The organism is Pseudomonas paralactis, from assembly GCF_001439735.1.
Classification (GTDB): Bacteria; Pseudomonadota; Gammaproteobacteria; order Pseudomonadales; family Pseudomonadaceae; genus Aquipseudomonas; species Aquipseudomonas paralactis.
The window spans coordinates 403700-461370 of sequence record NZ_JYLN01000004.1 but is presented as its reverse complement, the minus strand read 5'-3'; the positions used below and the strand labels follow the sequence as shown (position 1 = coordinate 461370).

At 60.6% G+C, this 57671-nt stretch carries 51 protein-coding genes and 1 riboswitch (2 of these 52 running past the window's edge); of the genes, 14 read left to right on the top strand and 37 right to left on the bottom strand.

Translation table 11 applies throughout. The features are described from left to right. The 6 genes from hfq to TX23_RS13565 all read right to left on the bottom strand — a co-directional run. Nucleotides 1–151: the 5' portion of an RNA chaperone Hfq gene (gene hfq, locus TX23_RS13590; protein ID WP_003188059.1), read on the bottom strand. The gene continues 110 nt to the left of window position 1, outside the view; 151 of the gene's 261 nt are visible here — the first part of the coding sequence; it begins with the start codon at nt 149–151; its stop codon lies beyond the left edge, outside the window. A gap of 94 nt (nt 152–245) precedes the next feature. Further along, the gene (miaA, locus tag TX23_RS13585; RefSeq protein WP_057702588.1) at nt 246–1217 is read right to left on the bottom strand and encodes a tRNA (adenosine(37)-N6)-dimethylallyltransferase MiaA; all 972 of its coding nucleotides are present in this window, start codon (nt 1215–1217) and stop codon (nt 246–248) included. Then, a complete protein-coding gene (gene mutL / locus TX23_RS13580) occupies nt 1217–3133 on the bottom strand; it encodes a DNA mismatch repair endonuclease MutL (protein ID WP_057702587.1) in 1917 nt (638 codons plus the stop codon). The genes miaA and mutL overlap by 1 nt, the downstream gene beginning before the upstream one ends. Further along, the gene (locus TX23_RS13575; protein ID WP_057702586.1) at nt 3133–4554 is read right to left on the bottom strand and encodes an N-acetylmuramoyl-L-alanine amidase; all 1422 of its coding nucleotides are present in this window, start codon (nt 4552–4554) and stop codon (nt 3133–3135) included. Before TX23_RS13575 ends, mutL begins: the two co-directional genes overlap by 1 nt. Before the next feature lie 15 nt (nt 4555–4569). Then, on the bottom strand, nt 4570–5040 hold the full coding sequence (gene tsaE, locus TX23_RS13570) for a tRNA (adenosine(37)-N6)-threonylcarbamoyltransferase complex ATPase subunit type 1 TsaE (protein ID WP_057702585.1): 471 nt from the start codon (nt 5038–5040) through the stop codon (nt 4570–4572). Next, nucleotides 5028–5888 (bottom strand): NAD(P)H-hydrate dehydratase, encoded by an 861-nt coding sequence (locus tag TX23_RS13565; RefSeq protein ID WP_057702584.1) that lies wholly within the window; start codon nt 5886–5888, stop codon nt 5028–5030. The genes tsaE and TX23_RS13565 overlap by 13 nt, the downstream gene beginning before the upstream one ends. 63 nt (nt 5889–5951) lie before the next feature. Between TX23_RS13565 and queG the strand changes: the two genes are divergently transcribed. Further along, nucleotides 5952–7016: a tRNA epoxyqueuosine(34) reductase QueG gene (gene queG / locus TX23_RS13560; protein WP_057702583.1), complete on the top strand. Its 1065-nt coding sequence runs from the start codon at nt 5952–5954 to the stop codon at nt 7014–7016. On the opposite strand, the gene TX23_RS13555 is transcribed toward queG, so the two are convergent. Next, entirely contained in the window at nt 7013–7630 is a 618-nt protein-coding gene (locus tag TX23_RS13555) for a trimeric intracellular cation channel family protein (protein WP_172833454.1), read from the bottom strand. The two genes, queG and TX23_RS13555, sit on opposite strands and share 4 nt — an antisense overlap. 182 nt (nt 7631–7812) lie before the next feature. After that, nucleotides 7813–8355, bottom strand: coding sequence for an oligoribonuclease (gene orn / locus TX23_RS13550; protein WP_010213620.1), 543 nt, complete (start codon nt 8353–8355; stop codon nt 7813–7815). A 108-nt stretch (nt 8356–8463) separates the two neighbouring features. Here orn and rsgA point away from each other — a divergent pair, with 108 nt between their 5' ends. After that, nucleotides 8464–9495, top strand: coding sequence for a small ribosomal subunit biogenesis GTPase RsgA (rsgA, locus tag TX23_RS13545; protein WP_005784215.1), 1032 nt, complete (start codon nt 8464–8466; stop codon nt 9493–9495). A gap of 167 nt (nt 9496–9662) precedes the next feature. On the opposite strand, the gene motB is transcribed toward rsgA, so the two are convergent. Beyond that, entirely contained in the window at nt 9663–10682 is a 1020-nt protein-coding gene (gene motB / locus TX23_RS13540) for a flagellar motor protein MotB (protein ID WP_057702582.1), read from the bottom strand. A 3-nt stretch (nt 10683–10685) separates the two neighbouring features. Beyond that, on the bottom strand, nt 10686–11537 hold the full coding sequence (motA, locus tag TX23_RS13535; protein ID WP_057702581.1) for a flagellar motor stator protein MotA: 852 nt from the start codon (nt 11535–11537) through the stop codon (nt 10686–10688). Between the two features lie 166 nt (nt 11538–11703). On the opposite strand from motA, the gene TX23_RS13530 reads away from it, so the two are divergent. From TX23_RS13530 to asd, 3 genes are read left to right on the top strand one after another with little or no spacing between them, the layout of a single operon-like run. After that, nucleotides 11704–13239 carry an HDOD domain-containing protein gene (locus TX23_RS13530; RefSeq protein WP_057702580.1) on the top strand — a complete coding sequence of 512 codons (1536 nt, stop codon included), beginning with the start codon at nt 11704–11706 and terminating at the stop codon, nt 13237–13239. A gap of 57 nt (nt 13240–13296) precedes the next feature. Then, the gene (locus TX23_RS13525) at nt 13297–14112 is read left to right on the top strand and encodes a rhodanese-like domain-containing protein (RefSeq protein WP_057702579.1); all 816 of its coding nucleotides are present in this window, start codon (nt 13297–13299) and stop codon (nt 14110–14112) included. Between the two features lie 15 nt (nt 14113–14127). Next, entirely contained in the window at nt 14128–14988 is an 861-nt protein-coding gene (gene asd, locus TX23_RS13520; protein WP_057702578.1) for an archaetidylserine decarboxylase, read from the top strand. Nucleotides 14989–15118: 130 nt separating this feature from the next. Here the strand turns inward: asd and serB are convergent, their stop codons facing one another. Next, entirely contained in the window at nt 15119–16333 is a 1215-nt protein-coding gene (gene serB / locus TX23_RS13515) for a phosphoserine phosphatase SerB (RefSeq protein WP_057702577.1), read from the bottom strand. Nucleotides 16334–16466: 133 nt separating this feature from the next. On the opposite strand from serB, the gene TX23_RS13510 reads away from it, so the two are divergent. Next, the gene (locus tag TX23_RS13510; protein ID WP_057702576.1) at nt 16467–18002 is read left to right on the top strand and encodes a HAMP domain-containing protein; all 1536 of its coding nucleotides are present in this window, start codon (nt 16467–16469) and stop codon (nt 18000–18002) included. Between the two features lie 173 nt (nt 18003–18175). Here TX23_RS13510 and TX23_RS13500 read toward each other — a convergent pair whose 3' ends face one another. From TX23_RS13500 to TX23_RS13465, 8 genes are all read right to left on the bottom strand, one after another. After that, a complete protein-coding gene (locus TX23_RS13500) occupies nt 18176–18889 on the bottom strand; it encodes a PqiC family protein (protein WP_057702574.1) in 714 nt (237 codons plus the stop codon). 172 nt (nt 18890–19061) lie between these two features. Continuing rightward, nucleotides 19062–21326 carry a DNA topoisomerase IV subunit A gene (gene parC, locus TX23_RS13495; RefSeq protein ID WP_032878231.1) on the bottom strand — a complete coding sequence of 755 codons (2265 nt, stop codon included), beginning with the start codon at nt 21324–21326 and terminating at the stop codon, nt 19062–19064. 73 nt (nt 21327–21399) lie between these two features. Beyond that, on the bottom strand, nt 21400–22395 hold the full coding sequence (locus TX23_RS13490) for an esterase-like activity of phytase family protein (protein WP_057702573.1): 996 nt from the start codon (nt 22393–22395) through the stop codon (nt 21400–21402). Continuing rightward, nucleotides 22395–24299 carry a DNA topoisomerase IV subunit B gene (gene parE / locus TX23_RS13485; RefSeq protein ID WP_057702572.1) on the bottom strand — a complete coding sequence of 635 codons (1905 nt, stop codon included), beginning with the start codon at nt 24297–24299 and terminating at the stop codon, nt 22395–22397. Before parE ends, TX23_RS13490 begins: the two co-directional genes overlap by 1 nt. A 46-nt stretch (nt 24300–24345) precedes the next feature. Then, nucleotides 24346–24954 (bottom strand): YqiA/YcfP family alpha/beta fold hydrolase, encoded by a 609-nt coding sequence (locus TX23_RS13480; RefSeq protein ID WP_057702571.1) that lies wholly within the window; start codon nt 24952–24954, stop codon nt 24346–24348. 113 nt (nt 24955–25067) lie between these two features. Further along, nucleotides 25068–25880 carry a 3',5'-cyclic-AMP phosphodiesterase gene (gene cpdA, locus TX23_RS13475; protein WP_057702570.1) on the bottom strand — a complete coding sequence of 271 codons (813 nt, stop codon included), beginning with the start codon at nt 25878–25880 and terminating at the stop codon, nt 25068–25070. Nucleotides 25881–25976: 96 nt separating this feature from the next. Next, entirely contained in the window at nt 25977–26426 is a 450-nt protein-coding gene (locus tag TX23_RS13470; protein ID WP_017138485.1) for a DUF1249 domain-containing protein, read from the bottom strand. Next, on the bottom strand, nt 26417–27034 hold the full coding sequence (locus tag TX23_RS13465) for an NUDIX domain-containing protein (protein ID WP_057702569.1): 618 nt from the start codon (nt 27032–27034) through the stop codon (nt 26417–26419). Before TX23_RS13465 ends, TX23_RS13470 begins: the two co-directional genes overlap by 10 nt. Nucleotides 27035–27227: 193 nt before the next feature. On the opposite strand from TX23_RS13465, the gene TX23_RS13460 reads away from it, so the two are divergent. Further along, nucleotides 27228–27974, top strand: coding sequence for an RsiV family protein (locus tag TX23_RS13460; protein ID WP_057702568.1), 747 nt, complete (start codon nt 27228–27230; stop codon nt 27972–27974). Between the two features lie 182 nt (nt 27975–28156). On the opposite strand, the gene thiC is transcribed toward TX23_RS13460, so the two are convergent. Next, nucleotides 28157–30061, bottom strand: coding sequence for a phosphomethylpyrimidine synthase ThiC (gene thiC, locus TX23_RS13455; protein ID WP_057702567.1), 1905 nt, complete (start codon nt 30059–30061; stop codon nt 28157–28159). A gap of 149 nt (nt 30062–30210) precedes the next feature. After that, nucleotides 30211–30316, bottom strand: a riboswitch (TPP riboswitch). 196 nt (nt 30317–30512) lie between these two features. Between thiC and TX23_RS13450 the strand changes: the two genes are divergently transcribed. After that, nucleotides 30513–31952 (top strand): TolC family outer membrane protein, encoded by a 1440-nt coding sequence (locus TX23_RS13450; protein ID WP_057702566.1) that lies wholly within the window; start codon nt 30513–30515, stop codon nt 31950–31952. 118 nt (nt 31953–32070) lie between these two features. Here TX23_RS13450 and waaA read toward each other — a convergent pair whose 3' ends face one another. Then, on the bottom strand, nt 32071–33348 hold the full coding sequence (gene waaA, locus TX23_RS13445) for a lipid IV(A) 3-deoxy-D-manno-octulosonic acid transferase (RefSeq protein ID WP_057702565.1): 1278 nt from the start codon (nt 33346–33348) through the stop codon (nt 32071–32073). A 23-nt stretch (nt 33349–33371) separates the two neighbouring features. Further along, nucleotides 33372–34262 (bottom strand): LysR family transcriptional regulator, encoded by an 891-nt coding sequence (locus TX23_RS13440; protein WP_057702712.1) that lies wholly within the window; start codon nt 34260–34262, stop codon nt 33372–33374. A gap of 202 nt (nt 34263–34464) precedes the next feature. Between TX23_RS13440 and TX23_RS13435 the strand changes: the two genes are divergently transcribed. From TX23_RS13435 to TX23_RS13420, 4 genes are read left to right on the top strand one after another with little or no spacing between them, the layout of a single operon-like run. Next, the gene (locus tag TX23_RS13435) at nt 34465–34800 is read left to right on the top strand and encodes a DMT family transporter (protein ID WP_057702564.1); all 336 of its coding nucleotides are present in this window, start codon (nt 34465–34467) and stop codon (nt 34798–34800) included. A 55-nt stretch (nt 34801–34855) separates the two neighbouring features. Further along, nucleotides 34856–36031, top strand: a complete 1176-nt coding sequence (locus TX23_RS13430) for an NAD(P)/FAD-dependent oxidoreductase (RefSeq protein WP_057702563.1) — start codon at nt 34856–34858, stop codon at nt 36029–36031. Next, nucleotides 36028–36840, top strand: a complete 813-nt coding sequence (locus tag TX23_RS13425) for an aldo/keto reductase (protein ID WP_057702562.1) — start codon at nt 36028–36030, stop codon at nt 36838–36840. Before TX23_RS13430 ends, TX23_RS13425 begins: the two co-directional genes overlap by 4 nt. 41 nt (nt 36841–36881) lie before the next feature. Beyond that, on the top strand, nt 36882–37847 hold the full coding sequence (locus TX23_RS13420; RefSeq protein ID WP_057702561.1) for a hypothetical protein: 966 nt from the start codon (nt 36882–36884) through the stop codon (nt 37845–37847). Between the two features lie 17 nt (nt 37848–37864). Here TX23_RS13420 and TX23_RS13415 read toward each other — a convergent pair whose 3' ends face one another. The 6 genes from TX23_RS13415 to TX23_RS13390 all read right to left on the bottom strand — a co-directional run bounded on the left by TX23_RS13415 (nt 37865) and on the right by TX23_RS13390 (nt 44773). Continuing rightward, complete coding sequence (locus tag TX23_RS13415) at nt 37865–38800, bottom strand: NAD-dependent epimerase/dehydratase family protein (RefSeq protein ID WP_057702560.1); 936 nt, start codon at nt 38798–38800, stop codon at nt 37865–37867. Further along, on the bottom strand, nt 38793–40217 hold the full coding sequence (gene hldE, locus TX23_RS13410) for a bifunctional D-glycero-beta-D-manno-heptose-7-phosphate kinase/D-glycero-beta-D-manno-heptose 1-phosphate adenylyltransferase HldE (RefSeq protein WP_057702559.1): 1425 nt from the start codon (nt 40215–40217) through the stop codon (nt 38793–38795). The genes TX23_RS13415 and hldE overlap by 8 nt, the downstream gene beginning before the upstream one ends. Nucleotides 40218–40320: 103 nt before the next feature. Continuing rightward, entirely contained in the window at nt 40321–40929 is a 609-nt protein-coding gene (gene cysC, locus TX23_RS13405) for an adenylyl-sulfate kinase (protein WP_057702558.1), read from the bottom strand. Then, on the bottom strand, nt 40922–41626 hold the full coding sequence (locus tag TX23_RS13400) for a sulfotransferase family 2 domain-containing protein (protein WP_057702557.1): 705 nt from the start codon (nt 41624–41626) through the stop codon (nt 40922–40924). The genes cysC and TX23_RS13400 overlap by 8 nt, the downstream gene beginning before the upstream one ends. Nucleotides 41627–41777: 151 nt before the next feature. Next, on the bottom strand, nt 41778–43586 hold the full coding sequence (gene msbA / locus TX23_RS13395) for a lipid A export permease/ATP-binding protein MsbA (RefSeq protein WP_057702556.1): 1809 nt from the start codon (nt 43584–43586) through the stop codon (nt 41778–41780). An 8-nt stretch (nt 43587–43594) separates the two neighbouring features. Next, on the bottom strand, nt 43595–44773 hold the full coding sequence (locus TX23_RS13390; RefSeq protein WP_057702555.1) for an O-antigen ligase family protein: 1179 nt from the start codon (nt 44771–44773) through the stop codon (nt 43595–43597). 149 nt (nt 44774–44922) lie between these two features. Between TX23_RS13390 and TX23_RS13385 the strand changes: the two genes are divergently transcribed. Continuing rightward, a complete protein-coding gene (locus TX23_RS13385; RefSeq protein ID WP_186559550.1) occupies nt 44923–45489 on the top strand; it encodes a BUD32 family EKC/KEOPS complex subunit in 567 nt (188 codons plus the stop codon). Here the strand turns inward: TX23_RS13385 and TX23_RS13380 are convergent. The 8 genes from TX23_RS13380 to TX23_RS13345 all read right to left on the bottom strand — a co-directional run bounded on the left by TX23_RS13380 (nt 45478) and on the right by TX23_RS13345 (nt 54026). Next, nucleotides 45478–46575 (bottom strand): glycosyltransferase family 4 protein, encoded by a 1098-nt coding sequence (locus tag TX23_RS13380; RefSeq protein ID WP_057702553.1) that lies wholly within the window; start codon nt 46573–46575, stop codon nt 45478–45480. The two genes, TX23_RS13385 and TX23_RS13380, sit on opposite strands and share 12 nt — an antisense overlap. Nucleotides 46576–46614: 39 nt before the next feature. Beyond that, nucleotides 46615–47379, bottom strand: coding sequence for a glycosyltransferase family 2 protein (locus TX23_RS13375; protein WP_057702552.1), 765 nt, complete (start codon nt 47377–47379; stop codon nt 46615–46617). A 51-nt stretch (nt 47380–47430) separates the two neighbouring features. After that, nucleotides 47431–48387, bottom strand: coding sequence for a glycosyltransferase family protein (locus tag TX23_RS13370; protein ID WP_057702551.1), 957 nt, complete (start codon nt 48385–48387; stop codon nt 47431–47433). An 11-nt stretch (nt 48388–48398) separates the two neighbouring features. Next, nucleotides 48399–49796, bottom strand: a complete 1398-nt coding sequence (locus TX23_RS13365; protein WP_057702550.1) for a PIG-L deacetylase family protein — start codon at nt 49794–49796, stop codon at nt 48399–48401. Continuing rightward, nucleotides 49793–50689 (bottom strand): GNAT family N-acetyltransferase, encoded by an 897-nt coding sequence (locus TX23_RS13360; RefSeq protein WP_057702549.1) that lies wholly within the window; start codon nt 50687–50689, stop codon nt 49793–49795. Before TX23_RS13360 ends, TX23_RS13365 begins: the two co-directional genes overlap by 4 nt. Continuing rightward, on the bottom strand, nt 50689–51819 hold the full coding sequence (locus TX23_RS13355; protein WP_057702548.1) for a glycosyltransferase: 1131 nt from the start codon (nt 51817–51819) through the stop codon (nt 50689–50691). The genes TX23_RS13360 and TX23_RS13355 overlap by 1 nt, the downstream gene beginning before the upstream one ends. Then, entirely contained in the window at nt 51803–53560 is a 1758-nt protein-coding gene (locus TX23_RS13350; protein WP_057702547.1) for a carbamoyltransferase family protein, read from the bottom strand. The genes TX23_RS13355 and TX23_RS13350 overlap by 17 nt, the downstream gene beginning before the upstream one ends. Nucleotides 53561–53693: 133 nt before the next feature. Continuing rightward, the gene (locus tag TX23_RS13345) at nt 53694–54026 is read right to left on the bottom strand and encodes a YceK/YidQ family lipoprotein (RefSeq protein WP_082629618.1); all 333 of its coding nucleotides are present in this window, start codon (nt 54024–54026) and stop codon (nt 53694–53696) included. Nucleotides 54027–54222: 196 nt separating this feature from the next. Here TX23_RS13345 and TX23_RS13340 point away from each other — a divergent pair, with 196 nt between their 5' ends. Continuing rightward, nucleotides 54223–56304 (top strand): TonB-dependent receptor family protein, encoded by a 2082-nt coding sequence (locus tag TX23_RS13340; RefSeq protein ID WP_057702546.1) that lies wholly within the window; start codon nt 54223–54225, stop codon nt 56302–56304. A 131-nt stretch (nt 56305–56435) separates the two neighbouring features. Here TX23_RS13340 and TX23_RS13335 read toward each other — a convergent pair whose 3' ends face one another. Beyond that, nucleotides 56436–57671, bottom strand: the 3' portion of a protein-coding gene (locus TX23_RS13335; RefSeq protein WP_057702545.1) for a lipopolysaccharide kinase InaA family protein. Its footprint extends 222 nt past the window's final position; the window shows 1236 of its 1458 coding nt (coding positions 223–1458); the start codon falls outside the window, past its right edge; the stop codon is at nt 56436–56438.

Here is a 57671-nt window from a genome sequence, read left to right as displayed (position 1 = left end):
TGACGGTGTTTTTCAGCAGGATAACGAATTGGTCGAACGACTCGATCGTACCTTGCAGCTTGATGCCGTTGACCAGATAGATGGAAACCCCAACTTTCTCTTTACGTAAAGTATTCAAGTAAGGGTCTTGTAGCGAATGCCCTTTTGACATGTGCCGCACTCCTTTAAGGATCAATAATAAAAAATCGGAAAATAGATAGCTTATGGCCGTCACACCCCCAAGGATAGACGGCAATTGCAAGGACTCAGCTCAATATGGAGACCGTTCCCAAGTATTTCAAGGCGCGTGACAGATTGTCGCTGTCCAGGCTGTCCAACCAGTGCAAATCGCTCCAGCTGCGCAGCCAGGTGAACTGGCGCTTCGCCAATTGGCGCGTGGCAATGATGCCGCGCTCCTGCATTTCGGCTGACGTCAGCTTGCCATCCAGATGATCCCAGACTTGGCGGTAGCCTACAGCACGTATCGAAGGCAACCCTGCATGAAGGTCACCTCTTGAACGCAGTGCTACGACCTCGTCCACAAACCCCTGTTCCAACATAATTGTGAATCTTTGTGCAATTCGTTCATGCAGCACCTGGCGATTTGCCGGAGCGATGGCCAGATTCGCCACAGTATAGGGCAATTGTGACTGTCCAGATGCGCCTGCATCAGTACTTTGCGCAGTTTGTTTCAGGCGATGTTCAGTCATGGTCTGGCCGCTGACACGCCAGACTTCCAGAGCACGGGTAAGACGCTGGGGATCATTGGGGTGAATGCGCGCTGCGGACACCGGATCCACCGCCGCCAACTGGTCGTGCAGGGCTTGCCAGCCAAGGCGCGCAGCCTCTTCTTCGAGTTCAGCGCGCACCTGGGCATCGGCAGGCGGCATATCGGCCAGACCTTCCTGCAACGCCTTGTAGTAGAGCATGGTGCCGCCCACCAGCAGCGGGATATTGCCGCGCGCGGTGATCTCGGCCATGGCCGCCAGGGCGTCGGTGCGAAAATCCGCCGCCGAATAGCTCTGCGCCGGATCGATGATGTCGATCAATTTATGCGGATACTGGGCCAATAGCGCCTTCGACGGCTTGGCCGTGCCGATATCCATGTCCCGGTAAACCAGGGCAGAGTCGACGCTGATCAACTCGCAGGGCAGCACTTTGGTCAGCTCGATGGCCAGGTCGGTCTTGCCGGCGGCCGTGGGGCCCATCAGGAAAATGGCGGGGGGCAAGACACTCATCAGCGGCCGCGCAAGAACAGTTTGTCCAGATCGTCCAGGCCCATTTGGGTCCAGGTCGGTCGGCCATGGTTGCATTGCCCGCTGCGCTCGGTGTTTTCCATGTCGCGCAGCAGGCCGTTCATTTCCGGCAGGGCCAGGCGGCGGTTGGCGCGGATGGCGCCGTGGCAGGCCATGGTGCCGAGCAATTCGTTGATATGCGCCTGGATACGGTCGCTGGTGCCGTACTCCATCAGGTCGGCCAGCACATCGGCCACCAGGCGGTTGGCCTCGGCCTGCTTGAGCAGCGCGGGAATCTGGCGGATCGCCAGGGTTTCCGGGCCCAGGCGTTGCAGCTCGAAGCCCAGCTTCTGGAACACACTGTGATGTTCTTCTGCGCAGTCGGCTTCACGCTGGCTCACCGCCAGGGATTCGGGCACCAGCAGCGGCTGGCCGCTGAGGCCTTCGCTGGCCATGGCGATCTTCAGGCGCTCGTACATGATCCGTTCATGGGCAGCGTGCATGTCCACCAGCACCAGGCCATGGGCGTTTTCGGCGAGGATATAAATGCCTTTGAGCTGCGCCAGGGCATAGCCCAGCGGCGGGATATCACCGCCGCCTTCGGGCAACGCCACAGCAGCACCCGGCTCGGCACCCGGCAGCGGCGCGAAAAACTCACGGTACGCCGCCTGGGCCTCGGCCACCGGCACCGTCGATTGCGGGCGCGGTGTGTATTGGTACTGATAACCCGCACCGGCACCCGAGTTCGGCGCCGTGTAGGCTGGCTGCTGCGGCGACGATTGCAGCAGGTTGGCCGCCAGGCTCATTTCACCTTGCGGCCCGAACTCACCGGCCTCGGGACCGCTCGGGCGCACCACTGCGGTGACGATCGGCGCCGACAATTGATCATCCGGGCGCACATCGCCCAAGGCGCGGTGCAGCGTGCCATACAGGAAGTCATGCACCATGCGCCCGTCACGGAAACGTACTTCGTGCTTGGTCGGGTGCACGTTGACGTCGACCACCGAAGGGTCAACCTCAAAGAACAGCACAAAGGTCGGGTGCCGCCCATTGAACAGCACGTCGCGATAAGCCTGGCGCACCGCGTGAGCCACCAGCTTGTCGCGAACTGCACGGCCATTTACAAAGAAATACTGCAAGTCAGCCTGGCTACGGGAGAATGTCGGCAACCCGACCCAGCCCCATAACCTCAGACCATTGCGCTCGATCTCAATCGGCAGCGCCTGTTCCAGGAACCCGCTGCCACACACTGCTGCCACCCGCCGAGCACGCGCGGCGTCGTCGTTGGCTTCGTGCAGGCTGAGGATGGTTTTGCCGTTGTGGCGCAGGTGAAACGCCACATCGAAACGCGCCAGGGCCAGGCGCTTGATCACTTCTTGCAGGTGATCGAATTCGGTTTTCTCGGCCTTGAGGAATTTACGCCGCGCCGGGGTGTTGAAGAACAGGTCGCGCACTTCTACGGAGGTACCGACCGGATGCGCCGCCGGCTGAACCCGAGGCGCCATATCGCGCCCTTCGGTTTCGACCTGCCAGGCTTGCTCGGCGTTGCGCGTGCGGGAGGTCAGGGTCAGGCGCGCTACGGAGCTGATGGAGGCCAGGGCCTCACCGCGAAACCCCAGGCTCATGACCCGTTCAAGGTCTTCCAGGTCACGGATCTTGCTGGTGGCGTGACGGGCCAGGGCCAGCGGCAGATCATCGGAGGAGATGCCGCTGCCGTCATCACGTACCCGCAGCAACTTGACGCCACCCTGCTCCACGTCGACATCGATGCGCCTTGCACCAGAGTCGATGCTGTTTTCCAGCAGTTCCTTGATCACCGACGCCGGGCGCTCAACCACCTCGCCCGCGGCGATCTGGTTGGCCAGGCGCGGGCTGAGCAATTCAATGCGCGAGCCGCTGTTCAACAAGGTTTCGCTCATTACTGTGCCGCCAATTCAGTGCCGGGGATGGTCAACACCTGGCCGATCTTCAACTCATCGGTTTTCAGGTTATTGGCGCTGCGCAAGGCCGCAGGCGTGACCTGGAAACGTACCGCCAGCATGGCAACGGTGTCGCCGGGCTGTACGCGATGGTCACGCGGGCCCTGGGCAATTTTGCCGGAGTCACGCAGCCAGGCGATGTAGGTGCCCGGCGGCGGGTTCTGCTGGAAGAACTGGCGCACACCGGCGCTGATGGAGCGTGCCAGCGCTTGCTGATGGCTGGCGCTGGCCAGTTTCGACGCTTCGTTGGCGTTGGAGATAAACCCGGTTTCCACCAGGATCGACGGAATATCCGGCGACTTCAACACCATGAACCCGGCTTGTTCCACCCGCTGTTTATGCAGCGACGTCACGCGGCCGATATTGCTCAGGACTTTCTGGCCCACGTTGAGGCTGGAGGTCAGCGAGGCGGTCATCGACAGGTCGAGCAGCACACCGGCAAGCATCTTGTCCTTGTCATCGAGGGAGACGTTGCCGGCCCCGCCGATCAAGTCGGAACGGTTTTCACTGTCGGCCAGCCAGCGGGCGGTTTCGGACGTGGCGCCGCGATCCGACAGGGCAAATACCGAGGCGCCAAATGCAGCGGTTGAAGGCGCGGCGTCGGCGTGAATCGACACAAACAGGTCAGCGCCCTTCTTGCGCGCAATTTCGGTACGGCCACGCAGCGGAATGAAGTAGTCACCGGTGCGGGTCAGCTCGGCGCGGTAGCCTTTCATGCCATTGACCTGGCGTTGCAGCTCACGAGCGATGGCCAGTACCACGTCCTTCTCGTGCTGGCCGCGGGAGCCGGAAGCCCCTGGGTCTTCACCACCGTGGCCGGCGTCGATCACTACGATAATGTCGCGTTTGCCTGCCGGTGCAGGCGGCGGCGGTGGCAGCTTGACCTGGGGTTGCGAAGGGTTGACCGGCACCGCAGGCACCGTCGCTACGCTCGGCGTTGGCGCAGGCGGCGGTGCGGCGTCGGCGGGGTTGTCGAACAGGTCGACCACCAGGCGGTTACCGTACTGGGCGTTGGGGGCCAGGGAGAAGCTCTTGGGGGTCACGGCCTTTTTCAGGTCGATGACCACACGCAGGTCGGTCGGCGTACGCTGGGCCGAGCGCATGGCGGTAATCGGCGTGTTGGCAGTAGACACCTTCAACGGCGCGGCCAGGCTCGCACCGTTGATGTCGATCACCAGGCGATCAGGTGCCGTCAGGGTAAAGACGCTGTGCTGGACCGGGCCAGACAGGTCGAACACCAGTCGCGTGTTATCCGGCGCTCGCCACAGGCGAACACTTTTTACCTGTGAAGCAGCCAGAGCATTGACAGTTATTGCCGCAAGCAACACCCCCACGACAGCAACCAACGCGCGAAAGCGCATACCTAACCCCACCAATTATTTGAATTCCAATGCCAGAGCAGCACACCACGATTGACCGCGTGGGCTCTGGGGCAACAACTTCAGCTGACGTCCGTGCTCATGCGGCGTAATGGTAATGGTCAGGTCCGGCTTTGGCAAAAAGCCTGTGCCTTTATCTGGCCATTCGATCAGGCACAACGCATCTTCATCAAAGTAATCACGGATGCCCATGTACTCCAGCTCTTCCGGATCGACCAGGCGATAGAGGTCGAAGTGGAAGGCGCGTACGTCGCCAATCTCGTAGGGTTCGACCAGCGTGAACGTCGGGCTTTTTACCGCGCCGGTATGGCCCAGGCCGCGGATAATCCCCCGGGACAGTGTGGTTTTGCCTGCGCCGAGATCACCTTCGAGAAAGATCAACCCTGCCCCTTGCGTGACCTGCGAAAGACGCTGACCCAACGCGACCATAGCCTCTTCATCTGCCAGGAAAAGAATTACTTCAGACACGGCGACTGCTCCTCCAGCAATTGACGAATGGCAGGGATCAGGTCGCTGGCAGCCAGGCCACGACCAAAACCACCCTGGCGGTCGCCAGCGGTCGCGTGCAACCACACGGCCAGGCAGCTTGCCTCATACGCGGGCATACCCTGAGCCAATAGCGCGCCGACCAGACCGGCCAAGACATCACCGAGCCCCGCCGTCGCCATCGCCGGATGGCCTTGATCACAGCGGGCAAGCCGTCCATCCGGACTTGAAATCAAACTGCCAGCACCCTTGAGGATAGCCACTGCATTGAATTTGTGGCTCAACGCGCGCGCCACATTAAGGCGATCGGCCTGAACCTGGGCTGTCGATAGCCCCAACAAACGCGCAGCTTCGCCCGGATGAGGAGTAATCACACAGTTGGCCGGCAACTCGACGCCGCCGGTGGCCAGTTGATTGAGCGCGTCGGCATCCCACACCTGCGGCTGGCCGGCATTGGCCGCGACCGACAACAGGCTTTTGCCCCAGGCGGCATCGCCCAGGCCTGGGCCAATGACGATCACCGAGATTTTATCCAGCAGGCCCATCAACTGGTTGGCCGAGCTCACGCCGACCGCCATGACCTCCGGCAGCCGGGCCAGAGCGGCCGGCACATGTTCCGGCCGAGTCGCCAGCGAGACCATGCCGGCACCGCTGCGCAGGGCACTTTCAGTGCTCAGCAGCGCCGCACCGCCAAAGCCACGGTCACCACCGATGACCAGCAGGTGGCCGAACTGGCCCTTATGGGCGTCCGGGGAGCGCGCAGCCAGCTGCGGCAAATGGCCGGGCAACAACGGCTGAACGTCGGTAATTGGGTGTTTTGTCTGAGGCATGCGTCTTCAAGCTCCGATGTCTGGCAGAATTATACGCATCTAACCTGTGGTTTCCCGTGTCTCATGCCTGCTATTACCTCCGATCTGCCCGCCCTTGCCCAATCGATCAAAGACTGGGGTCGCGAGCTGGGCTTTCAACAAGTCGGCATCAGCGGCCTGGACCTGGCTGAGCATGAACAGCACCTGCAACGCTGGCTCGACGCGGGCTACCACGGCGAGATGGAGTACATGGGCGCCCACGGCAGCAAACGCTCCCACCCGGACGAGCTGGTGCCCGGTACCTTGCGCGTGGTGTCACTGCGCATGGACTACCTGCCCGGCGACACCCAGATGGCGCAACTGCTCGGCCAGCCGGAAAAAGCCTACATCTCGCGCTACGCCCTGGGCCGCGATTACCACAAGCTGATCCGCAAGCGCGTGCAGCAACTGGCCGACCGCATCCAGGCGCAGATCGGGCCGTTCGGCTTTCGCGCCTTTGTCGACAGCGCGCCCGTCCTGGAAAAAGCCATCGCCGAACAAGCCGGACTGGGCTGGATCGGTAAAAACACCCTGGTGCTCAACCGCAAGGCCGGCAGTTATTTCTTCTTGAGCGAACTGTTTGTCGATTTGCCGTTGCCGGTCGACCCACCCCACACTACCGAACACTGCGGCCGTTGCACGGCGTGCCTGGACATCTGCCCCACCAACGCCTTCGTCGGCCCCTATGTGCTGGACGCCCGGCGCTGTATTTCCTACCTGACCATCGAACTCAAGAGCGCCATTCCCGAAGACCTGCGCCCGTTGATCGGTAACCGGGTATTTGGCTGCGATGACTGTCAGATCGTTTGCCCATGGAATCGTTTCGCTCGACCTACCGCCGAAAGCGATTTCAAGCCACGGCACAATCTGGATAACGCAGAACTGGCCGAATTGTTTATGTGGGACGAGGATAAATTCCTCAACAGCACCGAGGGCTCGCCCCTGCGCCGCGCCGGTTACGAGCGCTGGTTACGCAACCTGGCGGTGGGCCTGGGCAATGCGCCGTCGAGCATTCCGGTACTGGAAGCCTTGAAGGCGCGGCGGGACTACCCCTCGGAGCTGGTGCGCGAGCATGTGGAATGGGCGCTGAACCAGCACGCCACGCGCTAGTGCACGTCGTCGTTGTAGACGAACTTGGGCATTTCCCAGTGAAAACGGATCGCCAACAGACGCAATAGAAAGCCACTGAACAGCGTCAGCAGAATCGCCTGTTCGCTCGGCAGTTCCAGATACAGGCACAGCAAGTAGAACCATGCAGCCAGGAACGACACGCTGGCGTATAGCTCGCGGCGGAAGATCAGCGGGATGTCGTTACAGAAGATATCCCGAAGGATGCCGCCGAATACGCCGGTAATGACCCCGCTGACCGACGCCACCAACATACCGTGGCCCATTTCCAGGGCGGTCATGCAGCCGATCAGGGTGAACGCCACCAACCCCAAGGCGTCCAGCGCCAAAAACAGCGAGCGCAGGCGGCGCATCAGCGGCGCGATAAAGATCGTCACCAGCGCCGCGACGGAGGTCAGCACCAGATATTCCGGATGCTTGACCCAGGTGAGCGGGTAGTGGCCGAGCAGCACATCGCGCACCGAACCACCGCCCAAGGCCGTCACGCAGGCGATCAACACCACGCCGAACCAGTCCATGCCGCGCCGACCGGCGGACAGGGCGCCAGTCATGGCTTCGGCGGTGATGGCGATGAGGTAGAGCATCAACAGCATGATGGCGATCCTTGCAGGGAGGCCGGCAGTCTAATCATTTGCTGATGGCACCAAAAGGGGGCGCTTGGCGATAAACCGCGTCGCCTGTATCGCAGGCAAGCCAGCTCCCACATTTTGAATTTGCGAATGCAGTCAAAGGTGAGAGCTGGCTTGCCTGCGATGGCGCATTCACTGGCGCCGTAGAATCAAGCCTTGATGAAATGCTTGCGGTAATGCTGCAACTCGGCAATCGACTCGCGAATATCATCCAGCGCCAGGTGCGTGCTGCCTTTATGGAAGCTGTCTTTGACTTCCGGCGCCCAACGCGCAGCCAACTCTTTCAGCGTCGACACATCCAGGTTGCGATAGTGGAAGTAACTTTCCAGCGCCTTCATGTGCGTATAAAGGAAGCGCCGGTCCTGACAGATACTGTTGCCGCAGATCGGCGACTTGCCCTTGGGCACCCATTTTTCCAGAAAGGCGATGGTTTCGGCCTCGGCTTCGGCCATGCTGATGCGGCTGTCGCGCACACGCTGGGTCAGGCCGGAGTTACCGTGGGTGCGGGTGTTCCACTCGTCCATGGTGGCGAGTACCGCGTCGCTGTGGTGGATGGCGATCACCGGACCTTCGGCCAAGGTGTTGAGATTGCTGTCGGTGACAATCGTCGCCATCTCGATGATGACGTCGGTGTCGGGGTTCAGACCGGTCATTTCCAGATCGATCCAAATCAGGTTCTGTGGGTTTTGCATGGCTTGATTCTCTTGGCACCTTGGCGTAGCTGCGCAGTTTAGCAGGCGGGGGCGTGCTAGACTCGCGACCGTTTTACCCAACTTTTGCATTATCGACACGGAACACCAATGGCCAAACGCCAGCTCAACCGTCGCCAAAACTGGCGCATCGAAAAGATTCAAGGTGAACGCGCAGCGCGCGCCGCCAAACGTGAATCCTCCGCCGTGGAAGCGCTCGAGGGCGGCGACCTGGGCCCCGAACAAACGGGCCTGGTGATCGCGCACTTTGGTGTGCAAGTCGAAGTCGAGGCGCTGGAAGGCGAACTCGCAGGCTCAGTGTCCCGTTGCCACCTGCGCGCCAACCTGCCTGCGCTGGTGACCGGCGACAAAGTGGTATGGCGCGCGGGCAACCAGGGCATCGGCGTGATCGTCGCCCAGTTACCGCGCAGTACCGAACTGCGTCGCCCCGACAGCCGTGGGCAGCTCAAGCCGGTGGCGGCCAACGTCGACATGATCGTGATCGTGTTCGCACCGTTGCCCGAGCCCCATGCCAACCTGATCGACCGCTACCTGGTCGCGGCAGAACACGCCGGTATCCGCCCGCTGTTGCTGTTGAACAAATTCGACCTGATCGACGAGCAGAACGCCCCGGCGCTCAATGCGTTGCTGGCGGTCTATCGCACCCTGGGCTACCCGGTGCTGGAAGTGTCGGCCCATCACGGCAACGGCATGGAACAGCTGCAACAGCAGCTGGACGGGCGCATCAGCGTGTTCGTCGGCCAGTCTGGCGTGGGCAAGTCGTCGCTGGTCAACAGCCTGTTGCCGGAAGTCGATACCCGCGTCGGACCGCTGTCGGAGCTGTCCGGCCAGGGCACCCACACCACCACCACTGCACGGTTGTTCCACTTCCCCGGTGGCGGCGAGTTGATCGACTCCCCGGGTATTCGTGAATTCGGCTTGGGTCACGTCAGCCGCAGCGATGTGGAAGCGGGCTTTATCGAGTTCAACGACCTGATCGGCACCTGCCGCTTCCGCGACTGCAAGCACGACCGCGAGCCGGGCTGTGCGTTGCTCAAGGCGTTGGAGGATGGACGCGTGCAACAACAGCGGATGAACAGCTATCGGTCGATTATTGCAAGTCTGCCTGAGAGCAGTTACTAACCCGCCAGCCTCTGTAGGAGCGAGCTTGCTCGCGAAGGCCTCAAGCGCAACGCGGGCATCCTGGATACACGCGTTATCGTTGATGATTTCGCGAGCAAGCTCGCTCCTACAATGACAGCGCAGATACAACAAGGCCGCGATCATCGCGGCCTTGTTGTATCTAGAGCTTAGGACCCCGGTGCAGGCGCCGTAGGATCCTTGACGCCCCCATCATCAAACAGGTTCAGCTTCTGGCGCAGCTCATGGGCCGGCAGCGGCTCCTGCTCCGGCGGCAGCGCGTTCGGATCGGCCGGCACTTCGCCAGGTGCTCCGTCGCCCTGGGTCGGTGCCGGTGGTGGCGGCTGATCACCTTCAATCGCGCGTTGGGCCTTTTTGGTCAGCACCACGATGTCGATACGGCGGTTGACCGGGTTGAACGGGTCTTTGGGATCAAACAGTTGCGAGGAGGCAAAGCCCACCACCCGCGCCACTTGCGGGTCCGGGTAGCTGCCGGCCACCAGCGCACGCCGGGCGGCGTTGGCGCGGTTGGCCGAGAGTTCCCAGTTGCCGAAGTCACCCTGGCCCGCGTAGGGCTTGGCGTCGGTATGGCCGCTGATGCTGATCTTGTTCGGTACCGCCTTGATGGTGTCGGCCATGGCCAGCAGTATGTCTTCAAAGTACGGCTTCAGGCGCGCACTGCCCGAATCGAACATCGGCCGGTTGGCGGCGTCGGTGATCTGGATGCGCAGCCCCTCAGGTGTGATTTCGAAGGAAATCTGGTCCTTGAACTTCAGCAGCTGCGGGTTTTCTTCAACCTTGTTCTGCAATTCCTGCAGCAACAGTTCCAGGCGCTCCTGTTCGACCTGCTCGGCCATGGACTCGACGGTATCGCGCTCGATCGGGATTTTTTCCTGGGGCGACTCAGTTTGCACTTCCGGGTTGATGGTGCGCTCTGGCGCCAGTTGCGGCGAGCCGCCCAGGTCAATGACAAACGGCGTGCCGCTTTCCGAAAAGCCAATCGGGTCTTTGAAGTAGCCGGCGATGGCGATTTTCTGTTCCGGCGTGGCGGTGGACATCAGCCACAGCACCAGAAAGAACGCCATCATCGCCGTGGCAAAGTCGGCAAACGCGATTTTCCAGGCACCACCATGGTGCCCCGCAGCGAAGCGCTTGACGCGCTTGATGATGATCGGCTGGTTGTTTTCCATGGCTTAGCGACCGCGAACCGCTTGTTCCAGCTCGGAGAAACTTGGACGATGCTTGGGGTACAGCACCTTGCGCCCGAACTCCACGGCCAGCGATGGCGGCATTCCCGATGCCGAAGCCACCAGGCACGCCTTGATCGCTTCGTAGAGGTTGACCTCTTCCTTGGCGTCGTGGGCCAGGGAGGTGGCGAGCGGGCCGAAGAAACCATAGGCGGCGAGAATACCGAAGAAGGTACCTACCAGCGCCGCACCCACGTGCATGCCGATGGCCGCCTGATCACCCTCGCCCAGGGACGCCATGGTCACCACGATACCCAGTACCGCCGCGACAATACCGAAACCGGGCATGCCGTCAGCGATGCCGGTCACCGCATGAGACGGATGCTCCAGCTCTTCCTTAAGGCTGAACAACTCCATGTCGAACAGGCCCTCCAGCTCGTGGGGAGCCATGTTGCCGGAGGACATGATGCGCAGGTAATCACACACAAAAGCCGTCATGCGCTCATCTTTGAGCACGGCCGGGTACTTGGCGAAAATCGGGCTGGCGGCGGCATCTTCGATGTCGCCCTCGATAGCCATCATGCCTTCACGGCGGCTCTTGTTGAGGATCTCGTAGATCAGCCCCAGCACCTCTAAATAAAAGGTGTGAGAGAAGCGTGAACTGAACATGCCCAGCGATTTTTTGACCACATGCATGGTCATGTAGCCGGGGTTGGCCTGCAAGAATGCGCCAAACGCGGCACCGCCGATGATCAGCACTTCGAAAGGTTGGATCAGTGCGGCAATTTTACCGTGGGAGAGGACGTACCCTCCGAGCACACTTGCGATGACGACAATGATGCCGATAATTTTAGCCATAGGAGATGGGTACTTGCGCCGTCGGGTTCATGGACATATTGGGTGCAGCAGAAAACTCTTGTTCTACTTATCGGCAAAACTGCGCCAGACTATAGCCCGTTAAGGCGAAAAGCCAATTCGGCCCGTTCCGGGCGTGTTGAACGCAAGTGATGATCGCGCCCCAATCATGGCAATCGAAACCACAGTCCCAACGAACCGCCCCACCACCCTCGCCGCCTGGATCAAGCGCCTGGACGACGTGCTGCTGCCCGTTCCCCAGGCCAACCATGAGCGTGTGTGCAAAGCCATCCGCGACAGCCGCAGTTCATTGCGAGATATTGCCGAGCTGATGCAAACCAGTCCGGCCCTGGTGCTGAGCGTAATGCGCGAAGCCAACAGCCAAACCCACGGCAGCCTGGCAGAACCGGCGGAAAACCTCGAAGTAGCGCTTAACCGCCTGGGCCTCAAACGAGCCGAGGAACTGCTGGCACGCCTGCCCTCGGTGCCTGCCCGTGATATTCCGGTGGCCTTGCGCCAACTGCTGCTGGTGAGTCAGCACGCGTCCCAGCAAGCCAACGGTTTGTTCGGCAGTCGCCTGGCGCGGCTATGGCAGGACATCCACTGGGGCAGCCTGCTGTTTCTGTCGCCACTGTGGCCGATGGCCGTCGCCTACCCCAAGCTTTTGGAGGAATGGGAGCTGCGGGTGATTCACAAGGGTCAGTCGGCGCGCCAGGTCGAGCAGGAGCTGTTCGGCGTGCGTTTGCTGGACTTGTGTCTGGGCCTGACCGAAGCCTGGCACCTGCCGATCTGGGTTTCCCAGGGCTACAAGCTGCTGCTGGCCGAGCAACGCCTGCTGGTCAAGGCGCTGCACATTGCCCGCAAAGACGACGCCTTGCGCCACCAGCAATTGCTCGACGCCGAACCCAACCTGCGCCGCTGGCTGAACCAGCCGGCCAATACCGTGTTGCTGGCCAACGGCCTGGCCATGTCCGCCCAGGAATCCTGGACCTGCCCGCACACCGAACGCTGGCAATACCTCACCGCGCTGTACCTGCAAGTGCCCTTGAGTGACGTGCAACAACAAGCACACCAGCAGGCCGTGACCAGCGCCCGCACTACCCTGATGCCGGACCTCTGGCACCCGGCGCTGTCGCTGATCTGGCCGTGGCATGTGCAAAAGGTCCATCGCGGCTTGTTGCCGGCACCGCCGCCCACTGCCGAAGCCCTGGCCGTATGGCGTACGCATTGCACCGAGTTGCTGGTGGAGCCGAGCCGCTTTGCCAACGCCATGCACCTGACCACCTGCGCCAAGCAAGCCTTGGTGGCCAGTGGCATGCAGCGGGTGTTGTTGTTCATGGCCGATCGCGCCTTGAGCACCTTGCGCGTGCATCAAGCCGACGGCTTGCCCAAAGACGCCGCGCACCTGAGCCTGGATGTGGTCAACAGCACACTGCTGCAACGCCTGCTGGAAAAGTCCGCCCAGGTGCGTCTCACCCCCGACAACCATGCGCAGTTTTCCGCCCTGCTGCCGCCGATCCTGCGTCGCCTGTTTACGGGCGAACACTTGCTGCTGCGTTCGCTGAGCTGCAACGGCCGCGTGGTGATGCTGGTAGTGGCGGACCAGGGCGGCGGCCCGTTCTCGGAAACCACCGTACAGGCGTTCGGCAAAACCGCCCAATGCATCGAAAAGGCCCTGCACAGCTTTACCAACCGCAGCGCCTGAAGCTTGCGCTACAATCACCGGCCTTTATCACCAACATTTGTGCCCAGGAGACCTCACATGCCTGACTTCTCTGGCTTGCCGCTGGTGATCGAATCCAGTGACCTGCTCGCTCAACTGGATGCCGAGCACCTGATTCTGGTGGACCTCACCAGTGCCGCCCGCTACGCCGAAGGGCATATCCCCGGCGCGCATTTTGTTGACCCCAAGCGCACACAACTGGGCCAGCCCCCGGCACCCGGCTTGCTGCCGAGCAAGGCCGACCTGGAAAAACTCTTCGGCGAACTGGGCCACACCCCGGACGCGACCTACGTGGTCTATGACGACGAAGGCGGCGGCTGGGCCGGGCGCTTTATCTGGATGCTCGACGTGATCGGTCACCAGAAGTATCACTACCTCGACGGCGGCCTGCTGGCGTGGCTGGAGGAAAAGTACCCGCTCTCCACCGAAGTGCCCGCACCGGCAGGCGGCCCCGTCAGCCTAACGTTGCACGATGGCCCCACGGCTACCCGTGAATACCTGCAAAGCCGTCTCGGCGCGGCCGACCTGGGCATCTGGGATGCCCGCGGCCCGCTGGAATACTCCGGCGAAAAAGTGCTCGCCGCCAAAGGGGGCCATATCCCCGGCGCGGTGAATTTCGAATGGACCGCCGGCATGGACAAGGCGCGCAACCTGCGCATCCGCCGCGACATGCCGCAAATCCTCGAAGACCTCGGGCTGACCCGCGATAAAGAAATCATTACCCACTGCCAGACTCACCACCGCTCTGGCTTCACCTACCTGGTGGCCAAGGCGCTCGGTTATCCACGAGTCAAAGGTTATGCCGGTTCCTGGGGCGAATGGGGCAACCACCCCGACACTCCCGTTGAGATTTAAGGTTTAAGGACAGTTATGAAAAAGCAGTTGTTTATCCTCAGCCAGTACTTGCTGCCACACCACTTGCTCTCGCGCCTGGCCGGCTGCATTGCAGAGTGCCGCGTGCGCTGGTTCAAGAACGCCTTTACCGCCTGGTTCGCCAAGCGCTACCAGGTGGACATGTCCCAGGCCCTGGTTGAAGACCTGAGCGCCTATGAGCACTTCAACGCGTTCTTCACCCGCGCCTTGAAAGACGGCGCCCGCCCGCTGGACCAAACCCCTGGCGCGGTACTGAGCCCAGCCGATGGCGCAGTCAGCCAGCTCGGCCCGATCGAACATGGCCGTGTGTTCCAGGCCAAGGGCCACAGCTTCAGCGTGCTGGAACTGCTCGGTGGCGATGCGGCAATGGCTGCGCCGTTCATGGGCGGCGATTTCGCGACTATTTACCTGTCGCCCAAGGACTACCACCGGGTGCACATGCCACTGGCCGGCACCTTGCGCGAGATGGTCTATGTGCCGGGGCGGATTTTCTCGGTCAACCAAACTACTGCCGAAAACGTACCGGAGCTGTTTGCGCGTAACGAGCGGGTTGTATGCCTGTTCGACACCGAGCGCGGCCCGATGGCCGTGGTGTTGGTGGGTGCGATGATCGTCGCGTCGATTGAGACGGTGTGGGCCGGGCTGGTAACGCCGCCCAAGCGCGAGCTGAAAACCTTCCGTTACGACGAAGCTGCCCGTGCGCCGATTCACCTGGAAAAGGGTGCGGAGCTGGGTCGTTTCAAGCTGGGTTCGACCGCCATCGTGCTGTTCGGGCCGGATCAGGTGAAGTGGGCTGAGGAACTGGCAGCGGGTACGCCGGTGCAGATGGGCCAGGGTATCGCGCTGCCGAAAGCCTGATCTACACAACCCCTGTAGGAGCGAGCTTGCTCGCGAAGCACTCAATAGCACCGCGGGCATCCAGAGTGCCCGGGTAATCGTTGGCGACTTTCGCGAGCAAGCTCGCTCCTACAGTGGTTTGTGTGATGTCCTAGAGCTGACCGTCGCGGTCGCGCAAGCCCAGCAGATACAACACGCCATCCAGCCCCAAGGTCGAGATCGCCTGTTTGGCCGACTGCTTGACCAACGGCTTGGCGCGAAACGCCACACCCAATCCTGCAATCGCCAGCATCGGCAAGTCATTGGCGCCATCGCCGACCGCAATGGTCTGCTCCAGGCGCAAGCCTTCCTTGTGTGCCAACTCCTTGAGCAGGTCGGCTTTACGCTGTGCATCGACAATCGGCTCGACCGCCACGCCAGTCACTTTGCCATCCACCACTTCCAGCTCGTTGGCGAATACGTAGTCAATGCCCAACTTGGCCTGCAACTGCTTGGCAAAGTAGGTAAAGCCGCCGGACAGAATGGCGGTCTTGTAGCCCAGCCGTTTGAGCTCGGCGAACAGGGTTTCGGCGCCTTCGGTCAGGCGCAGCGACGCGCCGATAGAGTCCAGCACGCTCACGTCCAGGCCTTTGAGCAACGCCAGGCGTTCCTTGAAGCTGGCACGAAAATCCAGCTCACCGGCCATCGCCCGCTCGGTAATCTCGCTGACTTGCTCGCCGACGCCCGCCGCCTTGGCCAGTTCGTCGATGACTTCAGCTTCGATCAGGGTCGAGTCCATGTCGAACACCGCCAAACGACGGTTGCGACGGAACAGCGAGTCTTCCTGGAAGGCGATATCGACGTTCAACTCCTGGGCCACGCTCAGGAATTCGGCACGCAGCGCTTGCGCGTCAGCCGGCTCACCGCGCACGGAGAACTCGATACAGCCCTTGCCCTTGTCAGCCGGGGTGTCCAAGGGCATACGACCCGACAGACGGTCGATATGGTCGATATTCAACCCGTAGTGGGCAGTGATCGAGCTGACACGCTGCAATTGTTCAGCCGTAACCTTGCGAGTGAGCAACGTCACGATATGGCGTTTTTTGCCCTGGCCTTCCACCCAGTGCTGGTAATCGGCTTCGGACACCGGAGTGAAGCGGACCTGTTGATCCAGCTTATAGGCCGTAAACAGGATGTCCTTGAGGACCGACGAGGCCTGTTCGGTACTGGGTATCTCGACCAGGATGCCGAACGACAGGGTGTCGTGGATCACCGCCTGACCGATGTCGAGGATGTTCACACCACCCTGGGCCAGCACGCCGGTAATGGCCGCGGTGAGACCCGGTCGGTCTTCACCCGTGATGTTGATCAGGACAATTTCGCGCAAAGCGCACCCCCAGGCTGGAAAAAAACCGCATTCTACCCACTTTCAGTGACCATCGGGCACAGCCAGTGCTTTGCCGGTCATGGGCCTGTCGCTATACTGCGCGTCAACTTCACGGACCAAGAGCCGAGCGCAAGTGAACCGGCCCACGCCAGTAAAAACCGATAACTTCTTCCTGCTGATCTTCCGGGCACTGCGCCACCGCCGTGTACCGATCGCATTACGCATCGCCAGCCATAACGTGATCCTGGTCGCCCTGGCCCTGGTGATCTACGCCTGCGTGATGGGGTTGCAGTTCAAGCAGGCCATGCATGAGCAAGCCGACGCCCTGGGTGCGAGCCTGACGACCCAGACTGCCACCTCGGCGACTGAGTTGCTGGTGTCCAACGACATCCTCAGCCTCAACGTGCTGCTTAACAACCTGACCAAGAACCCGCTGGTGGCCCACGCCGCTATTTATAGCGTGGACAACCGGATCATGGCCGAAGCCGGGCAGCGCCCGAAGAACGGCTTGCTGGGTGAGGCCGAGGGCCTGTACCAGAGCAACATCACCTTTCAGGATGTGAAAGCCGGCCAGCTGCGTATCAGCCTCGACATGCAGCAGTTCCAGCAGCCGATGACCATCAGCCTGCAAAGCATGGGTATCTTGAGCGCGATCCTGCTGGCCCTGGCTCTGGCCTTGAGCCTGCGCCTGGGGCGGCATATCTCCACACCGCTGATGCAACTGCGCATCTGGCTGCGCGATATCGACGAACACACCCCGGCTACCGATCGCCAGGATGAAATCGGCGACCTCGCGCGCCAGCTGCATGCCAGCTTCGCTCCGGAGCCTAAAGCGCCGCCAGTCGAGCCTGAACCCGAATACGACGATACCGACGACTATAGCGACGAGCCTGAGTTTGAAGTACGCAATCTGCGCGACCCGGGCTTTGACGAAAGTGCTCCGGTCGCCGGCCTCAAGCCTGCGCCGCGCCATGTGGTCAAGGCCGAAGAAGACGAACTCGACGAGGAAGACCCCTTCGCCGATCTACGCGATACCTGCGCCGGTACCCCGGCCACTGCGCCAAAACCCGTTGCGGTGGTCAGAAACACCGAGCCGCAGCACAGCGCCGTACTCGCCGTGCAACTGGGCTCCCAGGAGCAACTGCGCCGCCTGCCCCGTGCACGTCTGACCGAACTGCTCGAACGCTACCGCGACTGCCTCGACCAGGCCGCCTCGCTCTATCAGAGCGAACTGCATACCCTGAACGATGGCAGCACACTGATGCTGTTCCACAGCGAAGACAGCGGTGAAGACTACCTGACCAATGCAATCTGCTGCGGCGAATTGCTGCGCGCCTTGGGCCATGCCTTGCAGATCGAAGTAGCCGACAGCGGCATCACCCTGCAATTGCAGCTTGGCTTAACCGTGGGTGATGACCTGTTTGGCATGAGCCAGATTGACCTGCTGCTCACCGAGATCGCCCAGGATGCCCTGGCCCTGTCCCAACACAGCCGCAACCTGCTGCTGGTGGAACGCAAGATCAGTGAAGACCCGCTGATCCGCCAACGCGCACGTATCCGCCCGATTGCCAGCCCTGAAGGCGCCAGCTGCGTGGAACGGTTGATGGAGCCGTATCCGTCGATGCTGGAGCGCCAACTGGCGCGGATGCATGAAGCCCGCAAGCCCTGAGACCAAGGCTTTTTGTAGGAGCGAGCTTGCTCGCGAAAAACTCACAGACGCCGCGTTTATTCAGAAAGCACGCGTTATCGTTGACGCTTTTCGCAAGCAAGCTCGCTCCTACAGAACAGCCCAACAAAAAGGCCCGCTTATTCAGCGGGCCTTTTGTTTGTGCGCCATTCAGATCAGAACCTGAACACTTCCAAGTCCGTACGAATCGGCGTCGCCATCGGCATCTTCGGCTTTTGCGGGGCTGCGGGCTTGGCCTGGGCAGGGGCCTGTTTACGCGGCTGCACCTCGGCTATCGGCGGCTGGTTCGCCAATGGCTTAAGCGCCACCGACAACTGCTGCGCCAAGTGCTGCAACAGCACTCCCTGGGCCTGAACCTGGGAAGCGGTGGTGCCGGTATGTTCTTCCTGCAGGTGCACGATGCGGTTATCCCGTACCTGCCCGCGACGGTCGATCAGGCGCCACTGTGCATCCAGAATCGCCGGTTGCGACTTGCCGGAGTCGAGCCGTGTGATGGTCAGCAGCACCTGCACATCCGGAGTGAAACCGGATGGCCCGGGCGCCAGGACCACACGCTGGCTGTCCAACTGCCCGGCCACCTGACGCAACATCAGTTGATTGATATCGGACGACAAACTGCCCGCCCAACGACCATCAGTGGAACCTTGCAGGCTGCCGTCGCTCTGACGTTGCAGCAGGGTTTCGCGTTGCAGGTAATCGGCAACGACTACCGGACCGAGCAATACCGCCATGCCAGCCGTTTGGGCCGGCTGAGCCGGGCTACCGCTGTCCAGCTGGTACAGCGACACCGGTTGGTGTGTGCTGCAACCCGCCAGCCCTAAAAGGCCAGCGAGCATCAAAAATAGAGGAAGGCGTGGAGCAGTCATCATCCCATCCAAGTGGCTGCCACAAGGCGAACCACAATGTAATACTAAAAATAACCTGACACGCTCGGCCACGCCGGCGCTGGAAAGGCCATATCATCCGTGAATATGCGCCATGACTCCAGCGCGAAAGCGTCGATCTACGCGTTAAATCGTAGATCGAGGCCTCTAGTACAGCTTAAACCGGCGTTTCCACCAGCAAGGCGTCCACTCGCTGGAAGCCGCGAGGCAGTTTATTACCACGCCGCCCGCGTTCGCCCTTGTAGTGTTCCAGGTCGTCAGGGCGCAATGACAACGTACGCTTGCCGGCCTGAAGCACCAGGGTAGAGCCTTCCGGGACCACCGCGATGTCGGTCACGTACTCTTCGCGACTGGCCACCCGGTCACCGGGAATCCCGATAATCTTGTTGCCCTTGCCTTTGCCCAGCTGCGGCAAATCGCTGATTTTGAACACCAGCAAGCGACCTTCGGTGGTCACCGACGCCAGCCAGTTGCTTTCACGGTCATCCACCGGCCTTGGCAGGATCACCTTGGCGTTGTTCGGCAGGCTCAACAGCGCCTTGCCCGCCTTGTTCTTGGCCTGCAGGTCTTCGCCCTTGACCACGAAACCGTAACCGGCGTCGGAGGCGATGACGTACAGCGAATCATCGTCCGGCAGCAACACGCACTCGAAATTCGCCCCCGGCGGCGGCGTGAGGCGCCCGGTCAACGGCTCGCCCTGCCCCCGTGCAGATGGCAGGGTGTGGGCTGGCACCGAATAACTGCGCCCGGTCGAGTCGATAAACACCGCAAACTGGTTGGAACGCCCGGCGGCAGCGGTCTTGAAGCCATCACCGGCTTTGTACGAAAGGCCGGTGGCGTCAATATCATGCCCTTTGGCGGAGCGAACCCAACCCTTTTCCGACAGAACGACGGTAATTTTCTCGTTGGGCAACAGCTCGGTTTCGGTCAGAGCCTTGGCTTCTGCACGCTCGACGATCGGCGAACGGCGGTCGTCGCCATAGGTTTCGGCGTCTTTGATCAGCTCGCTGCGCACCAACTTCTTGAGCTTGGCTTCGCTGCCCAGCAGCGCTTGCAGCTTGGCTTGTTCCTTGAGCAACGCATCCTGCTCGTCGCGCAGCTTCATTTCTTCCAGGCGTGCCAATTGGCGCAAGCGAGTATCGAGGATGTAGTCAGCCTGGATTTCGCTCAGTTCGAAACGCGCGATCAACTCGGCTTTCGGGTGCTCGGCGGTGCGGATGATATGGATCACTTCATCCAGGTTGAGGTAGGCAATCAGCAAGCCGTCCAACAGGTGCAGGCGGCGTTCGACCTTGTCGAGGCGAAATTGCAGGCGGCGCCGCACGGTCTGTACGCGAAACTCCAGCCACTCCACCAGCAGGTTGCGCAGGTTCTTCAACTGCGGCTTGCCGTCCAGGCCGATGATATTGACGTTGACCCGGTAGCTCGACTCCAGATCAGTACTGGCGAACAGATGCTGCATCAACACTTCGTGATCGACCCGGCTGTTGGTCGGGATGATCACGATGCGGCATGGGTTTTCGTGGTCGGACTCGTCACGCAGGTCGGCAACCTGCGGCAATTTCGACGGCTTGGCCTGCATCAACGCGGCGATCTGCTCCAGCACCTTGGCACCGGACACCTGGTGCGGCAGCGCGGTGACAATAATGTCGCCGTCTTCGATGTGGTACACGGCGCGCATACGCACCGAGCCCTTGCCGGTTTCGTACATCTTCAGCAGGTCGGCGCGCGGCGTGATGATTTCCGCTTCGGTCGGGTAATCCGGGCCCTGGATATGCTCGCAGAGCTGCTCGACCGTGGCCTTGGGCTCATCCAGCAGGCGCACGCAGGCGGTGGCGACTTCGCGCAGGTTGTGCGGTGGCACATCGGTGGCCATGCCAACGGCAATACCGGTGGTGCCATTGAGCAGGATATTCGGCAAACGTGCCGGTAATACCAGGGGTTCGTCGAGGGTGCCGTCAAAGTTCGGCCCCCAGTTCGCGGTGCCCTGGCCCAACTCGCTGAGCAGCACTTCGGAGTAACGCGACAGCCGCGCTTCGGTGTAACGCATGGCGGCGAAGGACTTGGGATCATCCGGCGCACCCCAGTTGCCCTGGCCGTCCACCAGCGTATAGCGATAGCTGAAGGGCTGAGCCATCAACACCATGGCTTCATAGCAGGCCGAATCGCCGTGGGGGTGGAACTTACCGAGTACGTCACCGACGGTACGCGCCGACTTCTTGTGCTTGGAATCAGCGTCCAGGCCCAGCTCACTCATGGCGTAGATGATGCGCCGTTGCACGGGCTTCAGGCCGTCGCCGATATGCGGCAAGGCACGGTCCATGATCACGTACATGGAGTAGTTGAGGTAGGCATTTTCGGTGAAGTCAGCCAGCGACCGGCGTTCTACGCCATCTAAGCTGTCTGCGAGGATGTCACTCATGCGGGCCTCATCATTGTTGGGTAACGCGCAGCGGAACTGCCGCTGCGCCGGGTCAATTGAAAAAACGGCTGACTCATGGCTGGGCGCTCCAGCCACCGGCAGGGGCGGCGATACGATAGACCACGGGGCGTTTCTCACCATCGGCGCGAGGGCCGAAATTGTTATCTATACCGATCCATGCGCCGTCGGCGTCCAGCAGCAGGGCTTCGGCCAGGCCGTAAGGCTGTGGATAACGCCGCTGCGGCGTAAGGGTCTCATCGGCAAACGACCAGCACAGCTCAACCTTGGCCGTGACCGTGTCGCGCCGGCAAATCTGGAACGCATTGCGCTCCAGGGTAAACAGCTTGCCATTGAACAGCGCCAGGTCGGCAAAATCATTGGATACCGCCTTGGCGTCGGTAAACTGCGCCGGCTGCACTTCCTGCCCGGCCTCGCTCAGCAACACGCAACGGCCATCGCAATCCCACACGCTCTGCCCGCGCTTGATCGAGATCAGGCCGCGACGCTCACGCTCGGCGGCCAACCAGATCTGGTTGCCTTCAGGGTTCACCGCCAGCCCCTCGAACAAAGCATTGAAGTGCAGCAACATGCCACTGGCCCTGGCTTCACGCACCATTCCCGGCGCGATTTTCAACCATTCGGGCGCGCCCGTCGCAGGCACCTGCAACACGGCGGCATGGGCTTCACTGACGATGTAACGGTTGCCTGCGGCATCACAACTGATGCCTTCAAAATCCAGGTCGCCACCGCGAATAAACGAAGCAGCCTTGGTACGCGAACGCAGCCCCCAAGGCAGACCAGACTCGGGCACCGGTGGCAGATCGATCTTCAACGCTTGCGCGCTCCAGGTCGGCGCACGGGTATCCAGGCGGTAGATCTGATCATCATCGCGATCGGAAACCGTCCACAGGTCTGCGCCACACAACGCCAGGCCCGACAGGTTACCGCCGCGCATACCGTCCACCGGGTGCTCGGACACCAGTTGCAGCTGCGCTATGCCGGCTGCAACCACGTGGGGACTTGCCAGTGCGCTCAACATCAGCATCGCCAGGGCGAAGCCTGTGCGCATCAGCCCAGAACCTCGGCCAGGTTGCCTTTGGATTCCAGCCAGGCCTTGCGATCCGGGGCACGCTTCTTCGCCAGCAGCATGTCCATCATTTCCGAAGTGCCGGCGAAGTCTTCCAGGGTCAGTTGCACCAGACGCCGAGTGTTGGGGTCCATGGTGGTTTCGCGCAGTTGCGGCGGGTTCATTTCACCCAGGCCCTTGAATCGCGTGACCTGCGGCTTGCCGCGTTTTTTCTCGGCCACCAGGCGATCGAGGATGCCATCGCGCTCGGCTTCGTCCAGGGCGTAGAAAATCTCCTTGCCCAGGTCGATGCGGTACAGCGGCGGCATGGCGACGTAAACGTGACCGGCATCCACCAATGGGCGGAAATGCTGGACGAACAAGGCGCACAACAACGTGGCGATGTGCAGGCCGTCGGAGTCGGCGTCGGCGAGGATGCAGATCTTGCCGTAGCGCAGCTGGCTCATGTCCTCAGCGCCCGGGTCGACACCGATTGCAACAGCGATATTGTGCACTTCCTGGCTGGCAAGCACTTCGCTGCCGTCCACTTCCCAGGTGTTGAGGATCTTGCCGCGCAACGGCAGGATCGCCTGGAACTCTTTGTCCCGCGCTTGCTTGGCGGAACCGCCGGCAGAGTCACCCTCCACCAGGAACAGCTCGGAGCGCATCGGGTCTTGCCCGGCGCAGTCGGCCAGTTTGCCGGGCAATGCCGGGCCCTGGGTGATGCGCTTGCGCTCGACTTTTTTGCTGGCCTTCAGGCGCCGACCGGCGTTGTTGATCGCCAGCTCCGCCAGGGCCAGGCCCAGTTCCGGGTGCTCGTTGAGCCACAGGCTGAAGGCGTCCTTGACCACACCGGAGACAAATGCCGCAGCTTCACGGGACGACAGGCGTTCTTTGGTCTGACCGGAGAATTGCGGCTCCTGCATCTTCATCGACAGCACGAACGCGATGCGCTCCCACACGTCTTCCGGCGCCAGTTTCACGCCGCGCGGCAGCAGGCTGCGGTATTCGCAGAACTCGCGCATGGCATCCAGCAAGCCTTGGCGCAAACCGTTGACGTGGGTGCCGCCCTGGGCGGTGGGGATCAGGTTGACGTAGCTTTCCTGCACGCTGTCGCCACCTTCGGGCAACCACAGCAACGCCCAGTCGACGGCTTCCTTGTTACCAGCCAGGCTGCCGCAGAACGGCTCGTTGGGCAGGCGTTCGAAGTCGCTGACCGAGTCTTCCAGGTAGGAGCGCAGGCCGTCTTCGTAGTGCCACTCGACCTTCTCGCCGGTGCCTTTGTCTTCAAAGCTGACCAGCAGGCCCGGGCACAATACGGCCTTGGCCTTGAGCACATGCTTGAGGCGGCTGATGGAGAATTTCGGCGAATCGAAATATTTCGGGTCCGGGGCGAAGTACACGCTGGTGCCGGTGTTGCGCTTGCCAACGGTGCCCACCACTTCCAGGTCGGTGGCTTTATAGCCATCGGCGAAGGTCATCTGGTACTCGTTGCCGTCGCGCTTGACCTTGACCCGCACTTGCGTCGACAGGGCGTTGACCACCGAAATACCTACGCCGTGCAAGCCGCCGGAGAACTGGTAGTTCTTGTTGGAGAACTTGCCGCCGGCGTGCAGTTTGGTGAGGATCAGCTCGACGCCCGATACGCCTTCTTCCGGGTGAATGTCCACCGGCATGCCGCGACCATCGTCGGACACTTCAAGGGAGTGGTCGGCATGGAGGATGACTTGTACCGACTTGGCGTGCCCGGCCAAGGCTTCGTCGACGCTGTTGTCGATGACTTCCTGGGCAAGGTGGTTCGGCCGACTGGTGTCGGTGTACATGCCGGGGCGTTTGCGCACCGGGTCGAGGCCCGAGAGGACTTCGATGGCGTCGGCGTTATAAGAGCTAGCGCTGGGAGTGGCCATGGGGTCTCGTCGTGAGTCGTTCGATTAAAAAGTGACCTGCGATTTTTTACAGTGACGAAAAATCGAAGGATTGATACTGATCTGCGCCAATGCCGGCAAAACTCAACAAGGCCGGCAACTGCTCGGCGAACCCTTGGTAACCATGGTCGCCCCCTGCCTGGATGCGTAAGGCACAGGCCCGGTAATACGCTTGGGCCAGGCGATAATCCAGGGTTTCATCTCCGGTCTGCAACCACACCTGATAACGCCCGGGATCCTGGGGCGCGGGGACCTCCAGCTCGGCCAGCGCCGCGACGTGATCGTGGGTCAACTCCCAAGTCTCATCGGTGTAGAGGTTCTTCTGGGTGCCCAGGTAACCATCGAACATCCGGTGCGGGCTGACCGCCGGATTGACCAGCAGCGCCTTCAGGCCATAGCGTTCGGCAAGATGGGTTGCATAGTAGCCGCCGAGTGAGCTGCCGACCAGCAGCGGCCGCCCCAGTTGGTCAATGGCCTGCTCCAATTGCAGAATCGCCTGACGCGGGTGGTGGTGCAGCGCCGGAACACGCAGCCGGTCGGACAGGCCAAGCTTGCCCATTACGGTGATCAACTGGCTGGCCTTGTTGGAGGCCGGCGCACTGTTGAAGCCGTGGATATACAGGATCGAAGCGGACATGCCGGGCTCTCCGTGCGTGGGCCAAAAAGGCGCAGTTTACAGGGATCGAGGCTGTGTGTGAGTACACACTCTCTCTGACACCCTCTCCCACATTTGATCAGTGTTTGCAGGTCTTAATAGCCGTTGCTGCCGTAATCGACCGTAAAAGCGAAGCCTTTGACTCGCTCCACCCCCGTTTCCAACCGTCCGTCGGCATGCAGGCGCAGCCAGCGATACCCCGGCGCTTGCTCGCTGACCTTGAATTCTTCACTGCCCGGCGCGAACTGGATGCAGGTGGACGGCGAGGCCAGCAACCGCACGCCGTTGCGCTCGCGATCGATTTCCTGATGCACATGCCCCCACAGTAGCGCCTTGACCTGCGGGAAGCGGTCAAGCACGGCGAACAGCGCCTCGGGATTGCGCAGGCCGATCGGTTCCATCCACGCACACCCGATGGACACCGGATGATGATGCAGGCACACAAGGTGATGGCGGCTCGGCGCTTCGCTCAGGGCCTGGGCGAGCAATTGCAGCTGCGAATCCTGCAGGTAACCGGGCACCGAACCCGGTACGGCGGAATCCAGCAGGGTGATGCGCCAATTGCCCACGTCCACCACAGGTTCGAGCAGGTCGCTCTGCACAGCAGCATGGGCCATAACCTGCGGCTCGTCATGATTGCCTGGGATCCAGCGCGTCGGCGCGCCGATGGGCGCGGTCATGTCACGAAATAGCTGATACGACGCCAACGTGCCGTCCTGGGACAAGTCGCCCGTCGCCAGCACCAGGTCAATACCCGGCTGTTGCTCGTGCACCAGGTCGATCACTCGTTGCAGGCTTTCACGGGTGTTCATGCCCAGCAGCGTGCCGTCCGCTTCGGCAAACAGATGGCTGTCGGACAATTGCACCAACAATGCAGCATCAGGGTTTATGGTGGGTACGCGAGGCAAGGCGCTCTCCCTGGCAATCACAGGCTTGGATAATTTGACGATTATGCTGGGGCAGGACTCAAAGAGGAAACCTGAGAAAACAGGCTCAGTTCACATCTAGCGCACAACTTCAAATTCGTGGCCCAGGGCCAGGCAGTGGCTCAGCCATTCGCCGAGGAACACATTGAGCTGTGCTTTTTCATCCGGCTGATGCATGAACACATTCGGGTAAGGATAGATGCTGCGAAAGCGTCGCGCATGTTCGGCACTGATCACTTCGGCCATACGCGCGTCGTGGTACACCTGCACTTCAAGTTGCGGCACCGGCAGCCAGGGCAGGCTGTGTTCCTGGCGCACGCGCAGGGTGGTGGTGTACGGGCAATTGACGATGACTTCCAGGGTCAGCACGCCGAGCATCTGGTCGCCATGGGTCACGGCGATACGCCGCGCCTCGGGGGCGTGACGCATATCGGGAAGCAGGCGCATCAGCCGCGCATAGTTGGCCTCGCAGGCGGCTTGCAGCCCGATCAGGTCTACTCGATAACGTTCCCGTGCCTTTACTGCCATAACCCCCTCACTTCCGCGCGATTAAGCGCAAGCCATTGCAGGGCGATGATGCTGGCTGCATTGGAAATTTTGCCGTCGCGCACCGCCTGAAAGGCATCTTCGAATGCCCAGACGGTGACGCGGATATCTTCTGCCTCTTCTTCCAATCCATGGATGCCACCAGCGCCCGCGCTGTCGCAACGGCCCAGGTACAGGTGGACAAATTCGGTACTGCCGCCGGGCGACGGGAAGTACTTGGTGATCGGCCACAGCGCGGAGAATGTCAACCCAGCTTCCTCCTCGGCCTCGCGGTGTGCAACCTCCTCCGGTTGCTCGTCCTTGTCAATCAGGCCAGCGACCATTTCTACCAACCAGGGGTTGTCGGCACGCCCCATGGCGCCGACGCGGAACTGTTCGATCAGCACCACCTCGTCACGTTGCGGGTCGTAGGGCAGCACGCACACGGCGTCATGGCGAACGAACACTTCGCGGCTGATCACGCGGCTCATGCCACCGTCGAATTTCTCGTGGCGCAGCTGCACGCGATCGAGCTTGTAGAAGCCCTTGTAGGCATTGTCACGCTGAACAATCTCAATCTTGTTCGGCGTCGACTTCGCGTTGTCCGTCATAGTGTCCCTCGTTAAGCTCGTGCAATGGGCGCCATCCTAACGCGCCGATGCCCGTTGATGCAGCCCCTTTCCGGTTGCCGGGACCGGCGGCGGACGTCAAACTCCCCACCATCAGTCTAGTGGCGAACTGACTGCCTTGTTGGCAGTCCAAGCGCTACTCTTTTCGCTTTCCATCGATTTACGAAGGACACACATGTCGCTTTTAAAAATCGCCTCCATGGCCTGTATTGCCTTGACCCTGGGTGCTTGCCAGAGTCTGTTCCAACCCGGCCAGCTCAAGCCGCTGGACGTGACGACCGACAAGTCGGAACAGATCAAACCTGGCTGCAATAGCCCGGACTGCCCCCTGGTGAACATCGATACCGTGCACTTCCCCGCCGACCCGCAACTCGACAGCCTGGTCGAACAGCGCCTGCTGCAGATGACCCGCACCACGCCCGGCGCCAGTGTGCCTGCGACGCTCAATGCTTATCGAGACAAGTTCCTGCGCGAATCGGCAGACCGCCACAGCATGTATTTGCAAGCCAAGGTACGTGAGCAACATGACGCACTGGTGATCGTTGAAGTGTCCAGCTACCTCGACACTGGCGTGGCCCATGGTGAGCCTGGCCGTGGCTTCATCAACTACTCGCGCCTGCTGCACAAGGAACTGAGCCTGGCCGACATGCTGCTGCCGGGCCAGGAGCAGGCATTCTGGAACACCGCGAAAGTTGCGCATAACAGTTGGTTGATCAACACCAAAATGGACCGCGACCCGGAGTTCCTGAAGAACTGGCCTTTCCAGAAAACCCCGAACGTGGCCTTGACCAGTGGTGGTGTCGTGCTCAAGTACAACGTCGCCACCATCGCCCCTTACGCACAGGGGCTGATCGAAATCACCCTCCCCTATACGCGCCTCACCGGCGTGATCAAGCCTGAGCTGATGCCGGCACGCCGTTGATCGGTTGACGCTTCAAGGGTGTTATTGCAGAGGGCGATTGGGTGTTTGTCGGATCGCTATCGCGGGCAAGCCCGACTCCCACAGGGGACCGGCGGTGAACACAAAATCTGTGTACCACTCGGCCAACTGTGGGAGCCGGGCTTGCCCGCGATGACGGCGGTGCAGACACCGCCGCCTAGGGATCAGACCTTCTTGTAGAGCTGACTGCCTTCGCGCTTGAACCGCTCCGCCTGCTCGGCCAAGCCCTTGGCCACGTCCACATCCACCGCTTCAATACGCTGGTTGGCCGCATACTCACGCACTTCGTGAGTCACCTTCATCGAACAGAATTTCGGCCCGCACATGGAGCAGAAATGCGCGACCTTGGCCGACTCCTTCGGCAGCGTCTCGTCGTGGAATGCCCGTGCGGTATCCGGGTCCAGTCCGAGGTTGAACTGGTCTTCCCAGCGGAATTCGAAGCGCGCCTTGCTCAGGGCGTTATCGCGAATCTGCGCGCCAGGGTGGCCTTTGGCAAGGTCGGCCGCGTGGGCCGCAATCTTGTAGGTGATGATCCCGGTCTTCACGTCATCCTTGTTCGGCAGCCCCAAGTGCTCCTTGGGCGTGACGTAGCAGAGCATGGCGCAACCGAACCAGCCGATCATCGCCGCACCGATACCCGAGGTGATGTGGTCGTAGCCCGGCGCAATATCAGTGGTCAGCGGGCCGAGGGTGTAGAACGGCGCCTCGTCGCAGCACTCCAACTGCTTCTCCATGTTCTCTTTGATCAGTTGCATCGGCACATGGCCGGGGCCTTCGATCATGGTTTGCACGTCGTGCTTCCAGGCGATCTTGGTCAACTCGCCCAGAGTCTCCAGCTCACCGAATTGCGCAGCGTCGTTGGCATCGGCCACCGACCCCGGGCGCAGGCCATCCCCCAGGGAGAAGCTGACGTCATAAGCCTTCATGATTTCGCAGATTTCTTCGAAATGCGTGTAGGCGAAGTTTTCCTTGTGGTGGGCCAGGCACCACTTGGCCATGATCGCGCCGCCACGGCTGACAATGCCGGTCACGCGGTTGGCAGTCAGCGGTACGTAACGCAGCAACACGCCGGCGTGGATGGTGAAATAGTCCACACCCTGCTCGGCTTGCTCGATCAGGGTGTCGCGGAACAACTCCCAGGTCAGGTCCTCGGCCACGCCGTCGACTTTTTCCAGGGCCTGGTAGATCGGCACGGTACCAATTGGTACGGGCGAGTTACGGATGATCCATTCGCGGGTTTCGTGAATATGTTTGCCGGTGGACAAGTCCATGATGTTGTCCGAACCCCAGCGGATACCCCAGGTCATTTTCGCCACTTCTTCTTCAATGGACGAACCCAAGGCGCTGTTGCCGATATTGCCGTTGATCTTCACCAGGAAGTTACGGCCGATGATCATCGGTTCCAGCTCGGTGTGGTTGATGTTGGCCGGGATAATTGCGCGGCCGCGGGCGATTTCTTCGCGCACGAATTCAGGCGTGATGATTTTCGGAATGCTGGCACCAAAGCTGTGCCCGGCATGTTGTTGCTTGAGCAGGCCGGCTGCACGTGCTTCTTCGAGCTTCATGTTTTCGCGGATGGCCACGTATTCCATCTCGGGCGTAATGATGCCTTTTCGTGCGTAGTGCATCTGGCTGACGTTGGCGCCGGCCTTGGCCCGACGCGGGTTTTGCAGGTGGGCAAAGCGCAGGTAGGCCAGGTCCGGGTTATCCAGGCGTTCCTGGCCGTATTTGGAACTCAGGCAGGACAACCGCTCGGTATCGCCCCGCTCTTCGATCCACGGCGAGCGCACATCAGCCAGGCCTTTGCGCACATCGATGATGACGTTGGGGTCGGTATAGGGGCCGGAGGTGTCGTAGACCACCACAGGGGCGTTGATTTCGCCGCCAAACTCGGTGGGGGTCACGTCCAGGCTGATTTCCCGCATCGGCACGCGAATATCCGGGCGGGAGCCCTGCACGTAGATTTTCTGCGAGCGGGTAAACGGCTGCACGGAGCCGGAGTCGACCTTGGCCGATTCACTCAGGTGCACGGTATTTTTGGGTTTTGTATTTTTTATCTCAGTGCTCATCACGGGCTCTCCAACTGATCCAGGCGGTGGATGTTTGTCGGAGCGAACCTGTGACGGACGGACGCACTGGAACCAGTGCTGTGCTTGGCGCACGAGGGCTGTTCGATTGTCGAACAACATCCCGGACGAAGCACAAGAGGACTCGCCGGGTGACGAGAAATCTTGTTCCCTACGCAGGCGCTAACCTGATCAGGTTCAACGGGATCCGGTATTTACCGATCTCAGCCTTCCAACAAGGCACCCCGACAAGAACGCGGCCAGTCTAGACCATGGCGTGGGCAAATTGCCAATAGCGGTGCATTCAGCATGATGAATGGCGTGATCGTGGGATTGTTGTGCGCAGGCCCGGCCACTACACTCGGGCACTGCTTCAAGGCTTGACGCCAGGAATGGCCAGCCTTAGCCTTGAGCGCTAAATTATAGTCGTAATATTAAAATTAGGGATCGCCTCATGCTGCGCAAACTCTCACTGGCTGTTGCCGTGTCTTGTGCGACCAACGGACTGGTCTGGGCAGCTGAAGCGCCCTTGTCCACCAACACCGATCTGGTCAGCGTCTATCAGGAAGCGGCGAGCAACAACGCCGACCTGGCCGCTGCCCGTGCGCAGTACGGCGCGCAAAAAGAAGTGGTGCCCCAGGCCCGCGCAGGTTTGCTGCCGAATCTGTCGGCCGGTGCCGACAGCAATAACGTGCGTACCCAGATCGATCAACCGGCCGCCACGGCCAACCGTGACGCCCACTCCTGGCGCGCGACCCTGAGCCAGCCGCTGTTCCGTGCCGACCGCTGGTTCCAGCTGCAAGCCGCGCAAGCGGTCAATGAGCAAGCCTCGCTGCAACTGTCGGCCTCCGAGCAGAACCTGATTTTGCAAAGTGCCGAAAGCTACTTCGCCGTACTGCGCGCCCAGGACAACCTGGCGTCGACCAAAGCCGAAGAAAATGCCTTCAAGCGCCAGCTCGACCAGTCCAACGAACGCTTCGATGTGGGCCTGTCGGACAAGACCGATGTACTGCAATCCCAGGCCAGCTACGATACCGCCCGGGCCAACCGCATCCTGGCCCAGCGTCAGGTGGACGACGCTTTCGAAGCGCTGATTACCCTGACCAACCGCCAATACAACTCGATCCAGGGCATTGTCCATACGCTGCCCGTGCTGCCGCCGGCGCCGAACGACGCCAAGGCCTGGGTCGAAACCGCCGGGCGTCAGAACCTCAACCTGCTGGCCAGCAATTACGCAGTAACCGCCGCCGAAGAAACCCTCAGGCAGCGCAAGGCCGGCCACTTGCCGACCCTCGATGCGGTTGCGCAATACGAAAAAGGCGACAACGACGCCCTGGGCTTCAGCAACCCGAATCAGCTGCCTATCCCGTACGGTGGCGATGTGTCGCAACGCACCATCGGCTTGCGGTTGAACATCCCGATCTACAGCGGCGGCCTCACCAGTTCGCAAGTGCGCGAATCCTATTCACGCCTGGACCAGTCCGAGCAACAACGTGAAGGCCTGCGCCGCCAGGTGGTGGAAAACACGCGCAACCTGCACCGCGCAGTGAACACCGACGTGGAACAGGTACAGGCACGCCGCCAGTCGATCATCTCCAACCAGAGCGCGGTGGAAGCCACGGAAATCGGCTATCAGGTGGGCACGCGCAACATCGTCGATGTGCTGGACTCACAGCGCCAGTTGTACGCGTCGGTGCGTAACTACAACAACAGCCGCTACGACTACATCCTCGACAACCTGCGTCTGAAACAGGCCGCCGGCACGCTGAACCCTGGAGACCTGCAAGACCTGGCGCGCTACCTCAAGGCCGACTACAACCCGGACAAGGACTTCCTGCCGCCGGACCTGGCCAAAGCCGCTGCCGAACAGCTCAAGGCCCGCCCCGGCTATTAAGCGCACCCCCGAACCCATGTGGGAGCTGGCTTGCCTGCGATGCAGACACCTCGGTACATCTGGTACACCGAGGTGATGCTATCGCAGGCAAGCCAGCTCCTGCATTGGGTTGGTGTTGTCAGTGTTTGATCAGTCTGTCCAAGCCATCCAGTAAACGCTTTAACGCGCCCTGGTTGGCCTGCATCACCTTGAGCCCCGCCTGCGCCATCTTGCGTGCGTCCTGGGGCAATTCGAACAACTGTCGCACCGCCTCGGCCAGCCCATCGGCATCGTCCACCTCTCGCAACGCCCCGGCATCACGCATCATCGTGCTGATTTCGAGGAAGTTGAACAGGTGCGGCCCCATGATCACCGGCTTACCCAGTGCCGCCGGCTCCAGCGGGTTGTGCCCGCCGGTCGGCACCAGGCTGCCACCCACAAAGGCACTGTCGGCCAGGGCGTAGAGAAACAGCAACTCGCCCATGGTATCGCCGAGCAACACCGAGGTTTGCTCGGTGACCGGTTCGCCGCTGGAGCGACGCACCGTGGCAAACCCTTGCTGCACGCTCAGCTCGAACATCGGGCCAAAGCGCTCCTGGTGGCGCGGCACCAGAATCAGCAACGCGTTGGGATAGCTCGCCAGCAATTGGCGATGGGCCGCCAACACCACTTCGTCTTCACCTTCGTGGGTACTGGCCGCGATCCACACTGGCCGGTCGCTGGCGCCCCACTGTTCACGCAGGTCAGCAGCGCGGGCCGTCAACTGGGGGTCGACGGTCAGGTCGAACTTGATCGAGCCAGTCACTTCCACGGTTTCAGGGCGTGCGCCCAGACTGCGAAAGCGTTCGGCCTCGGTTTGCGTCTGCACGGCAAACAGGCTCATTTGCGCCAGCATCGGTGCCGTCAGCTTGGCGAAGCGGGCGTAGCCCTTGGCCGAGCGCGCCGACAACCGTGCATTGGCCAGCGCCACCGGAATACCGCGTTGGGCGCAAGCATGAATATGGTTGGGCCATAGCTCGGTCTCCATGATCACCGCCAGCTTGGGCTGCACACGGTCGAGGAAACGCTTGGCGGCGCACGGCAAGTCGTACGGCAAGTAGCAATGCTGGATGCGCGGCTCATTGGCGAACAACGCCTGGATACGCTCGGAACCGGTGGGCGTCATGCAGGTGACGGTGATCGGCAGTTGTGGATAACGCGCCAACAGCGCGCGAATCATCGGCGCGGCGGCAATGCTTTCGCCCACCGAAACGGCGTGCACCCAGATGCCGCCGGGGCGCATCACCGGCAAGCCATAGGAAAACCGTTCGCCCACGCGCTTGGCATAGGCCGGTGCCTTGCGCGCGCGCAGCCATAAACGTAAGGCCACCAACGGCAGCGCCAGGTAAAACAAACAGCTGTAGAGAGTTCTATTCATGGCGGCGGAGTTTATCGGCTTTTTCAGTCGATCGCCTGCAAGCACTCGGCAAATCGTTTGGCCAGGAAGCGGGCGGCGGGCCCCAGGTGCTCATCGCGCCGCCATACCAGCTCCACTACCAGCGCCGGCGGTGTCCATTCGCTGGCTAACTCAACCATCTGTTGCTGGTAGGTCGGGTATTGCACGATGTGCCGAGGCAGCCAGGCCCAGCCCAGGCCGCTCATCAACCATTCGGCCAACACGTAGAAACTGTCGGCGCGCCACACCAGAGGGCTGGCCGCTTCGCTGCCGGGATAGACACTGGTCTGGGTCGACATCAACAACTGTCGATGCTGGGCCAGATGCTGACACGTCACATAGGTTTCGTTGGCCAGCGGATGATTCACCCCGCACACCGTGACCATTTCCACACTGCCCACTACCCGCCGCTCAAGGGCCTCGGGGATTTGGTCGTGGTAGAACAACAATCCCAGGTCCGCCTGACGCTCCACCAGCTTGCGCGCCACATCGCCCTGGGCGGCGCTGGACAGTTGCACCTCCAGCAGCGGGTATTGCACCGCCAGCGCCTCCAGGCTATCGAGCACCGGCTGAAATAACATCGCTTCATCCTGGGCCAGGCGCAGGCAGGCTTCCTCGCCGCGGGTCAGGGACAGTGCCCGGCCGTTGAGTCGCTCGCATTGGCGCAGTACTTCACGTGCTTCCTCCAGCAAGACGCTGCCGGCTTCGGTGAGGCGTGGCTGGCGGCCGCTGCTGCGCTCGAACAGGCTGACGCCCAGGTCCGCTTCCAACAGGGCGATGCCATTGCTGACCGCCGATTGCGCCTTGCGCTGCCCGCGCGCCACGGCAGAGAACGAGCGCTGCTCGGCAACGCTGACAAACAGGCGCATCTGTTCCAGATTCCACTGCACGCTCATGGCTTGACCCATCTCCATTCCAGATAGGTAATGACTTTACCGCATCTGGCAAACGACTAGAATGCCCACCCCTGTAGGAGCGAGCTTGCTCGCGAAAAACTCACAGGCGCCGCGTTTATTCAGGAAGCGCGGGTTACCGTTGACGTTTTTCGCGAGCAAGCTCGCTCCTACAGATTTTGAAACCACACCGAGGATTACCCCAATGAATGCCGCCTATGCTTACCTGGCCATTGCCATTTGCTCGGAAGTGATCGCCACTGTCTCCATGAAGGCGGTCAAAGGCTTGAGCACACCGATCCCGCTGTTGCTGATGATCGTGGGGTATGGCGTCGCGTTCTGGATGCTCACCCTGGTGGTGCGCACCGTGCCCGTGGGCGTGGCTTACGCGGTCTGGGCCGGGCTGGGGATTGTGATGGTCAGCGTCGCGGCGTTGTTCATCTACGGGCAGAAGCTGGATGTGCCGGCGATGCTGGGCATGGGCCTGATTGTGCTGGGCGTGGTGGTGATTCAGCTGTTCTCGAAAACCGTCGGGCACTGACCGTCACTCAACAGCCTGTATACTGCGCCTCTTGTCTTGAACACTGAGGTCGCCGATGCCATCCGTTATTTCCACCGACGTTCTGATTGTCGGCGCCGGGGTTGCCGGCCTCTGGCTCAATGCGCGCCTGCGCCGCCAGGGGTTTTCCACGGTGCTGGTGGAAAGCGCCAGCCTGGGCGGCGGGCAAAGCGTGAAGTCCCAGGGGATCATTCACGGCGGTGCGAAATACGCCCTGCACGGCGCCCTCACCGGCGCCTCCGAAGCCATTGCCGATATGCCGCGCCGCTGGCGTGAAGCCCTGGCGGGTGACGGCGAGCTGGACCTGTCCGGCGTGCGCGTGTTGTCCCAGGCTCATTATCTGTGGTCCCCGGGCACGCTCGCCGGCAACCTCACCAGTTTTTTTGCCAGCAAGGCCGTGCGCGGCCGCGTCGATCAGGTCAAGGGTGAGGAGCTGCCTGCGGCCCTGCAAGACCGCCGCTTCAAGGGCAAGGTCTATCGCCTGGCGGAATTGGTGGTGGACGTGCCGAGCTTGATCGAGCGTCTGGCGCAACTGGCGGGTGACGGCTTGCTTGCGGGCCAGCACATTGAACCGTTGCTGGACGGTAATACGCTGGTGGGCCTGAAGGTCGATGGCCGCGAGATCCGTACCCAGCGTATCGTGCTGAGCGCCGGCGCCGGCACCGCGGATCTGCTCGCCGCCCTGGGCCAGAGCCAGCCGGCCATGCAAAAACGCCCGCTGCATATGATCATCGCCAAAGGCCCGGGCCTCAAACCGCTGTACGCCCACTGCCTGGGCGGCGGTACCAAGCCACGCATCACCGTCACCACCCACCCGGCCGCCGATGGCAACTGGGTATGGTACCTGGGCGGGGATATCGCCGAGGCCGATGGCGTGGCGCGTACACCTGAAGAACAAATTGCTACCGCACAGAAAGAACTGGCGCAACTGCTGCCCTGGATCGACATGAGCCAGACCCAATGGGCGACCCTGCGGGTAGAGCGCGCCGAACCGCTGCAATCGGGCCTGAGCCGCCCCGACAACGCGTTTGTGGCCGAGAACGGCCGCCTGCTGGTCGGTTGGCCGACCAAGCTGGCCCTGGCGCCGGACTTCGCCGATCGCGTCCTCCACGCCCTGGAGCGCGACGGCATCCGCCCCGGCGCCAGTACCCCACTGCCCGAGCTGCCAAAACCGTCAATCGGCCAACCCGCCTGGGAGCAACTGTTGCCATGAGCCTGCCAACCCTGCACGACCTGCATCGCCCACTGGGCAACACTGGCCTGCTGGTGTCGCCATTGGGCCTGGGCACCGTCAAGCTGGGCCGCGACCAAGGGGTTAAATACCCCAGCGGCTTTCAGATCCCTGGGGACGACGAGGCGCGAATGCTGCTGCGCCAGGCTCGCGAGCTGGGTATCAACCTGATCGACACCGCGCCCGCCTACGGCATGAGTGAAGAACGCCTGGGCCCGCTGCTGCGTGGCCAGCGCAACGACTGGGTGATTGTCAGCAAGGTCGGCGAAGAGTTTGCCGATGGGGTGTCTCATCACGATTTCAGCGCAGCCCATACGCGGATGTCGATCGAACGTAGCCTGAAACGCCTTGAAACGGATTTTATCGACCTGGTGCTGGTGCACTCCGACGGGAACGACTTGCATATCCTCAACGACTGCGAGGTATACCAGACCCTGGCCCAACTGAAGCAGGACGGCAAGATTGGCGGTTTCGGCTTCTCCGGCAAAACCGTCGAAGGCGGCATCAAGGCGCTGGAACAGGGCGATTGCGCGATGGTCACCTATAACCTCAATGAACAGGCCGAGAAAGCCGTGATCGATTACGCGACCACCCATGGCAAAGGCATCCTGGTAAAAAAAGCCCTGGCCAGCGGTCACGTGTGCCTGGAGCCAGGAATGGATCCAATTCATGCCAGTTTCCAGCTGTTGTTTGCGCAAACGGGCGTCGCCAGTGCTATTGTCGGGACCATTAATCCGCTGCACCTGGCCCATAACGTGGCAACCGCTGCCCGAGTCATCCGTCAACTCTGATGCCGCCCACGCGGCCGACCCCGTCGCACAAAGGAGCCGACATGCCGCGTACGCTCATAAGAAAGAACCCCAGCAACTTCAAGACACTGCCGCTGCACGTCGAAGCCACCCCCGAAGGCCTGAGCTACCAGAGCGTCGGTATGCCGCTCAACTTCGCCCAGACCCTGCAACGGCGCAAGCCGGTCGAGGTGCCGGACGCCGAACGCTTCGCCCTGGAACTGGCGAACCTCGGCGTTTCTGTGCGCTTGACGTTGCACTGGCAAAACAAGGATTACTGGGTGTTGGTGCGCCAGCGTCGCCAGGACCGCGGCGATGTGGTGCTCAAGCTGATCTCCGGCTACGTCCCGGCCCATGAATTGAACCTGCCGCTGCATACCGCCATACAGGAAATTGCCGAAGAGTGCCTGCTGGAGACGCCTGAAGGCTGGCTCGGCGGGCGCTTCAACGACACCTGGCTACCGGCGCCCTACTCCGCCGCCCTGCATTACCGCGAAGCCCTGCCGTTTCGTCTGAGCCCCTTGTCCGGCGCCGCACGCCCGGTACGCTGCGCCACCACGCAACTGATCGAGCGCCCACGGGCCTACGTGCACCTGCCGACGGCGTCGCTGCAATTGATCTATGACTTGCGCCTGGAAGTGCCAAAGGAAGCCAAGTCCCTCAGCTTGTTCCATGTGGATGAGCGCCTGGAAGGCGACCAACTGGTGGCGCGCCTGGATCGCCAGCGTCCGGACCTGTACCTGATGCCATTGAAAGACGGCGAGCCGTTGGCCGAACTGTATACCGTCAAGAAAGATCAGCTCTACCCGGCCAGCACACGCGGTTTGTACCTGGCCGAAAGCTTTGCCCGGCAAGAGGGCTGGCTGGTGCGCGATGAGCGGATTCGCTGGAAGGATTGGCTGCGCCAGCAAGGCCTCGCAGAACCGGAAAAGGACTCGAAGCTCAAGCGCTTGACCGGCAAGGCGCGGCAGATGCTGCGCAAGATCGTGCCGAAGAAAAACAAACTGTAGGCGCGAGCAAGCGCTGATCAGCTATTGAGCAAGCGCTCCAGCCCCCTCTTCAAAGGGGTAGGCTCAGGCAGTGTAAAACTCGCCAACAATCGCTGATTGTTGGCGCGCGAATGGCGAATATCGCCCGAGCGCGCCGGCCCGTAAGTGACGGTTGGCAACGTGCCCACCACCTCCTCCAGAGCTTGCAATACTTGCTTAAGCGTAGTGGTACGGTTCCAACCTACGTTGATCGCCCCCAACGGAGTATCCGGGGACTCGATAGCCTGCACCAGTACATCGACCAGGTCTTGCACGTACATGAAGTCACGGGTTTGCTCGCCATCGCCAAACACGGTAATCGGCAGGCCCTGCTGAACGCGCTCACTAAAGATGCTGATCACGCCGGAGTACGGCGATGACGGGTCCTGCCGAGGCCCAAATATATTGAAGAAACGGAAGATCACCGGCTCCAGGCCATGCTGGCGGCGGTAGAAGTCAAAGTAATGCTCACCGGCCAGCTTGTCGGACGCGTAGGGCGTCAACGGTGCCTTGACGGTGGCTTCGTCGATCGACGCACCTTCGCCGTTGTTGCCATACACCGCAGCACTCGATGCATACACCACGCGCTTTACACCAGCTTTGCGCATGGCTTCGCAGACATTCAGGGTGCCGACAAAATTGCTCTGGTGCGTGCTGACCGGATCGTCCACCGACGCCTGTACCGAAGCCACCGCAGCCAGGTGCACCACCGCCATCGCACCGACAGCGGCATGCGCCAGCAACGTCGCATTTGCGACATCCCCCTCCAGCAGCTCCACCTGCGGATTGTCCAACGGCAGGTTACTGCGCTTGCCAGTGGACAAGTTATCCAGCACACGCACGCGATAGCCCTTGGCTACCAGCGCCTCGACCAGGTGCGAGCCAATGAAGCCCGCGCCGCCAGTGATCAATATCAATGGATCGACTTTAATCATTGTTACGAATTTTCTCGACAATCGCCGTAGTAGAGCTGTTTTCAACCAGCCCCAGCACTTTTACTGTGCCACCGTAGGCACTGACGATATCAGCACCGACCACCTGCTCAACCGTGTAGTCACCGCCCTTGACCAGCACGTCCGGCTTGACCTGGGCCAGCAGGTTTTCCGGGGTGCCCTCGGAGAAGCTGATCACCCAGTCCACTGCGCCCAGACCCGCCAATACCGCCATGCGCCGATCCACACTGTTGATCGGGCGGCCCGGGCCTTTCAAGCGACTGACCGATGCATCATCGTTGACCGCGACGATCAAGCGATCGCCTTGGGCACTCGCCTGCTCCAGGTACGTCACATGCCCGGCGTGCAGGATGTCAAAGCAACCGTTGGTGAACACAATGCTTTCGTTATGGGCACGGGCATCATCAATCGCCAGCAGCAATTGCTCCAGCCCCAGCACGCCGCGCTCCGAACCTTCGGAGCGCTGGATCGCACGGCGCAATTCCGGTGCGCTGATGGCCGCAGTACCCAGCTTGCCCACCACAATGCCTGCGGCCAGGTTGGCCAGGGCCACGGCGTGGGGCAGCTCCTCACCGGCCGCGATAGACGCCGCCAGGGTGGAAATCACGGTGTCACCGGCACCGGTAACGTCGAACACTTCACGGGCACGCGCCGGCAGGTGCATCGCCGGATGGCCCGGACGCAGCAGGGTCATGCCGTGCTCGCCACGGGTCACCAGCAGGGCGCCCAGATCGAGATCGGCCATCAGCACCGCGCCCTTGCTCACCAGTTCGTGCTCATCGGCGCAACCGCCGACGATGGTTTCGAACTCACTGAGGTTGGGCGTGAGCAGGCTGGCGCCTCGATAAACCGAGAAGTCCTTGCCCTTGGGATCGGCGAGTACCGGAATGTTGCGAGCCTTGGCGGCCTGGATCAACACCTGGTGATTCTGCAAGGCGCCTTTGCCGTAGTCGGACAACACCAGCACCTTGATACCTTCGAGCAGTGCCTCGACCTGATCGCCAAGGGCCAGGGCGTCGGTGGCGAAGGGTTCTTCGAAATCGATACGCAGCAACTGCTGATGACGGCTCATGACCCGCAGCTTGACGATCGTCGGCTGATGGGCGATGCGCTGGAACAGTGCACGCACGCCGGCACCCTGCAGGCTGTTGGCCAGGCTTTCGGCAGCTTCGTCGTCGCCGGTCACCCCCACCAGGGAGGCCGGAGCGCCGAGGGCAGCAATATTGAGCGCGACGTTGGCAGCGCCACCTGGGCGGTCTTCGATTTGCTCGACCTTGACGACCGGTACCGGCGCCTCAGGGGAAATCCGTGAGGTACCACCATGCCAGTAACGGTCGAGCATGACATCGCCGACCACCAAGACAGCGGCTTGATTGAATCGCGGCATGGACAACTTCATGGAGCAACCCACATACAAAATGAACAGGGCAGCGATATTAGCACAGGGTGAGCGCCGTCTAGTTCGAGAGCTTTAACCGCTGTACATCACGTAGCAAAACGGATCATTTTTTGAGCACGCTCGCCAGAATACGATCCACCGCCTCGGTTATGCCCACCGTATCGGTGTTGATCTCGCAGTCGGCTGCCAGCGGCGCCTCGTAAGGGCTGTCCAGGCCGGTGAACCGCTTGATACGCCCGTCCAGTGCCGCACGGTACAAGCCCTTGGGGTCGCGCCGGGCACAAACGGCAAACGGCGTACTGATGTAAATCTCAAAAAACTGCCCAACCCCGAACAACGCCCTGGCCGACGCCCGATCAATGCTGAATGGCGATATGGCCGAGACAATCACTATCAATCCGGCATCCACCATGAGCCGCGCCACTTCGCCAATGCGTCGGATATTTTCTTTGCGCGCCGTATCGCTCATACCAAGGTCACTGCACAAACCGGTACGCAAGTTATCGCCATCGAGCACGAAGGTATGCCGCCCCTGCTCGCTGAGCCGCACTTCAAGGGCATTAGCCAGGGTCGACTTGCCGGACCCGGACAGGCCCGTCAGCCACAGGCAGCACGGTTGTTGATGCTTGAGTGCCGCCCGCGCCTGCACCGATAACGACAAGGCGAAGGGCCGGATGACGGCAGATTCATTGGATGCAGAGTGGTTACTCATAACCCAGGACCTCGTAGTCGCGTATATAGGCACGCCGAACCAGGCGGCGGGTACGCGTGGAGCAAAACGTCTTGACCGGTTCGCTGCGGCGAGCCAGGGACGTATTCAGATGCGGCAAGGATGCGTTCACGCCGAGGCGTTCACACAGGTACTGGAAGTCTAGATCCAATGACTCGTGGCGCCCGAGAAAATCCATGGCCATCAGGCCCATGTGATCGACTAGAAAGTCGGTCTGTGGGGCGAAGTGCAGTTGGCGGCGCAGGTTGTCCGGGTGCAGCCACCCCGCCACGAAATGGTCAAAGTCTCGGTAGCTGGACAACAGCGTCCGAGCTTGCTGATCGCGGCCATCGGTCTGACTGCTGCGCAGATAGGTATAGGCCGAGTAGGCACGCTCCAGCGGATCGCGTACGAAAGCGAACTTGAAACTGCGTTCGCAGTGTTCCGGGAATTGCTGCTGGTACCAGTAATAGGGCAGATGCCCCGGCCAGCGTCCATCCAGAAGTGCGGAGCAAACGCTGCTGCCTGCACATTTTGGCACGTGGATAAATACGCACCTGCGTCGCTCAAAAGCAGGATTGAGCGCGATCGCCCCAGACAGGGATTTGTTCACCGCCTGACGATCGACTACCGACAACCGCCCCATCAGAAACATCCGTTGTTGCTTGGGAAGCAGTTTCCAGAATAGACGTTGCAACATTTCATCACCCACGCAAGAAGGTTGGCCTTCTCGTTCTCATCCGAATCGAGAAGGCCAACATAACAAACGATAGGCAGCGAATTATTTGGCTTTGGTCAAGCCTGTAAGCGGCTGGATACAAACATCGGGGCGTATTGCACGCCCCGCAGCATCAGGTAATGTCGTTCTTCACCGGTTCGTCCAGCCCCATGGCGTGCAGGCGCGAGTAATAGCCGCCCATGGCCAGCAATTGGACGTGTGTACCACGCTCGACAATCTCGCCGTGGTCCATTACCAGAATCAGGTCAGCTTTCTCGATAGTCGACAAGCGATGCGCGATTACCAGAGTGGTACGGCCCTTCATGACCTTGTCCAGCGCTGCTTGAATATGCCGTTCCGATTCGGTATCCAGTGCAGAAGTCGCCTCATCCAGAATCAATAGTGGCGCATTTTTCAGCAAGGCCCGGGCAATTGCCAGGCGCTGACGCTGCCCACCGGAGAGCAGCACACCGTTTTCACCGACTTCAGTGTCAAGACCATTTGGCAGCTCGGAGATGAAGTCCATGGCGTAGGCATCGGCAGCGGCTTTCTCGATGTCGGCACGCGGAGCGTCGGCAAGGTCCCCGTAGGCAATGTTGTTGGCAACGGTGTCATTGAACAGGGTGACATGCTGGGTCACCTGGGCCACATGCCGGCGCAGGTTGCGCAGACGGTAGTCTTCGATTTCTACCTCGTCCAACAGGATTTCTCCCGTTTCGTGGTGATAGAAACGCGGGATCAGACTGGCAAGGGTCGATTTGCCACTGCCCGAACGTCCAACCAGGGCGACCATCTGTCCAGGCGCTGCGCTGAAGGAGATATTCTTGAGCACTTCACGCTCCGCCCCCGGGTAGGTGAAGCTAAGGTTGCGCACGTCCAGGCGGCCGCTGACGCGTTCACGCTCAACCGTCCCAGTGTCCACCTCAGGTTCTTCATCCAGCTGCTCGAAGATACTCTCGGCGCCAGCCACACCCTTCTGGATGGTCGAGCTGACTTCCGACAACTGACGGATCGGCTTGGGCAACAGGCCTGCGGCGGTGATGTAGGCTACCAGGTCACCGGCCGTGGCATCGCCACGCAGCAACAGCACCAGGAACATCAGCACGGCCATGGCGGTGTAGATCACCAGTTGCAGCATCGGCGTATAGACCGCGCCGGTCTTGTTCATGCGCAGCTGCTTGTCGGTATTGCCTTGGCTGGCAGCGGCAAAGCGGCGCTGCTCATAACCTTCGCCACCGAAGCTGCGTACCACGCGGTAGCCCTGGATGGTTTCCGAGGCCACATGGGTAACGTCGCCCATGGCCACCTGGATCTTCTTGCTCTGCTTGCGGAATTTCTTACTGGTGCTACCCACCATGATCGCGATCAACGGAAGGATCGCCAGCATCACCAAGGTGAGTTTCCAGTTCATCCACAACAGGTAGCCGAACAGGAATACCACCGTCAGACCCTCACGGATCACAACCTTGATTGCATCCGTGGCCGCGCCGGTGACCATGGTCACGTTGAAGGTAATACGGGAAATCAAATGCCCCGAGTTATGGGAGTCGAAGTAGCGGTTAGGCAGGACCAGCAGTTTATTGAACAACTGGACGCGCAGGTCATGCACCAGCCCCAGGGAAACCTTGGCCAGGTAGTAGTTGCCCAGGAAGGACCCCAGCCCTTGCCACGCAGCGATCAGAATGATCAGCAACGGCACGGCCATCAACAGCTTCAAATCCTTGAAGAGCGGGACCTGGGGCAGGAACACCACGTCCGGGTTACTCAAGCCGTCCACGAAGTATTTGAGAATTCCGGCGAGCATCGGCTGGGTGGACGCGAAGATCACGAAGCCCACAATACTCAGCAGAAACATGCCAACGTAGGGTTTCACATAGCCCAGCAGCCTGAGATAAATTTTCAGGCTGGACTCTTGGTCCGCTTTGGGCGGTGCGTCACTCATGGTCAAGCTCACTGATCGGGTAGGACGCGAACTTTATCACAAGCATCGGGCTTGGCCCGAGCCCAGACCAAAACACTGGCCAGTGCGACCGGCAACCAGGAGATGAACCACTCGGCCCGCGGCGTACCTGTCAGGCTGGCAGCGTCGAACTGCATGGCCAGGAACGAAAACACCCACATCCCGATGATGCCCTTGCCGTAGAGCGTGTCGCGCGCCTTCCAGGCTTGCCACAGCACACCGAACCACAAGCCGCACCACAGCAACAGGCCGGGCAGGCCCAACTCGATTGCCACGTGACTGAACAAGTTGTGGGTGTGATCGAAATAGAGGTTATCGGCAAATACCTTGTAACCGCCCCCCAACCCCAGGCCGGTCCACGGATGCTCGGAAATCATCTGCAGCGCCGCCATGAAGATTTGTGGCCGGTAAGAAACGCCCCGGGCCAGCATCAGCGATTGCATGGCAAAAAATACCGCCACCGCCACTATGACCGCGCCGATCGCAACGACCACAGTGCGCCGATCACGGTACCAGGCAGGCATTGCCACAACAGTGAGCAATAATGCCAGCGCGGCACCGCGACTCTGGCTCAACACCACGAACAGCCCCAGGAGCGCGATGGACAGTACCCACATCATCTGCATCCAGCGGCCACGAGGGAGCCAGTGCAGCAGCCATATGGCAGCCAGACCAATGACATAGGCACCCAGGATCGGGTGGGACAATTGGCCCAGACCTTCGAGGCGCGAGGACCAGGCATTGTGCTCAAAGCCATAAAACTTGACGATTGCCACCAGCGACGACAATGCCAGACCAAAACCGCCCCACTGCATCACACGAATAACGCGCTCGGCCTGGCCGCACGCGAACACCGGGAAAAACAACAGGAACACACCGATATACAGCAAGCGCTTGGCCTCGCGCGAAGGGTCTTCGGCGCTGGTCCACAACAGGCTGATCAAGCCCCAGACGGCCAGCAGGCCCACCATCAGGCACAACCAGCGTTGGGCATGCCATACGGCCTTAAGCTGCTCACGCGCGGACCAGGCAAACACCATCGCCGGCAGCCAGAGAAAAAGCGTCAGCCCTTGTTGATAAATCTTGTTGGTCGGCGCGAAGGCAATTGCCAGCAAAAACCACAGCAAACCCAGAATCATCCACCCCTGCGCCCAACGACTTGCTTGCATCACCCGCTCCTGAATCCGTTTAACCTGCCAGGCCGGCATGGTTAAAATCCAAAACTTTCGGCATTATTGCCGATCACTGTGCCCCGCTATTCCCACAAGGCTTTCCAACGATGCAATGTTCAAGGCTTCCCCAAGCCGATTTAAATTCGATGGTTGAAGGCGCCAAAATCCTGGAACAGGACAGCTACGGCCCCAAAGTCTACCTGCTGGCCGACGGAAACATCCTTAAACTGTTTCGCCGCAAACGTCTGCTTTCTTCCGCACTGTTTCGCCCCTACTCCAAACGATTCATCGATAACGTCGCGCAACTGCAACAGCGCGGGATTCCAACCTTGACCGTACTGGCGTTCTTCCAACTGTCCACGCCCGGAATGACGGCAGTGCTGTACCGCCCGTTGCCGGGGGAAACACTGCGCCAGATTTCCAGCCAGGAAGGCTTTGACTGGCACGCGAACCTCGACCCACTGGTAGCACTTATTCGTCGCCTACATGGCGCGGGGATCTACTTCCGCTCCCTGCACCTAGGCAATATCGTCGTCACACCAGACAACGAGATGGGGCTGATCGACGTGGCGGATATGCGTTTTTTGCGCGCACCACTGAACCCGGAGCTCGCACGGCGCAACCTGCAACATTTCGCACGCTATATTGCGCGCGAGAAGCTGAACGAACGCTTTCCAATGCAAGCATTGGAGCAAGCGCTGCTAGCGGCATGAGAACAACCGCTCTGTGGTCTGCTTGAAGTCATCCCAGGCTTGTTCAGGTGCCAGCACCCGCGACTGAGTCTCGACCACCGCGTCGCAGGACGTGGCGAACGCGCACTCCATCAGCTCGCCCCAGGCAACTGGATCATCGACGGGGGCGTACCAGCCTGCGTCGCCCAGTTGCTCGCGGAAGACTGCAAGGTCACTGGTCAGTACGGGAACGCCAGCCATTACCGCCTCTTGCAGGATCAGCCCCAGCCCCTCTTCCGAGGACGGAATCGCCACCCAGTCAAACGCACGGTAGAGGGTCGCCGCCTCAGGCAAATGCCCCGGAAGAGATACCCGGCCCTGTAAACCGAGCTGCTCGATACGCGCCTCTAGCGCTTCCCGTGCGCGCCCTTCGCCGATGATCACCAAGCGGGCGTCCGGTTTATCGGCCGAGACGCTGGCGAAACTCTCCAGCAAACAAGCAAACCCCTTGCCCTCCACCAACCGACCTACCGCACCCAGCACCGGCGAGTCACTCACAGACAACCCCAGACGGGTGCGAGCCTGTTCACGGGGCAGCGCCGCAGCACGGAAAACGGCAGGGTCGAAGGCGCTGCGCAACACCGCCACCGGCCGTTGCAAATAACACTCGAGAGTGCCCGCAAGGGTTTGCGATACCGCGGTCAACGTGAGTTGCGACGCGGGGAACTGCGCAATCAGCTTTTTATCAACGCTGCGCAAACGTGTGGTGCCATGAAAAATCACGACTGCGCGCACATGTGGCAAGCGCTTGAGCACGGGTAGAAGCACTCGTGCGACACCAATCCCATCAAGGAGCACAACTTGCAAATCCTCTGGCAAGGCTTTTTGAAAGCGCGCGCGCATCCAAGGCATCAGCAGCTTCCATAGATGCCGCCCCTTTAGCCGTGCAGAGGACAGATCCCACTCTACGGGCTGCTCGGTCAGGCAATCATTCCTGATCGCACGCCCCTGCAGCAGCCAGGTATGCACAGATACAGATTTGTCGGCGTGGGACAGTATTTGCTGATGTACTTTCTGCACCGAGGCAAATGCAGTACCACCGGCCCACATGATGTTGAGAATACTCATCGAGAAAACCTTGTGCGGCGTGCGTACGGCGATTCGTAATTACTGATGGATCAACCAACCGATGCCGAGCCCAAGGACCAGCATCGCCGCGAGTTTGATTCGCTCCCTTCGCTTGCGTCGCGCTTTCGTTACGCGCTCTTCTGACGTCGACACGTGCAAGCCGAAACCGGTATGAAGGACCGCATCACCTTCCAACGTCACGGCGCCCAGGTTCAACTGCGCGTAACGCTTGGAGAGCCCCTTCTCGCCCTGAAACCCTGCAAACGGCGCGCACAAACGGTATTCCTTTATCCGCCGCAGGCCAGGGTTAAGCGAAAAACCCTGCCACTCCGGCTTGTCGGACAGCAACGGATAACACGGTACACCGCCGATCACCTCACGCGGCCCCAGATGGATATAGGGACTGTGCACTTGCAAGTCGTACACGTAGTTACGCAACCAAACCTGGAGGATATCCGGGCGCTGCTGCAACACTGTCTTGGAATCCTCGATAAACCCCGGTCGATAAAAGGCCCAATCGTCCTCGCAGTGGAATATGTAAGGAGTCTTGACCGACTGGTAGGCCAGATCTATGGATGCCAGCTGTCCAAGCTTTGGTCGGTTGACGAAAAAAACACAGTGGTCATGCCAGTGCTCCGGGATCGCCAGGCGAACAGCGTCATCGCCGGAGTCCTCGGTAATAATGACTTCACGGATATCCGCCGTATTGAACTGGTCGAAGCTCTCGAGCGTGCGCTTCAACAGATCGAAGCGGCCGCAGCTAGTCACGACAAGCGTTATGTCACTTTGATCAGAGAATTGCATCAAAACCTCAAAAGTATCGTGTAACCATCATTTACAGCCACCTGGCATCGGTCAAATACCCAGCTTCAGGCGCAGTCTTTCCAGCAAACTCATGGGCGCTTGCGGCCGCAGGGGTGGTTCAAGCCCTTCCACAATCCGCTGGCCAATACGTGCAAAACTGAACTCGCTGACAGCCAGCGCTTGGCCGCTGCGGGCAATGTTTGCGGCCAATTGAGGGTCGGCCCGCAAGGTCGCCAGCTTTTCCTGCAACTGTGGAATATTTTTGTAGAACACGACATTGACCATATCCTCGAAGCCCAGCGCAGCGTTTTCCCCTGCGCCCTGATCAAAAGCCAACAGCACGCACCCGCAGGCCATAGCCTCGAAGTTCTTGATCATATACTCGCCCATGCCCACATCGGCACTGACGAAAAACCGGATGCGGTTGAGCGTCGCGCAATATTCCTCACCGGACTTCGTACGCGTCACCACCAAAGGCTCAACCTTTGCCAGTTCATCGAGCAGCGCCTTGCGGCCACTATAAGCCACACTGTTGGTACTACCGACAAACGCAAGTTCGATATCACGCTCGCGATCCTGTGGCTGCAGCAGTGCCTGGTCGTAGCCCTTGGGCACGAATACTGCGTCAAAGCCTTCGGCGCGCAGGCGCTCGGTAACCATATAACCGGAGCTGATGACTCGCGCCCACGGCAAACGGCGGTAGTGTGTGCTGAACTTGCCGGTGTATTTGCAGGGAATATAGTTCTGGTAAGCGTCGTGTTCGAGAATCACCAGGTTCGGGATCGTGCGAATAAAGCTGGCCTGACGGATTTCCTGCTTGAAGCGCAGGAAGAACACAATACGGTCATAGCGGCTCACATCGACTTCACGCCGAAAGTAACCACGCAGATTGCGCTGCTCATCACTGCTCAACCAGCGGGTATCACACTCGCAGTGCTGGGCGATGCCTTCATACAAGCGATCCAGAATCGCACGCTGCTCTTTCTGCACCAGAAACAAAACTTTCATGACTTTCCCTTTCACAAACGCCAGAACAACTCATGCCGTCGTACGGCCTTGCGGAAAAATTCGTTATCACCATAGGGGGACGGCACCCGACCGGCCAATGCACGCTGCAGCCAACGCCGCAAACGACGCTTGAACGGCGCCGGGGGTTGCAGGTCATGCATCATGCCGAGCGCCATAGCCTTGTCGCGCTGTTGCGCCAATGACAACGGCAAGCTGAACGGGCTCAGCTCAAGCGTGTCATCGAACTGCGGCGGCAAGGCGATGCCAGTGCTGGTGTCGCCCATCGGCCAACGATCATTGTCATGCAGATGGTTGGCGTAACCCAATATCGTCGCGGGCTGCCATTCCAGTCCCGCCAGGGCCTCAATCACTGCCTGCTGAGCGCAGATGTGATCAGGGTGGGGGTCGAGAACGGGATGAGGCAGCACAATCACCTCGGGCCGTGCCGTCAGCAGTAGCTGGCGCAGATCGGCCAACAGGTTATTCCAGGTTGGCAAACCATCCCGATCGGCCGGCATCGGAAAAGGGTTGAACTGGCGAAACAGACGAATATCCTTGAGATCGGCTTCTCGGGAGGCGACCGCCTGATCGGGTGTGGCACGCATCGCCGACAGCTGCAGGCAGAAATACCCCAACTGCACGCACTGCGCCTGCGGCACCCCGGCCCAACGCGGTACAGCAATGCTGTCCCAGGCACGCAGGCGACCTTTGAGCCTTGAGGCTTCGACCGGGTCCATGCCCATGTCGCGATAGTGCTCGGCTTCGATTTCTCCGGCGGTGATGGTTACGATCCACGGCGCTCGCGCCTGACTGTAAAGACCGAACGCGGCCAGCTCGGCATCGTCGGCATGGGGTGCGATAACCATCACGCGCTGCGCCAAGTAATCCGGCTGGTTCCAGGCCCACAGCCTGGGTGGCCCCTGCACGTCGCAGAACCGTCCGCGCAGTCTCAGTTCACCCGCCATCAAGGCAGGTGCCAAGCCACTGAGGTTGAGGTAACGCATGCCGTTCACACCACGCTCGAAGGCTTGGCGATCCGGGCTTTCGCCGCCGGATATTGCTACGACAGGATCAAAAAAACGCCCCAACCAGCTACTCTTGATCTTAACGGCCAATACCAGGGTCGCATCGGCCGCCAAGCGCTGATCCGTCAGCAGCCGCCCACCTTCCAAGCGAATCCCCGCTACTTCGGCATCCGTCGCAAATCTGTAGCGATAATCTTCATCGGGCGCATAAAACAGATGGTCGGCAAACCACGCCTCATGCGCGACCCAAGCCAGCACGCCGAGTACAAAGGGCAGCCACCACGCAACCCAGACGCCGATCACAACAAGCAACAGCAGGCCAATCAACAGACCAACGCGTTTGTTGCGACGATGGCGCTTGAGCAATTGTTGTTTGCGGCTCATACGCTCAGCACCGGTACAGGATTGCACCAACGGTCCTTGTATTCACGGTCGGCGCGCCCGAAGGAAAACCGTAGCGGCTTACCGACCTCGCGCGCTTGCTCCCAGGCGCTCTGGGTATTGAGGAAGCTCAACACGCTGCCCGGGCTGAATGAGCGGGTTTGGGGATCCACTCCACCGTTGACGTACTCCACGCTGATCCATTCCGGCGACTCGACTCGGTACACCAGTTGCACGGCGATAGGTGCATCGTTGAGGAAAATCACCGAGCCGATCAGCCACTCACGCAGCAGCCCGATCACCTCAGCCATGTGCTCGGCCCCCGTGGCGACGAAGCCCCAGCGGCGCAAGAACAGATCGCAATAGATCGCCGCCAGTTCAGCGTCGGTAAACTCGCTCACCGGCCGTACCACACCACCGGCGTCCTCCAGCAAGCGCAGTTCGCGGCGTTGGTTGTAGCGAAATTTCTTCGACAGTTCTTCCGGAGTACGTGCCATAGCCAATTGCTCGGCCTGAGGCTTGAGACCGCTGAAACGGCCTTCGTTCAAGATCGACAGGTAGCGTGCACGGTGACGCAACGGCGCCTCGGCATTGGCGGCAGCTGGCAGGATCAGCTCGGCATTCCCCAAGTCAAACAGGCCTTTCTTGCCAGCTTGCTTGAGTACGTTCTTGGACAACGCCAGGTCGCGCCCCCAGGTAGCGATGCATGCCTGCCGCTCACCGCCCTGCTCCCAGGCCAGATAGCGCACCGGAATATCAGCCAGCCCGGCCAGGCGCTCGATCACCTGTGGATGGGTGGCGACGCTGCCGCCAAAACGCTGCCAGGCTTCGTCATAGGCAGGTGCGTCGACGACTGACCAGCCCCGCTCGCGCCAGCCTTGGAATCGATTGAGCATCAAACCCCCGCGGTCAGTTCAATAACGTGCGGCAGTTGCCAGAAGGTATCGCGTACCGCCTGATCCGAGAAACATGTACGCAGGCGCTCCAACATCATCTCGGCACACTGGCGTTGTTGATGCTGATCCATCGCCGCCAGGTGTCGCAACCCTTGGGCGAGGTGTTCAGCGTCATTGAAGGGGAACAGGATACCCACTCCTTCGACCACTTCCCGCGCGCCACCACAGGACGTGGCAAGCAACGGCACGCCGGCTGCCATGGCTTCAAGCAGCACCATGCCAAACGGTTCATGGTCGGAGCTCAGGGCAAACACATCAAATGCCCGAAAATAGCGGCGCGCATCCGGCACCTGGCCTAGAAACAGCACCTGATCGGCAATCCCCAATTCCCGAGCCTGGGCTTTCAGATCTTGTTCCAGGCGCCCGGTACCGAGGATCGCCAGGCGACTCTCGACCGGCAAGTGCGGCAGCGCCAGAGCGAAACCCTTAAGCAGAGTGGCCTGGTCTTTGTCCGGGTGCAGTCGGCCAACATTGCCAACCACCCAGTCATCCGGCGACAAGCCCAAGGCATCGCGCGCCTCTAACGCAGGCACCTGAATAGCCTGCAACGCGTCGACTTCAATGCGGTTATACAAGGTCTGAATACGCGCTGCGGGCCAGGCCGGCAGGCAGCGGCGCATGTCATCACGCACAGCGTCAGAAACCCCCAGCAGGCTCAGGCGCTTGCGGAAAAACCCGGCAAACAGCCTGCGGCTGCCGCGCTGGTAATCACCAAAGGCGTGATGTACCCCGATCACCGGCAGCCGTGTGCCAAGCAAAGCGATATAGATCGGCTTGAACCGGTGAGCGATACAGAAACTGAAGTTGCGCGATGCGGCGATTTTGCGCAGTTCGCGGATAGCGCCCAGCTTCAGTCCACGAATGGCCTTGGAGCTGAACTCCATGAACAACACTTCATCAGACGCACAACCAGCGGCCACTTGCGGGTTGGCGACCCCAGTGAGAAACACCGTGGTCACCTTATAACCTGTGCCTGCAAACAAACTGGCGTACTGCCTGGCACAGTCCAGGAAAGGCCCGTCATAGCCGTGGCAGAACTGCAGGATGTGGCGTTCAGCCGAGCGCGTCATAAGGGTCCACGCCGTCCTTGACGACCAAAATGTCTTCCATGATCAGGTATTGCAGGTCCGAGCCGAAGAACATGTTCAGCGCATCGGTGGGCGAGCAGATCATCGCTTCGCCGCGACGGTTGAGCGAGGTGTTCAGGGACACGCCGTTGCCGGTCAGCACTTCCAGCTCTTTCATCATGTCGTAGTAGCGCGGGTTGTATTCGCGCTTGAGTACCTGGGCGCGGGAAGTCCCATCTTCATGCACCACTTCCGGCACGCGGGTCTTCCACTCTTCCGATACTTCAAAGGTGAAGGTCATGAACGGCGCCGGGTGATCGACCTTGATCATCTGCGGGGCCACGGTGTCGAGCATCGACGGGCAGAAAGGCCTCCAGCGCTCGCGGAACTTGATCTGGTGGTTGATGCGGTCAGCCACGCCGGTGGCGCTTGGGCAACCGATGATCGAACGACCGCCCAAGGCACGCGGGCCAAACTCCATGCGGCCCTGGAACCAGGCCACCGGGTTGCCGTCGACCATGATCTTGGCGATGCGCTTGGGCATGTTTTCGATCTTGCGCCAGTTCGGCTTGCTCTCGTGCTTGGCGCACGCGGCGATCACGTCTTCGTTGCTGTAGGACGGGCCGAGATAGACGTGTTCCATCTTCTCGACCGGTACGCCACGGGCATGGGAAACGTAGGCCGCCGCACCGACAGCGGTGCCAGCATCGCCGGAAGCCGGTTGCACGAACAGTTCCTTGACGTCGTCACGGGCGATGATTTTCTGGTTCAGCTTGACGTTCAGCGCACAGCCGCCGGCGAAGGCCAGCTTGCCGGTGTCCTTGAGGATGTCGCCCAGGTAATGGTCGATCATCTGCAGGGCCAGCTTCTCGAACAGCGCCTGCATACTGGCGGCGTAATGGATGTAAGGCTCGTCGGCAATGTCGCCTTCGCGCTTGGGGCCCAACCACTCGATCAGTTTTGGCGAGAAGTAGAAACCCTTGCCCTTCTCTTTGTAGCGGCGCAGGCCAATGACGTTGGCGTAGTCGGTGTTGATCACCAGCTCGCCGTTTTCAAAGGAGGCCAGGCGCGAGAAGTCGTATTTGCTGGCATCGCCGTACGGCGCCATGCCCATGACCTTGAACTCACCGTCGAGCATCTCGAAACCGAGGAACTCGGTGATCGCACCGTACAGGCCCCCTAGAGAGTCCGGATCGTAGAATTCCTTGATCTTGTGGATCTTGCCGTTTTCGCCGTAGCCAAAGAAGGTAGTGGCGTACTCGCCCTTGCCGTCAATGCCCAGGATCGCGGTTTTTTCCTGGAAACCCGAGCAGTGGTAGGCGCTGGAAGCGTGAGCCAAGTGGTGTTCAACCGGTTCGATCTTGATTTTCTTCGGATCGAAGCCCAGTTGCTCCAGGCACCAGACGATCTTGTTGCGATAGCGCTTGTAACGACGGTTGCCCATCAGGATCGCGTCGAGGGCGCGGTCCGGGGCGTACCAGTAGCGCTTGGCGTAGTGCCAGCGTGCCTCGCCGAACAAGCTGATCGGGGCGAATGGGATCGCCACCACGTCAACGTCCGAAGGCTTGATGCCAGCCTGCTCCAGGCAGAACTTCGCCGACTCGTAGGGCATGCGGTTCTTTGCATGTTTGTCGCGTACGAAGCGCTCTTCTTCGGCGGCCGCGATCAGCTTGCCGTCGATATACAGGGCTGCGGAAGGATCATGGCTAAGGGCGCCGGACAGGCCAAGAATCGTCAATGCCACTGGGGTCTAGCCTCTTTTAGTCTGCATACAGGCGCATCGCGCCTGAAAAAAGTGTGCCTCTCGCCTGGGCGAGAAACAGCTAAAGGGCGGGATTATAGCTTAAAAGCAGTAGGAAGCTGTTAGCGGCAAGCTCTTAGAGTTCGATGCTGCCGTCGGCGCTTTGCCGGTAGATCGTGTAGGGCAACAGGAGCGTGTCCGTGATGCCCGAGAGCGGGATATCAATGAGCGTCCATGGCACATTGTTCACTGTCACATCGCCGCGGGAGTTCGGCGGTCCATTCAAAATACACAGGTTATAAGTCACCCCGCTGTAGATACGGGGAACGGACTGGCAATAGGTTTTATTGGCTTTGAGTGATCGAACTGTGACGGCATCGTCACGAAGTGCGGTGGTCACCGTTCCGCAGCCAGCCATCGTCAATGCGATGCACGCCAGCACCAGTACTTTCATGCTCTTTGTGCGCATATTCTGATCTTCTTTTTGGGAGGCCCCGGAATCTAGCAGCTCCGACCTCGCGAACCCAATGCATTAGGAGAAGACAGACGCCGTCGCTTCGTGTGGGAAACTTCCTGTTCCGCCCAATGGCCTGTGAATTCGGCAAAATCGAGGGGAACCGTTAAACTCGCGGTCTTTGCGCCTGCGCCACAGACTCTGCCACTTCATGACATCATCCACTCCCCCCTGCCTTGCCCTGCTCTTGCTGGGCCTGTGCAACAACGCCCAGGCCGTCAATGCGCCACTGATGCTTGACCCCAGCGTGGTCATCGGCTCACGCAGTGCCAGCCCAACGTTCGATTTGCCCTATTCCGTCGACGGTATCAGCCGCGAACAGATCAGCGACGGCCAACTGGGCATCAACGCCTCCGAAGCGCTGTCCCGCGTGCCCGGCCTGGTGGTGCAAAACCGCCAGAACTATGCACAGGACTTGCAGATCTCGTCCCGCGGCTTCGGCGCCCGTTCGGCGTTTGGCGTACGGGGTATCAAGCTGATCGCCGATGGCATCCCCGCCAGCACCCCGGATGGTCAGGGCCAGGCTGCAACCTTCAACCTCGACACCGCCGAGCGCATCGAAGTGCTGCGCGGCCCGGCAGCAACGCTGTATGGCAGTAACGCCGGCGGCGTTATCCAAATGTTCTCCCGCGACGGCGAAGGCCCGCCGCGTGTCGGCGCCGAAACTCTGGTGGGCAGCGACGGCCTGAACAAGAACCACCTCACTGCTGAAGGCGCGGCCAACGGTGCCGGGTTCGTGCTCGATGCCTCGCGCATGGACACCAATGGCTACCGCGACCACAGCAGCGCCCGGCGCGACCAGACTTTCGCCAAGCTCAACGTCGAGCCGGATGACGACAGCAAGCTGGCGTTGATCTACAGCAGCCTGGAGCAGAACGGTACGCAGGATCCGCTGGGGCAAACCTGGACGGCGTACAAGGCCGATCCGCGTTCAGTGAGCGCCAACGCGCTGACCTATAACACGCGCAAAAGCATCGATCATCAGCAAGTAGGGATGAATTACGAGCGCTACATCGGCAATGCGACATTGCAGGTGAATGCGTATACCGGGCGCCGCAGTGTGACTCAGTATCTGTCGATCCCGAAAGGCACACCCGCCAACGAGCGCGGCGGTGGCGTAGTGCAATTCGACCGCAAGTTCTACGGCGGCAGCGTGCGCTGGATGCAGCCGATCGACAGTGCGCCCGGCGACTTGATGATCATCACCGGCCTGGACTTCGACCAAAGCGAAGACAGCCGTCACGGCTATCAGAACTACAACGGCAACACCCTCGGCGTGAAAGGCCAGCTACGCCGCGACGAAATCGACACGGCTCGTAGCCTCGATCCGTATATCCAGGCCAACTGGGCCCTCGACCGCTGGACCCTGCAAGCCGGTATCCGGCACAGCACCATGCAAATGGACGTCGATGATCAATTCCTGAGCAATGGCGACGCCAGCGGCAACAAGACCTACCAGAAAAATACGCCTTCGATGAGCGTGATGTATGCGTTCACGCCCGATCTGCGCGGCTACATCAGCGCAGGCAAGGGCTTTGAAACCCCGACCCAGGCCGAGCTGGCCTATGCACCGGGCAACGTCGAGGGCTTTAACTTCGGTTTGAAGCCGTCTGAAAGTACTCAGTATGAAATAGGTGTGAAGGCGCAACTGAACAACACGCGGATAAATGCCGCAGTGTTTCAGATCACCACCGAAAATGAACTTGTGATCAACAAATCAGATCAAGGCCGCACCAGCTACCAGAACGCCGGTCGCACCTTGCGTCGCGGCTTCGAACTGGGTATGGAAAGCCAGCTGAGCGAGCACTGGAGTACCAGCCTCGCCTATACCCGACTGCAAGCAACCTACGACAGTGATTTCACCAGCGGCACCAACACCATCGACAAGGGCAACTACCTGCCCGGCGTGCCACAAACCACTCTGTTCGCCGAACTGAACTGGAAACCACGGGACTGGGTCAGTACCGCCATCGAAGGCATGTACCGCAGCAAAGTCTATGTCGAAGACACCAACAGCCAACACGCCGCACCGGGCTACAGCGTATTCAACTGGCGGGCACGGTTTGAGCAGAAGGTCGAACACTGGACCTTTCACCAGACCTTGCGCCTGGATAACCTGCTGGATCGCCAATATGTGGGGTCAGTGATCGTGGGTGACAGCAACAGGCGTTACTACGAAGCAGCACCGGGCCGCTCGTGGTATGCAGGCGCCGGGGCTGAATATCAATTCTAATGTAGGAGCGAGCTTGCTCGCGAAAAACGTCAACGATAACGCGTGCATCCTGAATAAACGCAGCATCTATGGTTTTTTCGCGAGCAAGCTCGCTCCTACAGGGCATTGGGGCAAGCCCCCCACATTGGACCTCAAGCGCCCGCTGAAACCACGATGGTTTTAGGCAACCGCTGATCAATCACCTGATACAACGCACTGTCTTGCGGCCAATTGCGCATAAACCGCGCGCGATCCTTGGCATAGGCCGGTGCGAAGCTGGCAACGGAACTGTGCTGACACATGGCATCCAGATCGATCATCGCCCAGCGCCCGTCATTCCAGAACAGGTTATGGCCCTTGAAATCCCCATGGCTGATGCGCTCGCGGATCAGCTCGGCAAACAACTGCTCCAGCGCTTGCAACTCGCTCTCGGGCGCATCGCCGCTTTCAACATACGGCGCAAAACGCTCGATGATGTCCGGCCCTGGCAAAAACTCGGTGACCAGATATGCACGGCTGCGCAACCAGAAAAAGCGCTTCTCCAATACCGCCAGCGGCTTGGGCGTAGCAAAACCGAGAAACGCAAGGCGGTTACCCTCGCGCCAGGAATGCCAGGCCCGGCTCGGGCGCCAGAAGCGCTTGAGCCAGTGGGCGAAGCCCTTGATGTTGTAGCGTTTGATCACCAATGGCCGGCCGGCCACTTCGACCTTGGCCACGCTCGCCGCGCCGCCGGTTTTGTACAGGTGGCCCTGGTCGAGCAATGCGTCTGCCTGCGCCAGCACCGGCAACATGGCCGCTTCTTCTTCGCGACGAATCGCACGCAAGCCAAAGGCGCCACGCACCACGCTGAACAACGTGCATTCGCGGCCAGTCTTGTCCAGGAAGTCTTTCAGGCGCCAGGCGCTGACTTTGCGCACCTGCTTTTCCAGGGCTTGCAGCGGCAAGGCGTGCTCGCCATTACCCAGCAGGTAGTACACCAATAATTCTTCGGTAAACGGTTCAAGATTTTTCGGCAGTTGGGCGAAAAACACGCCGAGGTTTTCCAACACTCGATTGCGCGACAACGGTTTACCCGCCTCTTCGACACGGATGCCTGCGCCATCGATCAAATACAACTTGCCGTCCTGGCGCAGCAGGTTGTCCAGGTGCAGATCTTCCTGCCACAGGCCTTTGGCGTGCATTTGGGCAATTGCGCCCAATGCTTCGGCGAGCACGGCGGTTTGCTCGTCCGCCAACGGCGGCAAATGCTCGACGGTGTGCCAGGCATCGGCCAGGCTTTGGGCGCCTTCGATAAACTCAAACAGCAACCAGCCGCCCTCGCCGTCTTGCAAGCCATCGGCCAGCAGCAATGGCGTGGTCAGGCCTTGCTCGGCCAACAGGCGAACCCC

Excerpts from the sequence above, each read along its gene's own strand:
- TX23_RS13465 (WP_057702569.1), bottom strand. The coding sequence starts at position 27,034 with ATGACGGACAACGCGAAGTCGACGCCGAACAAGATTGAGATTGTTCAG.
- motB (WP_057702582.1), bottom strand. The coding sequence starts at position 10,682 with ATGGAAAACAACCAGCCGATCATCATCAAGCGCGTCAAGCGCTTCGCT.
- TX23_RS13425 (WP_057702562.1), top strand. The coding sequence starts at position 36,028 with ATGAGCCTGCCAACCCTGCACGACCTGCATCGCCCACTGGGCAACACT.
- asd (WP_057702578.1), top strand. The coding sequence starts at position 14,128 with ATGAAAAAGCAGTTGTTTATCCTCAGCCAGTACTTGCTGCCACACCAC.
- waaA (WP_057702565.1), bottom strand. The coding sequence starts at position 33,348 with ATGAATAGAACTCTCTACAGCTGTTTGTTTTACCTGGCGCTGCCGTTG.
- TX23_RS13440 (WP_057702712.1), bottom strand. The coding sequence starts at position 34,262 with ATGAGCGTGCAGTGGAATCTGGAACAGATGCGCCTGTTTGTCAGCGTT.
- TX23_RS13460 (WP_057702568.1), top strand. The coding sequence starts at position 27,228 with ATGTCGCTTTTAAAAATCGCCTCCATGGCCTGTATTGCCTTGACCCTG.
- TX23_RS13390 (WP_057702555.1), bottom strand. The coding sequence starts at position 44,773 with ATGCAAGCAAGTCGTTGGGCGCAGGGGTGGATGATTCTGGGTTTGCTG.
- motA (WP_057702581.1), bottom strand. The coding sequence starts at position 11,537 with ATGGCTAAAATTATCGGCATCATTGTCGTCATCGCAAGTGTGCTCGGA.
- miaA (WP_057702588.1), bottom strand. The coding sequence starts at position 1,217 with ATGAGTGTCTTGCCCCCCGCCATTTTCCTGATGGGCCCCACGGCCGCC.
- TX23_RS13490 (WP_057702573.1), bottom strand. The coding sequence starts at position 22,395 with ATGCGCACAGGCTTCGCCCTGGCGATGCTGATGTTGAGCGCACTGGCA.
- queG (WP_057702583.1), top strand. The coding sequence starts at position 5,952 with ATGCCTGCTATTACCTCCGATCTGCCCGCCCTTGCCCAATCGATCAAA.
- cysC (WP_057702558.1), bottom strand. The coding sequence starts at position 40,929 with ATGAGTAACCACTCTGCATCCAATGAATCTGCCGTCATCCGGCCCTTC.
- TX23_RS13530 (WP_057702580.1), top strand. The coding sequence starts at position 11,704 with ATGGCAATCGAAACCACAGTCCCAACGAACCGCCCCACCACCCTCGCC.
- TX23_RS13365 (WP_057702550.1), bottom strand. The coding sequence starts at position 49,796 with ATGAGCCGCAAACAACAATTGCTCAAGCGCCATCGTCGCAACAAACGC.
- parC (WP_032878231.1), bottom strand. The coding sequence starts at position 21,326 with ATGAGTGACATCCTCGCAGACAGCTTAGATGGCGTAGAACGCCGGTCG.
- TX23_RS13575 (WP_057702586.1), bottom strand. The coding sequence starts at position 4,554 with ATGCGCTTTCGCGCGTTGGTTGCTGTCGTGGGGGTGTTGCTTGCGGCA.
- mutL (WP_057702587.1), bottom strand. The coding sequence starts at position 3,133 with ATGAGCGAAACCTTGTTGAACAGCGGCTCGCGCATTGAATTGCTCAGC.
- TX23_RS13380 (WP_057702553.1), bottom strand. The coding sequence starts at position 46,575 with ATGAGTATTCTCAACATCATGTGGGCCGGTGGTACTGCATTTGCCTCG.
- TX23_RS13500 (WP_057702574.1), bottom strand. The coding sequence starts at position 18,889 with ATGATGACTGCTCCACGCCTTCCTCTATTTTTGATGCTCGCTGGCCTT.
- TX23_RS13415 (WP_057702560.1), bottom strand. The coding sequence starts at position 38,800 with ATGATTAAAGTCGATCCATTGATATTGATCACTGGCGGCGCGGGCTTC.
- TX23_RS13360 (WP_057702549.1), bottom strand. The coding sequence starts at position 50,689 with ATGCTCAATCGATTCCAAGGCTGGCGCGAGCGGGGCTGGTCAGTCGTC.
- hldE (WP_057702559.1), bottom strand. The coding sequence starts at position 40,217 with ATGAAGTTGTCCATGCCGCGATTCAATCAAGCCGCTGTCTTGGTGGTC.
- TX23_RS13470 (WP_017138485.1), bottom strand. The coding sequence starts at position 26,426 with ATGGCAGTAAAGGCACGGGAACGTTATCGAGTAGACCTGATCGGGCTG.
- parE (WP_057702572.1), bottom strand. The coding sequence starts at position 24,299 with ATGGCCACTCCCAGCGCTAGCTCTTATAACGCCGACGCCATCGAAGTC.
- TX23_RS13355 (WP_057702548.1), bottom strand. The coding sequence starts at position 51,819 with ATGACGCGCTCGGCTGAACGCCACATCCTGCAGTTCTGCCACGGCTAT.
- TX23_RS13345 (WP_082629618.1), bottom strand. The coding sequence starts at position 54,026 with ATGCGCACAAAGAGCATGAAAGTACTGGTGCTGGCGTGCATCGCATTG.
- TX23_RS13480 (WP_057702571.1), bottom strand. The coding sequence starts at position 24,954 with ATGTCCGCTTCGATCCTGTATATCCACGGCTTCAACAGTGCGCCGGCC.
- TX23_RS13525 (WP_057702579.1), top strand. The coding sequence starts at position 13,297 with ATGCCTGACTTCTCTGGCTTGCCGCTGGTGATCGAATCCAGTGACCTG.
- TX23_RS13400 (WP_057702557.1), bottom strand. The coding sequence starts at position 41,626 with ATGTTGCAACGTCTATTCTGGAAACTGCTTCCCAAGCAACAACGGATG.
- thiC (WP_057702567.1), bottom strand. The coding sequence starts at position 30,061 with ATGAGCACTGAGATAAAAAATACAAAACCCAAAAATACCGTGCACCTG.
- TX23_RS13340 (WP_057702546.1), top strand. The coding sequence starts at position 54,223 with ATGACATCATCCACTCCCCCCTGCCTTGCCCTGCTCTTGCTGGGCCTG.
- TX23_RS13385 (WP_186559550.1), top strand. The coding sequence starts at position 44,923 with ATGGTTGAAGGCGCCAAAATCCTGGAACAGGACAGCTACGGCCCCAAA.
- TX23_RS13370 (WP_057702551.1), bottom strand. The coding sequence starts at position 48,387 with ATGAAAGTTTTGTTTCTGGTGCAGAAAGAGCAGCGTGCGATTCTGGAT.
- TX23_RS13375 (WP_057702552.1), bottom strand. The coding sequence starts at position 47,379 with ATGCAATTCTCTGATCAAAGTGACATAACGCTTGTCGTGACTAGCTGC.
- TX23_RS13430 (WP_057702563.1), top strand. The coding sequence starts at position 34,856 with ATGCCATCCGTTATTTCCACCGACGTTCTGATTGTCGGCGCCGGGGTT.
- TX23_RS13450 (WP_057702566.1), top strand. The coding sequence starts at position 30,513 with ATGCTGCGCAAACTCTCACTGGCTGTTGCCGTGTCTTGTGCGACCAAC.
- TX23_RS13435 (WP_057702564.1), top strand. The coding sequence starts at position 34,465 with ATGAATGCCGCCTATGCTTACCTGGCCATTGCCATTTGCTCGGAAGTG.
- TX23_RS13565 (WP_057702584.1), bottom strand. The coding sequence starts at position 5,888 with ATGCCTCAGACAAAACACCCAATTACCGACGTTCAGCCGTTGTTGCCC.
- msbA (WP_057702556.1), bottom strand. The coding sequence starts at position 43,586 with ATGAGTGACGCACCGCCCAAAGCGGACCAAGAGTCCAGCCTGAAAATT.
- TX23_RS13420 (WP_057702561.1), top strand. The coding sequence starts at position 36,882 with ATGCCGCGTACGCTCATAAGAAAGAACCCCAGCAACTTCAAGACACTG.
- rsgA (WP_005784215.1), top strand. The coding sequence starts at position 8,464 with ATGGCCAAACGCCAGCTCAACCGTCGCCAAAACTGGCGCATCGAAAAG.
- orn (WP_010213620.1), bottom strand. The coding sequence starts at position 8,355 with ATGCAAAACCCACAGAACCTGATTTGGATCGATCTGGAAATGACCGGT.